The following is a 57671-nucleotide window of genomic DNA, read 5'->3' as shown; positions in this document are numbered from 1 at the left end:
CTCCTGCTACATCACGAAGTGCGGAAAGCCTGTTCGGCTTAAGATCCCGTGCCAACATACTTGAGGAAACATCAATGGCCATTACAATATCTATACCTTTTGTGGTCTTGGTACGTGTGGAAATATCTTCTATTTGCGGTCTGGCCAAAGCTGTTATTATGGATGCCAATGCCAAAAGGCGTAAAGCAAAAAGAACTGGTCTGAATTTGGCAGTCAGGCTATTTATGGTAAATCCTTTGATACTGGAAATTCGCAAAGAGGCCATTTCCTCCTTGTGTTTGAATAGATACCATAGCAAAGCCAATGGCAGCAATAATAGCAACCAAAAAAACTGTGGGTTTGCAAATTCGATATTATCAAACATTATACTTGTGTTTTTACGTCCAAAGATGCCAGCATTCTATTCACGATCTGTTCCGCATATGCATCTCCTTTTTCATGATAGATCACTACTTGTTGCACAAATCCTTTGCCACCAAAACAAAGAATCATGTAATCGATTCTTGCCGATTGCTTCGTGGTTGGATTTTCATAAGAACCAGACCCGTAGGTTTTAATTCCAGACACTCCTGATTTAGTATTGAACTCATCGGTCTTGGTCAACATATTTTTTACACCCATCCCTTCAAATTGCGCAAGATTGGCTTCAACCAATGCCTCAAAGTCAGGATCAACAGCTTCTTTGTAGGTAGTGGAATTGGTGGATACCGAAAACAATCCATCTACCTTCCCGTTCATAAAGGTTTGGTGACTTTTTACGACTTCAGTTGCCTGTTCAGGTAGCTCTATTTCTTGTCTTATTAGGACTTGTGGAGTTTCAATTTCAATAGGAGGATACCCATACGAACTTGCTACCCATTCGCCTTCCAAAAGGTCTTTTGTAGGGTGACCAAGGACAGTATCCTTGACTTCTTTATACCCGTAATACGCTATGGAAAATGCACTTCCGGTAACTAGCAGACCGACAAAAATCGCCGCCGCCCAGATTATTCTTTTACGCTGTTTTTTCTTGGCCAGTTCCAATTGATACTCCGCGGTCAGTATTAAATCTTCCTCTGTTGGTTCTGGCAGTGCGTCATGCGTTTTTACCACGATTTGCTCCACCATTTTACGGTCTTCCTCTGCAACAGATGTTGAAGGTTTGGATTTGGCAAACTTTACCAAGTCAGCGGTTCGAAGAATTTTTTGGAATTGATCTATCGTTTCATGCTCAAGGTTTAACTCACCGGCATCTTTAAGTAATTCCAATTTGGTGATTAACTGACCTGTGGTACTTTCCAAGGCGGAAACGTTTACATCTTCCTCCAAATATGAACGAACTATATCTGTTAGCTCCGAATAGTATTTTTTATATTCATCATGGATGAGGTATCTGGAATTTTCTAACTTTTTCAATTCCAACAAAGCACGATCATAAGGAGGTAAAAGTGCTTCTTTTTCTTCTTCCGTCAAAGGCTTCTTTCTTAGGAAAAACCAATACACCAAACATGCAATCAACAAGAGTGCTATTGTGATCCAAAGAATGGTCATCCACAACTTCGCATAACTTTTATCCACTTGAATAAGTGGTTTAATGTCGTACATTTTTTGTTTGGTGGTATCTACGGCCACATCTGCAACACGGATATTGAATGAGTCCGTAAAAAAGGGTTGTTCGTTAATGGCTATTCTTTGAGGAGGGATGGTATAGGCACCGCTGTCAAATTGTGTTAGCGCATAAACTTGTTGCAAAACAACCTTGTTGTTGTTCTTTACCGTGTCTTGCATTATTGCTTCAACCGTTTCCAAAGGCGAAAAGGTTTGACCTTCAGGAAAATGGACCACATTCAAGGAATCCGTTTCTACGGTAATCGTATATTTTATCTGTTCTCCAATTTTTATCCCTGTAGTATCTATCTCGGAGGTAACCTTGGATTCTTCCTGAGCTGATACAGATAATGTGAGTGAGAAAACAAACAGGAACAGCAACACACTTGATTTCAAGTGATTGAATTTCATGTTTGTTATGTACCAATGCTTTTTATGCATTATCCTCTTCTTTTAAAATAGCCCAACAATTTTTTCACATAACTCTCATCTACCCGACAATGGATAACCCCGCATCCCGATTTTGTGAACGTGTCCTGGAAATATTCTACTTTTTCTTTATGGAACATTCCATAGGCATTTCGCACACGTTTGGATTTCGTATTCACTAGTTGCAATCGTCCAGTTTCTGCATCTTGCATTTGTACCATTCCCAAATTTGGAATGGACTCTTCTTTTGCATCATAGACTCGGATTCCAGTTACATCATGTTTGTTCCCAACAATGCGAAGTGTGTTATCGTATGTATCAGCAATAAAATCTGAAAGGACAAAAACAATGGCTTTCTTTTTCATCACATTGGTGAGGAACTTAAGTGCTTCAGCAATATTTGTTTCGCTACTCTTGGGGGTGAACTCCAATAATTCACGGATAATTCGAAGTACGTGGCTTTTTCCTTTTTTTGGAGGAATAAACAGCTCTACTTCATCCGAGAACAGAATCAAACCAACTTTATCATTGTTTTGCAATGCAGAAAATGCCAGTGTTGCACTGATTTCTGTTACCACTTCTTTTTTAAACTGATTGGTGGTGCCGAACAATTCAGAGCCACTCACATCTACCATCAGCATCATGGTAAGTTCGCGTTCTTCCTCAAAAACCTTTACAAAAGGCTCATTGTACCTGGCAGTAACGTTCCAATCAATGTTTCTCACATCATCACCAAACTGATACTGACGAACTTCACTGAAAGTCATACCCCTACCCTTAAAGGTAGAATGGTACTCCCCACCAAAAATATGATCGGAGAGACGCCGGGTCTTTATTTCAATTTTGCGTACTTTTTTAAGTAATTCTTTCGTATCCATCGGTGAGCAAACCGTATTTTGTTTTCAGTTTTTGGTGATGGTAAGTTGGTAAAACGTGGTCATCAAATAACCAAAGCAATTTTGCAATGCTATGGCACTTCTACCTCGTTCACGATTTTATTGATAATCTCTTCTGAAGTGATATTCTCAGCTTCGGCCTCATAGGTAATACCAATACGATGTCTAAGCACGTCATGTACAACGGCTCTTACATCCTCAGGAATCACATATCCTCTTCGTTTTATGAATGCATAGCATTTGGAGGCATTCGCCAAATTGATACTTCCCCTTGGAGAAGCACCAAAACTGATCAGGGGTTTAAGATTTTCAAGATTGTATTTTTCAGGATAACGTGTAGCAAACACCAAATCCAGAATGTATTTTTCTATTTTTTCATCCATATACACTTCCCTTACGGCTTTTTGTGCACTAAGAATCTGTTTTAAGGTCACTACAGGTTTAACCGGTTCGTGTGACCCTTTAAGATTTTGTCGAATGATCAACTGTTCCTCGTTTAATTTGGGATAATCGATAACAGTTTTAAGCATAAATCGGTCCACCTGAGCTTCTGGAAGTGGATAAGTACCTTCCTGCTCAACTGGGTTTTGCGTTGCCATTACCAAGAAAGGTGCATCCAACTTAAAAGTTTCATCCCCAATGGTCACCTGCTTTTCCTGCATGGCCTCCAAAAGAGCAGATTGCACTTTAGCTGGAGCCCTGTTGATCTCATCCGCTAGGACGAAATTTGCAAAAATTGGCCCTTTCTTGATGGAAAAATCATTTTCCTTGATATTATATATTAAGGTACCCACAACATCTGCAGGCAACAAATCCGGGGTAAATTGAATACGACTGAAATCGCCTTTCACAGCTTTAGAAAGTGTGTTGATTGCCAGTGTTTTCGCTAATCCGGGAACACCTTCCAATAATATATGTCCTTGACCAAGTAGTCCGATCAATAGCCGCTCAACCATATGTTTTTGGCCAACTATGGCCTTGTTCATCTCTGTGGTAAGCAAGTCAATAAAAGCACTTTCCTGGGCAATTTTCTCATTCACAGCACTAATATCTATAGTAGTGTTTTCTTCCATATAAACCTTTATCGTTTAGATATTTCTGTTGATTTTTTTCTAGATGTGCAAAATGAAAATTTATTTAAAATCCATCTGTTAATTAATGGTTAAAAAAATCCGCGAAGCCCTAGTTTTATGAAGGTTTTAAGGGTTTAATTTTATACTTTCACTTGATATGCAGAATACGGATAATTATTCCAAAGTCATTGTTGGGACGATGACTTGGGGCTCTTGGGGAAAGCAACTTGGCACGAAAGGAATGATCGACTTGATGGAGCATTGTCTTGAAGTAGGCCTTCATACCTTCGATCATGCAGATATTTATGGGGATTATACAACAGAAGCGGATTTTGGCAAGGCCTTGGCAGAAAGTACTATAGATCGCAGTCAAATCCAGTTGATAACTAAGTGTGGAATCCAAATGACTTCACGCAAGGGCATCCAATTGAAACATTACGATTACAGCAAAGATCATATTATCTGGTCAGCGGAACAGTCCTTGAAAAACTTGAAGACAGATTATATAGATCTATTTCTTTTACATCGACCAAGCCCGTTACTGAATCCTTCAGTAGTTGCAGAAGCGATTGATAAACTGCTTGTAACAGGTAAAATCAAACAGTTTGGGGTTTCAAATTTTAGTCCTAGTCAGGTCGCTATGTTGGATAAGTTCATTCCAATAAGGGCCAATCAAGTGGAGTTTTCCATTACCCATTTAGATCCATTGTACGATGGTACTTTTGATGATTGTTTATCGAATGGACGTATGGCGATGTCCTGGAGTCCTTTGGGTCAGGTTTTCCGCGAGAAAAGCGACCGTACCGAACGCGTGAACAATACCTTACGAGAGCTGGCCGATAAATACAATGTTGAAGCAAGCCAGTTTCTTTTAGCCTGGATGCTGCATCATCCTGCAACACCTAGACCGGTTATAGGAACAACAACCAAAGAACGTTTGACCGGGTCCGCCAAAGCCCAACACATAGATATTGAATTACAAGACTGGTTCAAGTTGTTAGAATCAAGTCATGGACAAGAAGTACCTTAAATTAAGATATGGACACAAAGACTGTTTTGATTACTGGAGCCACTAGTGGAATAGGACGGGCCACAGCAGAATTATTGGCTAAAAACGGATTTAACTTGGTGCTCTGCGGTCGTCGCAGCGAACGATTGGACCAACTTAAAACAGATTTAGGAAAAGAAGCCAAAATCCATACCTTGAAATTTGACGTCCGTAATCGAGATGCTGTTTTGAATGCTATCACCGAATTACCAGAAGCATTTTCCAGAATAGATGTATTGATAAACAATGCGGGCAATGCGCATGGATTGGATACTATTGACCAAGGGAGTTTGGATGATTGGGACGCCATGTTGGATATCAATGTGAAAGGATTATTATACATGTCCAAAGCAATTTTGCCTCAAATGGTGGACAGAAAATCCGGTCATATCATCAATATTGGTTCCACTGCTGGCAAGGAAGTATACCCCAAAGGCAATGTATATTGCGCGAGTAAGCATGCAGTAGATGCTATAAACCAAGGTATGCGATTGGACTTAAATGCGCATGGGATTAGAGTTGGGGCTGTTAATCCAGGTCTTGTGGAAACCGAGTTCAGCGATGTGCGATTTAAAGGAGATTCAGAAAGGGCCAAATCTGTTTATAAGGGATTCCAACCCTTGACGGCCCCTGATATTGCGGACATCATCCATTTTGTAATTACAAGACCGTATCACGTGAACATTGCAGATTTAGTGGTAATGCCCACAGACCAAGCCAGCAGCACTATAGTTAGGAAAGTGTTATGATCAATAAACGCCTTCTGGTAAAGAACCTACTTGCCCATAACGACGAGAACAGTTTTTACGATAAAAAACGATTCATCGCCATTGGAGAAAAGGAGGGGAAGGCAAAATTCTTGAAGCATGTTTGTGCATTGGCCAATAGTAATCCCATGAACAACTCATTTATCGTTGTTGGCGTTGAAGACGAGGACAACAAAATTGTTGGGGTTGATTTTTTTGATGATAGCAAGATCCAAAACCTTGTTAATGCTTATTTAGACAATCCCCCCATAATTTCGTACGAAAACATTCCCTTTCCTCACTTACCAGAAGGAAAAGTGGTAGGATTGGTAACCATACGATCCAATGGTAAGGTATGTGCCCTCAGAAAAAATATTTGGAAATACTACGGCGGAGCAGTTTTTTTTAGGGAAGGGAGCATTAGCTTGCCCAAGGCCTTTGATATAGAACTTAAGGATATCAATTCAGAAGCGGTGGCCACTATAGAGCAACATGCAAGAAATAACATTGAGTTGACTTTGGATGCCGTAATCAATTTCATCAATCATAGGCATGCCGATTTAACAAGTGATTATCGCGTTTTTAAAGAACAATTTGTTGTTTGCTGGGCAGGGAACAAGAATAAAGTAAAGAACAAGACCTACTATTCCAGGGTAGATATTGAGTTGATCAACGAACAAGTAAAACTATTTTACTCGGCTTTGGATGAAATAACTATTGATTATAACGAAGACTCCTTTACAATGATGGAGTTTGTGCAACTGGGCTTGGCCTCCCAACAAAAATATTACCCTTTGGAAGAAGTGGTAATTACATTTTCCGAGAATGGGAAATACACCATAAATAGCGAATTGGTATTTGAGCCGCCTCAATATGATAAAAAAACACTTTACCACGTTTTAAACTCAAACAATACGTTACTCCAAAAACTGGAACAAAAAATCAAATTGAATACTGCTGAAAAGTTGGATTTAACGTATTTGCCTGCTACGTACTTGATTTGTTATTTGAACGGTTTTGAAGAAGCAAAAGAACGTTTGGAGCGTGCCAGACCATTGCTTAAAACCTATGACACGAAAATCTACAGCTCTTTAAAGGAATCCTTGCGTGTACTAAGGAAAGTCCGTTACAATTAATTCTTTTTAAGCCACATAATTTCATAGGGTTGCAATTCAAATAAAGCACTGTTGACGCTTACGGTTTTTCCAGACACCAAATTTTTTGGGTCTCCTTGCGTGAAATATCCTAACTTCAAAACCAAGTTCGAGTCAATGATCTGGGGAATTTCATCAAAATTGCAGATAACCAATATGTTTGCATCGTTCTTGCCAGTACGCTCATATACCAAGATATGATCGTTCCCACTTTCAATTAGATTGAGGTTGTCATTATCAGCCAAAGTGGGGTTGGACTTCCTTATCGCCACCAATTGTTTTAGTTTATGATAAATCTTGGATGATGCAAGATCTTTGTTTTTTAGTTTTTCAATTGCTTGCCAATCTTGTTTAGGACGGTTAACCCATCTACTATCATTTTGTTTGCTTTCGTCATCCAAATACGAATAATCATTTAGCGTTGCTATCTCATCGCCAGCATAAATCATAGGGATACCTCCATAGGATAGGATAACAGCATGGAGAAGCACAATTTTGGCCAGGGCATGATCAACCATTTTCGTATTCTTGGTAGCGATTCCCTTTTCTAATCCTAGTAAGGAAGCAGCACTCCCCGTTATTCGGCCATCTCCAGTTTTTGGGTTATACATGAACAGTAAACCTGTGGCAGGAGACCAATCCAATTTTTGACAGTAATAATTCAGTAAAAACTTTCGATGTTGGTTGGGGTCCCAGCCCATTTCCCGTATAAAGCGATTTTCGTATCCTAATCCAATATCATCATGGCATCTTACATAATTTATCCAGGTACAGGAGGCAGGTTTTTTGGGAACATTGAACATGCTTTTATACAACAAGCCTGTTTTTTTGGTGGCAATGGAATTCCATAACAGTGCCATTAGGGATGCATTATAAGCCAATTCACATTCATTCCCTTCTCTGGGGCCTTCACCAAAATATTTGATTATATCCGTAGGAGCAACAATGGCTTCAGCCAAAAATATGGTGCCGGGAGCCACGATTTGCAAGCACATCCGGAATAAGGAGACCAAGATGTGGGCTTCGGGTTGATTTTGTGAAATCGTACCAATTTTCTTCCATAAAAATGCCAGAGCGTCAAACCGCACCAAATCCACGCCTAAGTTTACCATTTTCACCAAATTGGCAAGCATGTCCATAAAAACATCCGGATTGGTGTAATTAAGATCCCATTGGTAACTATTGAACACGGTCATCACCCATTTTTCCATTTCAGGGATGTAAGTAAAATTACCAGGCGAGGTTTCGGGAAATACCTCAGGCAAGGTCTTTTCAAATTCATCGGGGATAGTCCGGTCATTAAAGGTATAGTAGTACTGTTGGTATTTTGGACTCCCTTTCTTTGCTTTCTTTGCCCAAGAATATTCATCTGAAGTGTGGTTTACAACAAAATCCAGCATCAACAGTATGCCCTTGTCGCGAAAGGTTTTGGTTATATCCAGTAGATCTTTTTGAGAGCCATATTTTTTGTCCACTTTGTGGTAGCTGTTCACCGCATAACCACCATCACTTTCCCCTTTTGGACGTTCCGTTATGGGCATAATATGAAGGAAATTGATGCCTAAGTCCAATAGATACGGTATTTTTTCCTTGAGACCTTTTAAATCCTTGTTGAAATTCTCAACATAGAGCTGCATGCCTACTATTTGCTCACTTTGATACCAAGTGCCAGAGGCCAATCGCGCCACGTCCTGAAGTCTTAAATCCTCAGGTCTTGTGTCAAATAATTTTGGAAGTAACTTAAGTAGTCGATCAAAATCCTTGCTGTGATTTTCCATAGGGTACAAGGAAAAAAAGAGCTGTTGGACAAGACTTAAGTTAGTGGTTAGTCTAAGATTGAATTGTTCGTTGAGCGTAGCATTCTTTGCTCTTTTTGACACAAGTTTATGGAGTGCAGCTTGATTCATTTAGGCCAGCAGATCATTTTTGGTCGGGAGCGAAGGAATTGCTCCAAAATTTGTGGTTGTTAGCGCACCAGCTTTGTTGGCAGTTGCCACCATTTTTAGCAGGTTCTCAAATTCATTTTCCAGTTCATGGAAATTATCCAAATCGGCAATTTGTTTGAGTAAGCATCCAATAAAAGCATCTCCTGCTCCGGTGGTATCTACAGGTTTCACTTTTATGCTAGGTACAATCGCTTTGTTTTCACGAACGCTGACCAGTGTACCTTCCTTACCTAGGGTAATAGTGATGATATTAGCCCCAACTTCATGAAGTATATCGCAGGCATCATAAATATTTTCCTTTCCTGATAGGAGCTGGGCCTCTTCCAAACTGAATTTGCACAGTTGTGACTTTTCAACAAACGGCATGCATTTTTTAATGAATTGTTCTTGTTTGTCTTTCCAAAGATCACTGCGGTAATTTGGATCAAAGCAGATAAACATATCCTTGGTCAAGCCGTCAAAAAGATACTTCCCGTAGGCTTGTTCCAGTGCACCACCAAGTAATGCCGTTGCGGCACCCAAATGAAGCAAGTTCCCATGAAAATTTTTCCGTAGTGTGGGATCGTACACCAATTCTCGGTCAGCACCTCGACTAAAGACAAAATCACGTTCGCCATCTTCAGCTATGGACACAAATGCCAATGTGGTAAAAGTATCCACCTCTTGGGCCAAGGAAATATCAACACCCTCTTTTTTGATGGTATCCAGTAAGAATTTACCAAATGGATCATGGCCTACTGCGCCAATAAAAACACTTTTGCCACCGAGCTTTGAGATTGCACAAGCAACATTGGCCGGCGCACCTCCGGCTTTTTTGGTGAAGATATTCGCTTTGGTAAGATCGTTCCCTTGGTTTTCTGCAACAAAATCAATGAGCAGCTCGCCGATACAGAAGACTTTTTTCATAGAATGCGATACAAAATCCTAAAGTACATAGAAAATGGGTGGGTTTCCAAAAAATACAATTGCTTTTGTAAACTAGGATTACGTCCAAACTTTACATAAAATTTCCAGATTTGGAACTTTTTCTATGTATCATTGCTCAAAATTCTATGTATGCGAACGCTAGTAATTGGCGATATACATTCTGGAGTTAGGGCTTTAGAACAAGTATTGGACAGGGTTGGCGTAAAGGCTGATGACCATCTGATTTTTTTAGGGGATTATGTAGACGGCTGGAGTACTGCAGTGGAGACTGTGGATTTTTTAATTCACTTAAAGGAGCGTCATCGATGCACCTTTATTCGAGGAAATCACGACGAGCTCTGCAGGGAGTGGATGCAATCCAAAAAGGAAAATCCACAATGGTTAGCCCATGGTGGTGCTGCCACTCGCGATTCGTATTTAGCGGCTGATGACCAGACATGGAATCGGCATTTGGAATTTTATGCTGAATTGAAAAATTACTACATTGATCAAGACAATCGACTTTATCTGCATGCTGGATACACCAATCTGAAGGGAGTTGAATTTGAATATTTTGATCAACTGTTCTATTGGGATCGTACCTTATGGGAATTGGCAAGAGCTTTGAATCCTGAATTTAATAAGGACCATCCTGAATTTCCGAAACGGCTTACGCATTACAAGGAGGTTTTTATTGGTCATACACCAATTTCAAAAGTGAATGAGGCCGTACCTAAAAATGGAGCTAACGTTTGGAATGTAGATACTGGCGCCGCATTCAAAGGAGCGTTGACAATAATGGATGTAGCAAGTAAAACATTTTGGCAAAGTGACCCAGTGCATACATTTTACCCTGGGGAGCGCGGTAGAAACTAAATCAGAATTTACCTGACAGGTGTTTGTCCTGCCATTTGGCCAATTCTTTCCATTGACCTTTATAAGCCATTTTTGCCTGCATGGGCCAAGAAGCGGGATCATGTATGCGATAGCGATCACCACCAGAGGATAGCACTTCTTGACATTTTACCGTGGAAACCTCAGAAAGTGCTTTCCATGTTTTTATGCCATGATTATGAAATAGTCCTTCAATCTTTGGGCCTATACCTTCCACGATCTTCAAATCGTTTTCCTTAACTCGTTTGCCAAAGGCCGATTTTGCTGCTTCCGGATTGAAAGTATCTTCATTGGGAATTGAGATTGCATCTGATGCCGTTTTGGCAGCATCCAAATTCGCCGTGGTTGCTGAGGAAGTTTTGGATTGGATATTGTCCAATTCCGCCGCCAATCGGATGTTTTCTTCCTTTAATTCCTGAAGAACAGCATTGTCTTCTGATTTGGTTTTTCGTTTGCGTCCCATGATATACCCTATCATTCCAGTAATCAACAGCAATAAAAATAATATGAGCAAGTCCCAAATTTCAAAATATTCTAGTTCCATTGGTAATGTATTTAGTGCAATAGGTTTTTACCTAAGTTGGCTGAGGTATTCTTAACAAGAGATGTTCTCTACAAATTATTAAAAATCCGGTAGAATGTTTGTACTTAAACCTTAGAATTTGAGCTGTTTAGAAAACAAATTATAAAAACAGTGACCTGACGGTACTATAAACAAGCACAAAAAAGTGCAAATCATACATAATTCTTTACCAGCTATACGAATTAAGAAAATTTTAAGGCTGAAATGTGGGAATTTTGCAACATATATTAGGTAAGGAACCCTATTTCTCCCGACGAAGTTCCGGCATTGAAATAGGGTTTAATTTAAGTTTGAGTTAGTTAAGTTGGTTTAAAAGTCGCGGTTCCAGATTGGGTCGCGATTTTTTGTTGCACCAATGAACTTAAGAGTATTCCTACGCGTTTTTCGGTGTCATCTAAAAAATTGCATAAGTGGTTGATAATCATTATATTATAAGGTTAACCAAAACCAAAATATTATGAGATCAACACTAATGACATTGATTGCTTTACTGATTTCGATTTCTTCTTTTGCCCAGGTAGCCTATTTTCAATATAGAGTAGTACCTGCGGATCGTGAAGCTGAATTTCTGGATAAGGAAACGAACCATTGGGCCAAAGTTGCAAAGGCAGCTATTGATCAAGGAAAAATGACTGGATGGTCACTTTGGAGAAAAGTTGGAGTAACCGAAGATGGCGCTCCCAATTATGTATTTGTAAACCTTTATGAAAGTTTTGAAAAAGCCGCCCCTTCTGAGGTATGGACTAGTGAAAATGTTAAGCTGATGGGTGTTTCGCCTAAGCTTGTAGAGACCAATTCGTTTACAACGGTACCTTTTGACTATTGGCTTCAATTGGAAGATATGGTGCAAGGTGACTACAAATATGCACTCGTAAATTATGCAATGCCCAAAAATAGGGGCGCTTTTATCGAAGAGAATAAAACACTTTGGAAACCCTTGCATCAAAAGAACATTACCAATGGTAATTTGGGAATGAAATCATGGGGTATTATGTCAGTAGTTTATCCAAGAGGAATTGCTGCAAGGTTCTCTGCTCTTACCTGGGATGGATTTGACACCATGAAAGATGTGATGAATTATTTACGATACAATCCAGATGGTATGGATGCAGACTTCCAAGAGGTTGTCTCGCAATCCAAGATGGGCGAAATTATGCCGGAAGGAGGATTTCAGTATAGCATTATTTATGAGCTAGTCAAACGAATAGCCCCTGAATAACAGTTGCAAAAGAAAATAAAAAAAGCCCGATTACTCGGGCTTTTCCATTCGTTCTATAAATCAAATTTTATTCCTTGGGCTAAAGGAAGCTCAGTAGTATAATTGATGGTATTGGTTTGTCTACGCATATAAACTTTCCATGCATCGGAACCACTTTCACGTCCTCCACCAGTTTCCTTCTCACCGCCAAAAGCGCCTCCAATTTCCGCACCGGAAGTACCGATGTTTACATTGGCAATTCCACAATCACTCCCCGCAGCAGAAAGGAAACGTTCCGCTTCGCGAAGATTGTTGGTCATAATGGCAGAAGATAGACCTTGAACAACACCATTTTGAAGTGCAATGGCATTTTCAACAGATCCTGAATACTTCATTAAATAAAGTATAGGGGCAAAAGTTTCTTCTTGTACTATTTGAAAGCTGTTTTCCGCTTCAACAATGGCTGGTTTAACATAACAGCCACTGGAATATCCCTCACCTTCCAGTACGCCGCCGGGCACCAATACTTTCCCACCTTCTTCTTGGGCTTTAACCAATGCAGCTTCATACATGCTTACCGCATCTGTATCAATCAATGGACCAACATGATTGTTTTCATCCAAGGGATTGCCAATACGTAATTGTGAATAGGCATCAGTGATGGCATCTTTCACTTGATCGTAGATGGAATCATGGATGATCAATCGTCTTGTGGAAGTACATCTTTGTCCAGCAGTTCCTACTGCGCCAAATACTGCACCGATCACAGTCATTTTTATATCCGCATCTGGAGTCACGATAATGGCATTGTTTCCTCCTAATTCCAAAAGGGATTTTCCTAATCTAGCGGCTACAGCTTGAGCAACTATTTTCCCCATTCGGATAGAACCAGTTGCGGAAACCAATGGAACACGATTATCATTGGTCATCATTTCACCAACTTTGTAATCTCCATTGATCAAACAAGAAATTCCTTCTGGCAGATTATTTTCTTTCAAGACCTCAGCAATGATGTTCTGGCAAGCTACGCCACACATTGGGGTTTTTTCAGATGGCTTCCAAACACAAACATCGCCACAAACCCAGGCCAAAGCAGTATTCCATGCCCAAACGGCAACGGGAAAATTGAACGCAGAAATGATTCCAACGATGCCAAGTGGGTGGTATTGCTCGTACATTCTATGTCCAGGACGTTCAGAATGCATGGTAAGTCCGTGAAGTTGTCTTGAAAGTCCAACGGCAAAATCGCAAATGTCGATCATCTCCTGTACTTCACCCAAACCTTCTTGATAGGATTTGCCCATTTCATAGGAAACCAATTTACCAAGAGGTTCTTTCAGCTCTCTTAGCTTTTCACCAAATTGGCGAACAATTTCTCCTCTTTGGGGAGCAGGCACCTTGCGCCACTCGGTAAAAGCCTCGGTGGCTGTGGTCATCACCTTCTCGTAATCCGCCTGAGTGGTGGTTTTTACTTTTCCAATTAATGCACCATCTACGGGTGAATAGGAAGCAATGGCTTCACCGGAACTAAAGTTGTTGGACCCAGTGGAAGTGCCTTCATTTATTTGGTTGAGACCTAATTTTTCTAGAGCCTCATCAATACCAAATGCAACTGCAGTTTCTGACATTTATAACTTTTTATGTGTGAATTGTTATATTTTTCAAAATTACGAATAATCCTGTGGAAGTTTACAGGAATTTGTGGAGCAATATTAGCAAAATACCTAGCAATGCCGGTAGTGCTTGAACGGTAAATATTTTCTTTGAAGCGGTCCACGCTCCATAGATTCCGGCAATAGCAACACAGCAAAGGAAAAAAAGTGCGACATAGCCTTGCCATAATGCATTTTGAATCAGGAGTGACCAAATTAATCCGGCAGCCAAAAAACCGTTATACAAACCTTGGTTGGCTGCAAGCGTTTTAGTAGGTTCAAACAATTCCTCTGGGAATTTCCTGAAAACTTTTTTGGCCCTTGTGGTCCATGCAAACATTTCCAACCATAAAAAATAAAGATGGAGCAGGGCAACAATAGCGATTATGATTTTGGCGAGAATTAGCATAATTAATCTTTTGCAATAAATCGTTCATCAACTGGCATAACGGTCCCACAATTATTACAAGTTCTTAAAGTCTTTGAACCATAAAAGTGCTTGAAATGTGCCAGAAAGTCTTTTTCAATATCATGTAGTGTAAAATAGGCTTCGTACAGTTTGTGATTGCAATTGTCACAAAACCATAAAAGGCCATCATCTACTTGCATATGATTGCGTTTACGCTCAACCACAAGTCCAATTGAACCCTCATGCCTTACAGGTGAATGGGGAATCTTGGCAGGATGCAAATACATATCCCCGGCACCCAATTTCATGGTTTTCTTTTTCCCATCTTCTTGGATGTGAACCTCAATATTTCCCTCTAATTGATAAAAAAGCTCTTCGGTTTCATTGTAATGATAATCCTTTCGGGCATTTGGTCCCGCAACTATCATAACAATATAATCACCGGCTTCTTTGTAAAGGTTTCTATTCCCTACAGGAGGCTTCAAGGTATCCCTATTTTCCTCAATCCATTTATTTAGGTTGAATGGTGCTTGTATTGCCATTTCCAAGATTTGTTGAAAGGTATAAAATTCCTTACTGGAAACATAGGGAATAACAAAAAGACCCGAGCATTGCCCGGGTCCAAATTTAATTATGTAAAACGTTTTATTGGGCTTCCACCTTCATGAAGATTTGCGTAAAATATGGTCTCCCTTGTTTGTCCAATTGAACACTCAAGGTTGTATGCGTAAAATCCCCTTCCAAGGTATTTTTATGGGAATCACTGTCCAACCAGCCCTCAAGTGTGCCTTCCGCTGAGGTATAAAATCGTGCTACATTTTCACTGACTTGGATGGCATCTATTTCCGTAGCGATTTTGTTTGCACGTGCTTCAAAATTATCGTGACTTAGCTTATTTTTTGAAATCATATAATCGTTATGATCCTTGGCATGTACATAAGAGGATGAGCTAACGACCAAAGTACTTGCTCCAACAGAGGCTCTGTGGTCGTTCACCAATTCAATTAACTCTGATTCAATTGAAGATGGGTCAACCGTTAGTTTTTCGTTCTCTAAAACAGGGTTATTAATGGCACTTTCGTCTCCAAAGGCTTCAGTCTTGCTGCACATTGTTAATGTAGCCAATACAACCAACGCCAAAAGGGTGGATTTTAGCTTTTTCATTTTCCGGGGGTGTAATTTAGGGCTGTTCTATGACCCTAAGTGTTCTTGCAGCTAAACTAGGATGCACCGGTTATGATACCATGAAATTTCCATGGTGTGGTGAATTTATCCGTTAAGTTGCTCAATTTCTAGGGAATGGGCGATTTAGGTCAAGAAATGGCTTACCGTTTATCCGATAAACTACACCTTTTATATAATCGTATTTTGGGAGTTTGGGTCGGATTCAATCGCAGGTTCATTCTCATGTGCTTTCTCCAACACCAATGAAAATACCAATGCTCCAATTTCCTTGACTGGATTGTAAAAGATGGATTCGTTTTTTGTGTCTTCGTTGATGAATTCAAACGGGGAGTTTAATCGCTCGAAGAAAATAAGTAATGCTCCAACTATTATGGCTACTTTGAGCATCCCGAACAAACCGCCTGCTATTTTGTTTAACAATCCCAACATGGCAAAATCAGCAATTTTGGTTAGGAACTTTCCTGCCAAATGTACCAAGATCACAATACCAAAAAAGGTAATCAGAAAAGCGGATATCTTAAGGTATTGGCCATCCCAACCCATGTTTTCGGACAGATGGTCAGCGGTTAGGTAGGAAAAGTGGATAGCGCCATAGATTCCAGCTATCAATGCAATTAAAGAAGCAATTTCAACAAATAGTCCATTCTTCAATCCTTTGAAAAGGCCCCAAATCAAGAGCACACCAATAACGATATCCAAAAAGTTCATCTGTTCAATTTTAACAAATATAGGATATTGATGACTACCTTTGAAAGAGCTAAACGAATATGGCAAGAGACGAAATTTTAAAAGAAAGATGGGATGATTTGGTTTTAAAATTATCCGACCAATTTTCGGATGGTGACCCTTTGGCGTTGGATGGAATCATTTACCTGGTTGGTGTTCAGGAATTGGGAAATTTGCATAGAAGTTTCAAGAAGGACGAAAAAGTCAATTTAATGCATATTGCCATTTGCAGATTATTAGAACCTTATGGCTACTATGAGTTTGATTTTTTTGATGACGATGGTTGGCCACACTATACTGTTAAGGAACAATTGCCACCCCTAAAACCAGGCGAACAATCCATACTTATGAAAGAGGCATTGGTCAATTATTTTTTAGAAAAAAACTATATTGAATAGGAAGCAAATATGCTATGGAAGAGCTACGGGAATTTACCAATGTTAACCGAACAAAAAACTTTGATGCAATTGCAAAACAATCCTTTGACCTTTTAATCATTGGAGGCGGTATCACCGGTGGTGGAATTGCCTTGGATGCGGCTTCACGAGGATTGAAGGTACTGTTGTTGGAGAAAGGTGATTTTGCGTCTGGAACAAGTAGTAAATCCACCAAATTGATTCATGGTGGGTTACGTTATTTAAAGCAATTTGATTTCTGGTTGGTCAAGGAAGTAGGTTCAGAAAGAGCTATCGTACATAAACTGGCCCCTCATTTAGTGCTTCCAGAAAAAATGTTGCTACCGCTTATTGAAGGCGGTTCTTATGGAAAGTGGCTCACTTCCATTGGATTAAAAGTATATGACATTCTGGCCCAAGTTTCTGGTGATGACAAACGGCAAATGCTGGAAAAAAAACCAGCAATGAAATTGGAACCGTTACTTCCCAAAAAAATATTGAATGGCGCAGGGTATTATGCGGAATACAGAACAGATGATGCAAGATTGACCATTGAAAATATCAAGACAAGTATAAAGCACGGCGCAGAGGCATTGAATTATGCCAGGGTAACTGATTTTCTGTATAAAAAAGGTAAGGTATCGGGTGTAGTGGTCAATGATGAGCTAAATAATACTACATACAAAATCAATGCTAAATATGTAGTAAGCGCAGCTGGACCTTGGGTAGATGAATTGCGAAGTATCAATAATTCCAAAAAAGGAAAGCGGCTACATTTGACCAAAGGAGTGCATTTGGTATTTCCAAAGGAAAAATTGCCCGTAAAGCAATCTGTCTATTTTGATGTACCCGATGGCCGCATGATTTTTGCCATACCACGTGGAAAGGTGACCTACGTGGGCACCACCGATACCAATTTCAATTTGGACAAAGACAATGTGCAGACAGATTTGGCGGATGCCATTTATTTGATCAGTGCGGTGAACAATATGTTCCCGGACATCCATTTAGAAATGGATGACATAGTCTCCTCTTGGGCAGGGTTACGCCCATTGATCCATGAAGAAGGGAAATCTGCTTCAGAACTTTCCCGAAAGGATGAGATTTTCACTTCTGACACGGGTTTGATTAGCATAGCGGGCGGTAAGCTAACGGGATATCGCAAGATGGCAGAACGAACCGTGAATAGGATTGCTCAAAGGATGGAAGATGAACATGGGGTGGAACTAGTACAATGTATTACTGATAAACTTCCGCTTTGTGGCAGTGCCTTCAAGAAGTTCAAACATGTTAAAAAATACATGGATGAGATAAGCAATCGTTTGCAAACTGAAGGATTTACAGCATATGACGCATGGTATTTGGTTACCACCTATGGCATCCAAACTGACTTGATTTTGGCTACATATGCCAATTTAAGAATCAAGGATCCTTATGTTAGGTTGATTCGTGCTGAGGTTCAATTTTCAATTGCCCATGAGATGTCAGTCACCCCAATGGACTTCTTTATTAGGAGGACAGGGCGGTTGTATTTCGATATTGACAGTGTACGTGAATATATGCAACCCGTTTTGGATGAATTCCAGAAGACGTTTGGTTATTCAAAACAAGAGATACAGCAATTCAAGGAGAAATTGTTGAACGAACTGGATACGCATTCCAATTTCTCCTTGGACAGAAGAGTTTAGGGAAGGGTATCAATTCATTTTATCCGTCAGTTTGCGAAAAACTTTTTTAGGATTCTTATTATCGTATAACACAGCATAAACTGCATTGATAATTGGGGTTTTTGTTTTTTTAATCCGATTTTGATTGATTAAATGTGCGCTTTTTGTGGCATAATAGCCCTCCGCTACCATATTCATTTCCATCATGGCACTTTTAACCGTATAACCTTTACCAATCATGTTCCCGAACATACGATTTCTACTGAAGGTTGAATACCCCGTTACCAACAAATCTCCGAGGTAAGCTGAATTGTTGATATTCCGTTTCATTTTGTAGACTTTGTCTATAAACCGCTTCATTTCGCGAATGGCGTTGCTCATCAACACACTTTGGAAATTATCGCCATAACCCAGACCATGTGCAATCCCGGCGGCAATTGCATAAATGTTCTTTAACATGGCGGCGTATTCTGTGCCAATAATATCGTCGGATATCTTGGTTCGGATATAATGACTTTGCAGCGCATCAGCCAACAATTCCGCTTTTTTGCCATCCGCACACGCAATGGTAAGGTATGACAAACGTTCCAAGGCTACTTCCTCTGCATGGCAAGGACCTGTAATCACTCCAATATTTTCAAAAGGGATATTGTAATTGTCATGGAAATGTTCACCAACAATAAGTCCGCTTTCCGGAACAATCCCTTTTATGGCGGAAAAGATGATTTTATCCTTTAACGAAGCGAATAATTTTTTCAATTCTGGTTCTAAAAAGGCAGACGGAATGGCAAAAACAAGAACATCGGATTGGTCTACAACAGTGTTCATGTTATTACTCAGCCTTAATTTAGAAACATCAAACTCAACAGAGCTTAAATAGTTTGGGTTGTGCTTTTCGGAACGGATATGATCTATAGCTGATTCATTTCGCATATACCAAGACACTTGGTCTAAATTTTCAACCAACATTTTTACAATAGCAGTACCCCAGCTACCTCCACCAATTACGCCAAAGCGAAGTTTAGTATCCATCCAAAAGATTTAATCGCAAAGCTAAAAAATATCTTTTATCACACATTAAAAACTGAAAATCAAATAGTTATGATTTTTGGCATGGTGCTTGGTCTTTTTCAATTGAATCAAAACCTGCGGATTATGAGATACGGAAAATTACTTTTTGCATTATTGGGAATTAGCATGTTGGCAACTTCTTGCCATACAGATGTGATAATAGAAGATGATTTTTTTGAACCTACACCTGTGAACACGGCTTTGACTCTAGAAGACTTCGATTTGTGGTACGTGGATATAAATGCCACCAAAGGAAATGGAGAAGTACCTTTTATTCAACGGGCTTTTACACTAACATTTGATCATGGGGTTTTGCTTGCTAATAATAATCTAGTTGGAATTGGGAAAACCGGCAATGGATTGGGAATCGATGTGGCGAGCTATGGGACCCATTTTGGAGCAGTGGAAATAGACCATGACTTGGATGGAGTTTGGTTATTGGAAGTAATTGCGTTGAACGGTAACACCATAGAATTATATAGTGCCGATACAAACACATCCTATATTATGAGGGGATATCAGCAAAACACCTTTGATTATGATCAAGTATTTTATGATAACCTACATTACTTTTTGCAGGAATATGAAGCTTGGGAAAAGGTATACACCAGTGAAGTTGGGGCAGTCAACGACTTTGACGACGAAAACTTTTTGGCCTTCCTTTCAGGGAATGACGGAAGTTTCTTTAGGTCTTCGGTGGACGGTGCTGGCACATCATTGGTGAACCTACAATGGAATTATGAAGGAGATTATCAAGTGTTTGATGTGCCCAATGACCCATCACTTAAAACTTTAACACTGGATTATGACTTCATGGGCAATGACTATTTTGAACTTTACGTTATTGATGATAGTACCATTGAATTGTACCATGTGGCAAGTGAAACCATTTATGAGTTTCAGGGAAGAGGATACATTCAATACTTAAAATCTGGTAAAAGTGCCGTGAAAAAGCGTTCAAAAGTTAAAAATTCCATAATGAACGTGAAAAGGCAAAGAAAAATGTAAGGAATCTAAATCCTTATAGACAATATAAACAAGTTTTTTGGTTGGTTATTTAGTTAAGAATCGCCTCAGGCTCTCCGCTTGGGGCGGTTCTTTTTTTATATAATTTATTATAGGTGACTAATCGATTTTATGTAAGGCAAATAGGCAACTGTATTTTTTCGTAACTTTTTGGTTATGAAGGAGAAACAGAAAATGGAAATGGCCAATAAGGCTCATAAGGAGATTCCAGGTAATCCCTCGACTGCTACCACCAGCAAATTAAAATTGAATGATCGATCCAATGGGAAACCGCTTCGAGTACTTTCCGAGGATGATTGGACATTTTGGAAGGAAAACGGATATATCGTAATTAAAAATGCGGTATCCAAAGCGCAAGTCAAAGCAACTGCTGAATTTATTTGGGAATTTGACGAAAAGGATCCCAATGATTCGTCAACATGGTACGCCCCGGTCCGAGCGGAAATGAAAATGAAGGAACTTACAGGAACGGGAATGGTGGAAGTCTATAATCACCAGCACTTATGGAATAATAGACAGGTGCAAAAAGTATATGATGCCTTTGTGGATGTTTGGGGTACGGAAAAACTGTGGGTGACCATTGACCGTGCCAATTTGAACATTCCGCTACGACCGGGCCAACAAAAAAAAGGGTTTATTCATTGGGATTATGATCCTGAAACAAAACCACAAAATGTGCAGGGTGTGTTGGCATTGGCGGACCAAACCGATGAAAACATGGGCGGTTTTCAATGTATTCCATGGCTTTATCGCAATTATGATACATGGAAACTGACACAGCCAGAAGATCGAGATCCATTTCAACCTAACCTAGATGGTTTGGAAGAGAAAATCGTAAAGGTCAAAATGGAGGCTGGCGATTTGTTGATATTCAATAGTACAGAGCCGCATGGTATTCGTCCCAATGTATCCAAAGACAAGGTTCGTGTGGCGCAATACATTTCGATGATGCCAGCCGAAGAAGATAACAAGGCATTGCGTGAATGGCGCATCAATTCCTGGAAAAATAGATTGGCTCCAGAGGGATTTGCATTTCCAGGAGACCCAAGAAATTGGGAAAGGGATAAATATAAAACTGCAAAATTAAGCCCATTGGGGGAAAAATTATTGGGCTTAAGGCGGTGGTAAAATTGCCAAATCCTTAAAAATGAACATACTTATGGTCTACTAATGGAATATTGGTATTTTTGCCGGCTTCAAACCACAGCATGAAAAAGTATCTCAATCTATTCGATTTTTCACAAAAAGTAAATTACCGAACCGAAGTCCTTTCAGGTTTAACCGTTGCTCTGGCCTTGGTTCCAGAAGCAATTGCGTTCGCCTTTATAGCAGGACTTTCGCCTTTGACGGGACTTTATGCGGCTTTTGTTATGGGTTTGGTAACCTCAATATTAGGCGGCAGACCGGGGATGATCTCAGGAGCAACTGGAGCAGTGGCGGTTGTAATTGTATCCTTGGCACAACAATATGGGGTGGAATATGTCTTTGCCACGGTGGTATTAGCGGGACTACTTCAAATGGCTGCAGGGTTTCTAAGATTAGGAAAGTTGATGCGATTGGTGCCACATCCTGTCATTTTCGGATTTGTCAATGGTTTGGCAATTATCATTTTCATGTCCCAATTAGATCAGTTCAAAACCATGGATGGTAATTGGTTGACTGGAACTACGCTCTATATCTTTTTAGGATTGGTGTTGTTAACAATGTTCGTGATATGGGGTCTGCCTAAGTTAAGTAAGGTTGTCCCAGCTTCGTTGGTTGCAATTCTCTTAGTCTTTGGTATTGTATTTTTCTTTGGAATAGATACTAGAACCATTGGGGATATTGCCTCCATTGAGGGAACTTTTCCACCGTTCCATATTCCAGAATTGCCTTACACAATTGAGACCTTGCAAATCATATTTCCATATGCGGCCATTGTTGCTGGTGTTGGTTTGATTGAAAGTTTGCTTACCCTGAATATTGTGGATGAGATTACGGAAACTAGAGGAAGAGGCAATAAGGAAGCTGTTGCACAGGGTACGGCCAATATACTCTCTGGCCTATTTTCCGGTATGGGAGGTTGTGCAATGATTGGGCAGAGCCTTATCAATACCTCCAATGGAGCACGAGCTCGGTTATCGGGAATAGTTGCTTCAATCATGCTTCTGGCATTCATCATGTTTGGATCAAGTTTGATTGAAAAAGTACCTATGGCTGCACTTACAGGTCTGATGATCATGGTGGCGCTTGGTACTTTTGAATGGGCAAGTTTGCGAACATTTAGACGTATGCCTAAATCCGATGTCCTGGTTATGATCTTGGTTACATTGGTAACCGTGTTCCTTCATAATCTGGCTCTGGCCGTTTTGGTAGGCGTCATCATTTCAGCTTTGGTATTTGCTTGGGATAATGCCATTCGAATTCGTGCAAGAAAGCACACTGATGAGGAAGGGGTGAAGCATTATGAAATTTATGGACCTTTGTTTTTTGGAAGTACTACCCTTTTTGCTGAAAAGTTCGATGTGGTGAATGACCCTGATGAGGTAGTCATTGACTTTGCGGAAAGCCGTGTGGTGGACATGTCTGCCATAGAAGCAGTAAGCAAGATTACAGAACGCTATAAAAAATTAGGCAAGAAAGTGCATTTAAAGCACCTCAGTAAGGATTGTAGACGTTTGTTACAAAATGCCGACGAAATTATAGAGGTAAATGTGATGGAAGATCCAACCTACAAAGTAGCGGTAGACAAAATATGGCCGTATAAATAGAGGTTTAATTTCTCAACCTACCCGAAAAGACACTAATATTAGGATTGATTGGATTGCCAGAGGCGCGTCTTAGCATTGTAATCTGCCCTGCATGATAGATACAATCCGATAACATGCCGTTGATCATATTCCAATACGGGTATTTTGATTGATTGTCACCACGTTGAAAAATTACCTCAAATCCTTCAAAATCTTTTGCTTGTTTACCGGCCATAAGCTCACTTGCAGCTTTTAGATTATGCAATGTTTTGCTGCGCAGTTCTTCGTATGACAAACCTTCAATATCCATAGGTCGTATGTTGGGAGTTGCACTTGGGGCATTCTTAATGGTTTCGGACATGCCATAAATGTGTTGCATGGTCTGAAAAATGGTACGGCCATCTTCAGATGCTTTGTATTCCAAATCCTTTTCGGTAAGCTCTTTAGTGGCCCAATGGAATCTAAAACCAAGACCATCTATCATTCTAGCCGCAACGTTTCCGGGGCTATAGTCAGCAGGGTAATCTGGGATTTGGTGATACGGTAAATTGTCTTTTTCCTGTGCATTCATAGTGCTCATAAATAAGAATAAGATTAACGCTATTGGCAGTAGTTTAGATGTCTTTTTCATTTTGATTGATTATTGATTAGAACCAGAGTTGTAATTCGCCATCTGGATTTATTTCTTCCCATTGGGAGTGTAATGTATTGAATTCTTTTCTAATTTTTGAGAGTGCTTGAGGTGTCAGGTCTTTTGGGTATTCAAGATGATGCTCTTCAAGAATAGCTCTCAAGGTATCAATGTATTCCTCATGTCTTGAAGTCTGTAATTGCTCGGTCAATAAGTTCGGTTTGCAATGACTCCAATGGAAGATTTTTAGGTAGAAGTGCATCGGGTCGTTTTTCACGAGGAATTTCGAAGTCGCCAATGTCATGTCCACTTTTAAGCAGTCCGAAAAAGGCAGATTCAAAACCCAATGTAGTTTCAATTGCAAAGTGTGCAATGTCATGTACTTCAAATCCTGGATGGATTTTAGTCCAAGTCACACTGCCGTCATCACGGGTACATGATAAGGTACTTGGTTTGTTTTTATGCTTTTTGAATTGGATTTTCAAAACAATGGTTTATTGCGTGCGTAGACTCCAAATCTCATAAAGCGGATCACCTTTACTGCTGAAACCAGAATGATGCCAATTCCCTTCCTTCAATTCAAAATCGAATTCCAGACCGGCCCCTACGCGTGAATTGTCCCTGGAGAAAAACTCAATATTCTCCGTGTATTTTCCATCAATAGTGGTGTAGTTCCCTCCTCCTGTAGCCATAAACTCTTTGGTCTCTGTGTTGTAGGCAATCCACTGAAATCGTGTTCCTGATAAGATTTTCATCGTTTTTCTGGGTCTGTTGGTATCCCGTTGTTGTAGTTCCCCATTGCGTTTTCTTCCAGACATTAACCATGCCCCTGAGAGGGCTCCCGGAGCGCCATCATCTATGCGTTTCCACACCATGTCATAGCCTTTGGCTGTTAGCATTTTGTCATCCAATTCTATTTCAAAGGTAACCGTGGAACCAACTCGCTCAGGTTTGTCAGAATCAAACTCAACTAATTCCGTAATGGTAGTACCTTCCAATTGCCATCCACCACCATTGGTTTTGATAAACGCTCCGGTAGTCGCATCAAACCAAGTAGCTACTTGGTGTCCATCGGAAAAAATGACCACATTTCGAACCTGACGTCCGTTCTCATCTACGGAAAAGTTCTCCCAAGCACCGACCAAATTTTGACCAATTGCGACATAGGATAATAGTAAAAATGCAATTGTGGATAACACTATTTTTTTCATGGGTAAGGAATTCTATTTCCTAAAGTTACCCATCAAAATGGAATCCTAGGATTTTCGGCCTGAAAAAATGTAAAAGATTGAATTAAAGTACTATGCCCCTAAAGTGTACGCAGGTATTCTGCCAAATCACGAGCTTCGTCTTCAGACAAATTCTGATTTAACATAATTGCGTTGTTGTATTCTTTAAGCAATGCCTTGGCAATAGGGTCTTCACGCAACATTCCATCTGGATTAAGAATCATGTTCATGACCCATTCTGGACTACGACGTTCGTAAACACCCGCCATTGCAGGACCAATCATTCTTTGGTCTACCATGTGGCAGGCCACACAAATGGCATTGAATTGCGCTTCTCCGCGTGCAGCCATTTCAGCATCAACTTCATCTCCAAAAGTCACCTCTTTTATTGGACCAACACCTTTATTGTTCAAATCCACGGGAACCCCTTCGTTGGCATTTTCCTTTTTGTCTTCGGCTTTCGTTCGGCTTACTTCAAAACCATCTTTCTTTTCTTCTTTTTTACCGCCACAGCTTGCAACAAATGCCGCTAACGCTAAGAACAATACTATTTTTTTCATTTCTGTAATTGGTGTTGTAGTTAGTAGATTTTGTAGCTACTAAGATAACTAAATAGCATTGAACTTTTAAACCCAATATTTTGATACACCTAACAAATACTACACTGTCGTACCCAACTCATCAAAAAACTCAAATGCTCTCTGTTCTGTGTATGTGATATTGTTTTTGCCCCAAAATCCAACATGTCCTCCATATTTTGGTGTTTCCAAATGAATGAAAGTACTATTCCTGGCCAGTTCCACGGGGTAACAATCTGAACCTAGAAAGGAATCATCTTGAGCATTGATGAGCAAAACAGGCAGTTTAATGTCCTCTAAAAACTGAAGACAACTACATTGCGTATAATAATCTAAAGCATCTTTGAAATTATGCGCACGGCTGGTATAAACATCATCAAAATCTTTAAGTGTTTTGATGGATTTATAGTCAGCATCGGAAACAAGGGCCGGGAACATCTGTTGTTTCTGCCTTAATTTGGCCAAGAGGTGTTTTTTGAAGCGTTTGGCGTAGAGTATATTGTTGAAGGAAAGGAGTTGATTACAGGAATCGTACAAGCTGCATGGCACGGAAATAGCTGCCGCAGCTTTTATTTCTTTTGGAATCTTATTGCCTTCGCCCAAATACTTCAATACTAAATTCCCACCAAGACTAAAACCTTTCAAATAGATTTCCTGGTAGGATTTGGATTTAATGATATGGGCCAACACTTCGGTTAAATCCTCGGTAGCCCCACTGTGATAAGAGCGGAACTTGGTATTGGGTTCGCCGCTGCATCCTCTGTAATTCACAGCACAAGCATCAAACCCTTTTTGGTTCAATAGCTTTGCACTTCCAGTAATATAAGGTCGCTGTCCATCACCTTCCAATCCATGTAGTAAAACAACCAGTTTTGAAGTCGAATTATCGGTGAAACTCCAGTCCAAATCCAAAAAATCCCCGTCGGTGAGCGTAAGGCGCTCCCGATCTTGCTTAAAATCCTTGACCTTTCGAAACAGGCCACAATAAATAGTGGCCAAATGTCCATTTTTAAAAAACCGTGGTGGCCGGTAGGTTGAAGTCAGTAAGGGCATTAATACAATATATTATGAACAGGTTTGACTTTGGGTGGAAGATTATCCTCATCCAACATATCCCTTAAATCAATCTCAATGGTTCTGCACAATGCGGTCATGGGAACATCATTAATCCGTCCTTCAAAAGGATCTTCACTATTGCTGCCTACGCTTTCCATGGTAGAAAAAATCCAAGATATAAGTATGGAAAAGAAAATCATTAAAACAATATACCACCAGTTATTTCCCACATTGAGTTCCTTTAATTGGGTTTCAAAAACATTGAGCAGACCAAAAGGGAGCAACAGTAGAAATATCCAAGTAAAAACCGTACTGAAATAGGCATATTGTCTAGGAAAAGGAGTGTTTTTTATACGTTCACATTTCCCCTGCAGCGTATACATTTCCTCTAGATTGCCATGTAATACCATTTTATCAAATTCCGTGATTTTTCCCTGTTCAATCAATCGTTTTAGATGTTTCCCTTGTTTTTTGACGAGGTGTGTGGCGACATTTTTCCGATTTTCCAGGGAATCTACTTCTTCTGGTCCCAATAAGTGATCCATTCCACTGCAAACTGGATTTCGTTCTCCATGCCGGTCAAAAAGTCGTTCCACAGAACGGTTCCCTTTTATTGAAAAGCTGTTAGGTTGTCTAAGTTGAATGCGTAGTGCATTAATCCAGGCAATATGGCGGTAAATCAGCAAAACTTGTGCTTCACGATCATCTTTTACAAAACTGAGGACATTGTTCGCCCATGTCCGTGAGTTGTTCACTATTCCACCCCAAATTTTACGAGCTTCCCAAAAACGGTCATAGCTTTCACTGTTCTTAAACCCGATATAAAAAGCCACTGCGATACCTACAACGGAAATGGGTTCGAAGGGAATATCGATATGGGTCCAACCCCATATGTGGTATAAGTAAAATATTACAGAGGCGTATAATGTAAAGAATATCAATCTGCGCCATGCGAATCTTAGGATTAGCGACCAGCTTAGGTTTCGTTTGATATACATGATGATGGTTCTAGATGGTTATTACCATCCAAATTACAAAGAATAGCAGGAATTTTACTAGTCCTTGGGGTACAACTCTAGAAGTTTAGTTTGACTTTCGATGGCCGCCTTGAATTCAGTTTTCAACTCTGAAACCAACTCTTTTACACTTAACGTACTATCGATAGAAGTCACGCCTTGCCCTGCAGACCAAATGGTTTTCCATGCTTTTGCCTCGGTATCCAATTCTTTTCCGAAGTCTATTTTATGGTCTTTTTTAAGGTCTTCTTCGGTCAAGCCGGCAGCTTTAAGACTAGCGGCTAGGAAATTGGCATGTACCCCAGAAATGGCTGCGGTATAAACAACATCATTGGCACCTGCATCGATGATCATTTGTTTGTATTCATCAGGAGCTTTACTCTCTTCAGCATTAATAAATCGGGTACCCATATAAGCAAGGTCTGCACCCATTTGAAGTGCTGTGGCAACATCCCTTCCAGTGCTGATACAACCGGATAGAATAATGGTCTTGTCGAATATTTTTTTGACTTCAGCGACCAAACTCATAGGATTCAGCGTTCCACCATGGCCACCTGCACCGGCAGAGACCAAGATAAGTCCATCAACTCCTGCCTCAGCAGCTTTCTCTGCATGTCTTTTTTTAATGATGTCATGAAATACCAATCCCCCGTAACTATGTATGGCATCTACCACCATACTTACCGCCCCAAGAGAAGTAATGACTAATGGGACTTTATGCTTCATACAGAGTTTCACATCTGCTTCCAACCTTGGATTGGTAGGATGAACAATAAGGTTGACTCCAAAGGGAGCCGCCTTTTTACCTGTTTCCTTTTCAAACTCGGCTAACTCAGATTTAATCTGGATCAGCCATTCCTCAAATCCTTCACTTGTACGCTGATTGAGTGCAGGGAAAGTGCCAATAATTCCATTTTTACAACATTCAATTACCAGCTTTGGACCAGAAATAAGAAACATGGGAGCCGCAATGGCAGGAAGACTTAGGTCTTGAATAAAATCAGCTTTAGTTGTCATGGTGAGATATTGATGTTCTAAATTAAGGTTAATTAAGCCAATGGGTTTAGGCTTTTCCCAAAAGTATGGTAATTTTACAATTATTATGCATGCATAACAAATATACTATTTATGTTTTTAAAAGAATTTGAAGTTCGTTGGAGCGACCTGGATGCCAATAGGCACTTGGCAAACTCAGCCTATATCAATTTTATGAGTCATACCCGTATGTCATTCTTAACGCAACTGGGTTTTGCACATAAGGAGTTTGAACAACTTGGTATTGGTCCGGTTGTTTTCTATGAGCACATCTACTATTTTAAAGAAGTATTTCCAGGAAAGCCAATACAAGTTTCTTTGGAATTTACGGGGATGAGTGCAGACGGTAAATTCTTTGAATTCAACCATAATTTTTATGATTACAAAGGAAAACACTTGGCGCATTGTGAGATGATGTTTTCGTGGATTGACATGAAATCAAGAAAGCTAATTACACTACCTTCCGAAATATTGGGCGTATTTGATAAGCAAGAAAAAGCACCTACATTTAGAGTGCTGACTAAGGAAGACACGCGCAGGTATGCCAAAGTCCCTGTAGACTTATCATAATGACTTTTGATTTGATCCCCTTCTTTTTTTAAGGGTGAAAATGTAAATAAAATAGCCTAAAATGCATAGACGCATGGTTAAAATGGCTATATCATATATTGATAATAGAGGTTGATCTAAATGTAAGATCACAGCCAGACTTCCTTCGGATAACATGATGTTATGAATTTCTTTAGCAATCCAACTTTCGGGTAGTAAGGTAACCAACTTCTCACTTGCAAAATGGAAGATAAGGTATATTGCTCCTATTCCCAGTAATGGATTTGTCTTATTCGCAGCATTGATTAGCCTAGATGACAAAATGAAAAGCGCAAAAAAGAGTGTGCCCAATAAAACACCGGATAAAAAAAGAATCATGGTTTACAGTAATTTAGATACTGGTAAACTAGCAGCATTTCTCTTGATTCGTGAAGTTCAATTGACAGATGCCATGTATGAATTGATAGATGTAGCCAAGTTGAAGGCAACTGTTAAGGTGTAGCCTTGGGTTTTCTGCTCGCTAGGTATACCCCTAACAATACGAATACAGTGGCGGCGATTTTTATGAATGTCAAATGATCTTTGCCAGAAAACATAGCGAATATGATACCTATCAAAGGCTGCACATATACAAATGCTCCAACTGTAGACGCTCTTAATTGGGTAAGTGCAAAAACATTGAACAGATAGGTCATAAAAGTTGTGCCAATAACCACAAAGGCGATAACACCATAAACCCAATTCGGTAAAGTTGTCCACTCAATCTGGGTAAACTCCGGATAGGTTACCGGGAAAGCCAGCACAAAACCTATGGAAAACAGCCATTTCATCAAAGTTAATGGATGGTACTTTTCCGTTAGTTTTTTCACCAAGATCAAGTAGGAACCATATACGGTAGCGTTTAAAACAAACAATATATTCCCTAAAGGTATGTTAGGTGCGTCTTGTCTTATTTCAGCACCAAATAGGATGAGACCTAATGCACCAATGAAACCCAAAAAAATACCCAAACCTTTATTTAAGGTTACTTTCTCTTTAATAAAAAGGGCGGATAATACCACAACAATAATAGGAGTAATGGTAACCAATACAGCGCTATTAATAGGTGTGGACAATTGTAACCCTTTGAAAAAAGCCAACATGTTGATGGCCATTCCCAACAATGAACAAGCCAAAATACGTCCCCAATCCTTGCGGGCTATTTTTTCTTTAGGACCTAAAAAGGAGACGATCCAAAATAGAATCGATGCCCCTCCGAGACGAAGCATAATAAAACCATATGGACCCACATAGTGGGGCATGGCCCCTTTTGCAATGGTATGGTTTAGGCCATATATTGTTGTGGCTGCTAGTGCGGCCAAAAGTGCAATATTTCTTTTACTCATGGATGAAGTGCGTCTTTGGCAGCTACCACAACTTTTTTGGAGTTGCCAATAAATATTTGGTTATCCACAATAACCACTGGTCTTTTCAGGAAAGTATAATGGTCTAGAATTAGCGCCTTATAGTCATCTTCATTCAATTGTTTTTCATGGAGTCCACGCTGTCTAAATAACATAGCTCTTCGACTGAAAAGGGATTCATAACTACCGGCCAAGGCCGCCATTTCATCTAGCTGTAGCTCGGACATGGGCTCGGTTTTAATTTCTTGTAGGATAACACCGTCTAAAGGCTCCAATTCTTTTAAAATTCTTTGACAAGTTGAACAACTACCGAGATGATATATTTTTTTCATTTGGCTTTACAATTTGTGCGGGCTAGATTAAGTAATGCAATCAAAGGTCGTTCATTTGGTTTTAAGAAAGGGCAAAATCCACAGCTTTCTGTGCATGTATTTTAGTGGTGTCAAAAGTGGGAATATCAACTTCGTTCGATGGAATTAGAATGGGTAATTCCGTGCAACCCAAAATCGCACCTTCTGCTCCTTTGTTTTTTAATTTTTGGATGATGGAAATACAGGTATGTTTGGCTTCATCTGTGAAAATTCCCTTCACCAATTCATTGTAAATTATCGATTGAAGAACATCCATATCATGTGTGTCCGGTGTTAAGATTTCCAGTCCATATTCCTGCTCTAGGATTTTTGAATAGAAATCTTTTTCCATGGTAAATTTAGTACCCAATAAGGCTACCTTTTTTAGTTTTTCGCCTTTTATGGCTTCACCAGTGGCCCTAGCAATATGAAGGAAGGGAATGTCCAAATTGTTGGTTATGGCATCACTTACCAAGTGGATGGTATTGGTGCATAGAACCACAAAATCTGCGCCAGCATTCTGCAATTTCTTTGCATGTACGGACATGGAATCCCCAATTTTATCCCAATCGTTGGAAAAGGAATAGCGCTCTATTTCTTCAAAATCTACCGAGGTAAGGATACTTTTAGCCGAATGCGATCCGCCCAACTGATCTCTCACCATTTCATTAATATGTTGATAGTAGATTTTTGAAGATTCCCAACTCATACCACCGATTAAACCTATTGTCTTCATTTTATTTGGTTTTGGATAAATACTCCGCTCCTTCAATAGAAAAGGAAGTTAGAAAATTTATCATTTGAGTTCGGATTTGTTTTTGTCTCCAACCAACGGTTGGTACTTCAACACAGGTACATTCGATATAATTTTCCATAATTTCACATTTAGATATTGGTAAATATCGATTTATAATAAAAATATGTACTACTTTGCTTTCGCAACATAGGACAAAGTTAAATAATATTTATATATCTATATTTATAGATATGTTAAATAAATGTGATAATGGATAAACAATTTGATACCATCCTTAAAAACCGAATAATATTCCAACGTATTCTAGAAAACACGCCAAGGGAACAACTCTTTGCGATACCTCAAGGATTTAGAAACAACATTTGGTGGAATATTGCCCATACCATGGTAACGCAGCAACTTTTGGTGTATAAACTAAGCGGTAAGGAATTTACCATAGAAACGGAGCTTGTTGATAAATATCGTAAAGGAACTGCGCCAACAGAAGAACCAAGTTTGCAAGAAATTGAAAAGGTTAATAACTACCTAATCGATACCGTTGAACAGATGAAAGTGGATTTTCAAAGTGGAAAGTTCCAAAACTTTGACTCCTACATGACAACGCCAAAAGTTGGGTTGGATAGCGTTGAAGATGCCATTACATTTATGGTTTTTCATGAAGGTATCCATCTGGGGGCCATTCTTGCCTTGCAAAAAGCAGTTGCGTCATAACCCCTTCTTATTCGTTGGACGTTTAAGGTATTTATTGGCTTCGGCAAATGGTATTATTATGATTTTAGGACCATCAGCGTACGAAGCAATTTCGTATTGGTTATAAACAAGTTGAACCCCGTGCTGTGTGTACCCTAGGTTTTCCGCAAGGTGAAAATGGTCTCCGTTGAACATAAATCCAGTGCCATTAATATTGGAATCCTGAGGAACATCTTCCTGAATTCTAAATTTGGTTTCGGTGTAATCCGTAAAGCCTTGCACATCTTCAAACAATTCCCAATTCTCTAATTCCTCCCCGGTAATCTTATCAAAATTCAAAAATGTTGTAGCACTGTAACCGTGGGCACCACCGGTGAAGGTATAGCTGCTCAATATTAGGCTCAGGATGTTTTTATCTTCATAGGCAACCTCACAATCAAGTTTAGCTTCCCATCCTATGGATTCATCCGGAAAACGTTCCTTTAAATCCATATAACTTTTACTGAAGGATGCAATCGCTTTTTTCACGTTGTCCACCTCTGACTCCTCATCAAAAGACAGCAGCACAATGACCTCTTCACGCATTGCATTGTTTACCGCGCCGCTTAATTTGGTATCATCCAGAGCTTTTAAAAGATTCAATTCAACATTAGGACAATCCGTGCAGGATTCCCCTTGAAATTTGTAGGGTTCTAAAGTAAGTTTATGGTCATCTTCGCAACCAAGGCTAAGCATTAAGAGGAACAGAAGACAAATATATTTGTTCATTGCAAGGGGTTTAGGGTCTTCAAAAATAAGACTTCATTGATTACTCCAAAACTTAACGATACATTTGTAGACATATCCAAATTATTATGAGTAAGAAATCGCTTCGATTCAACAGTAAGACTATACATGGTGGACAAATGCCAGATGCCGCTTACGGTGCGGTCATGCCTCCTATTTATCAAACTTCCACCTATGCTCAGAGCACTCCAGGTGGCCACAAAGGGTATGAGTACTCGCGTAGTGGAAACCCAACTCGTGCAGCATTGGAGGCTTCTTTGGCCAGCATAGAAAATGGGAAGTACGGTTTGGCCTTTGCTAGTGGTTTGGCCGCCATGGATGCGGTGATCAAGCTATTGAATCCAGGAGATGAGGTTGTCTCCACTAATGATTTATACGGGGGTAGTTACCGCCTTTTCAAACAAATATTTGAAAAGTACGGAATTAAGTTCCATTTCATTGGGATGCAGGATGCTGCAGCAATTGAAGCCAAAATCAATACGAATACCAAACTGATTTGGGTGGAAACACCAACCAACCCAATGATGAATGTTATTGATGTTAAGGCGGTATCCGCTGTGGCTAAAAAACACGGTTTGTTGCTTGCTGTGGATAACACTTTTGCAACTCCATATTTGCAAAGACCTTTGGATTTGGGCGCAGATATCGTGATGCACTCGGCCACCAAATATCTGGGAGGTCATAGTGACATAGTAGTTGGAGCATTGGTAGTTAAAGACGAAGCCTTGGCAGATAAATTGTTCTTTATCCAAAATGCAAGCGGTGCGGTTTGTGGTCCTATGGACAGTTTCCTTACCCTTAGAGGAATCAAGACCTTGCATGTTCGAATGGAACGCCATTGTGAAAATGGTAAGGCCATTGCAGAATATCTGCAAAAACACCCAAAAATTGAAAAAGTGTATTGGCCTGGTTTTGAAGACCATCCCAACCACGATGTTGCCAAAACTCAAATGAAGGGTTTTGGAGGAATGATTTCCTTTATTACCAAGGGAAGTAGTTATGAAGATGCGATTAGGATTGTGGAAAAATTGGAGGTTTTTACCTTGGCAGAATCCTTGGGCGGTGTTGAAAGTTTGGCAGGCCATCCGGCCAGTATGACCCATGCCAGTATTCCAAAAGAAGAACGGGAAAAAAGCGGGGTTGTAGATGCATTGATCAGACTAAGTGTTGGTATTGAAGATGTCAATGACTTGATTGCCGATTTGGAACAGGCGATATCATAGCTCATTTTGAAAAATTTTCAAAAAAAGCGCATTTGAATTATGCAAATAGTATAATTTTGCCGTCTAATTCCTAATTTGATAAAATTCCCTTGGTGTCGAACTCAGGGAAATTAAACTTGAAATCCGTCTTATGGAAGCAAAAATCAAAGCATTTATGGATGAGGTGGTTACCCGAAATGGGCACGAACCTGAATTTATCCAAGCGGTACAAGAGGTAGCGGAAACTGTTATCCCTTACATCGTAAAACATGATATATACCACGGCAAGAATATCCTATTGCGAATGGTAGAACCTGAGCGTTTAATCTCCTTTCGTGTAGCATGGGTAGATGACCAAGGTGAAATCCATGTGAATCGGGGTTATCGAATTCAAATGAATTCTGCAATCGGTCCATACAAAGGAGGTCTTCGTTTTCATCCAACCGTAAATGCAAGTGTCCTTAAGTTCTTGGCTTTTGAACAAGTGTTCAAGAACAGTTTGACTACACTGCCAATGGGTGGTGGTAAAGGAGGTTCAGATTTTAACCCTAAAGGTAAATCTGATGACGAGGTAATGCGTTTTTGCCATGCTTTTATGACAGAATTATGTCGTCATATTGGTCCAAATACGGATGTACCTGCTGGTGATATTGGAGTTGGATCTAGGGAAATCGGATTCCTATTTGGGATGTATAAGAAAATCAGAAACGAATTTACGGGTGTATTGACCGGTAAAGGTCGTTCCTGGGGTGGATCTTTGATTAGACCGGAAGCTACAGGATATGGTACTGTTTATTTCGCGGATAGCATGCTGAAAACCAATAATGATTCTTTTGAAGGAAAGAACGTTGTGATTTCCGGATCAGGTAATGTGGCGCAATTTGCTGCAGAAAAAGTACTTCAGCTTGGAGGTAAAGTGCTTACGCTTTCTGATTCTGGAGGATATATTTATGACAAGGACGGCCTTGATACTGAGAAATTGCAATTTGTCATGGATTTGAAAAACAACAAACGCGGACGTATTTCCGAATATGCGGATAAATATGCGTCGGCGGAATATCATAAAGGGAAAACACCTTGGGAAGTTGCCTGCGATGTGGCACTGCCATGTGCGACCCAGAACGAATTAAATGGAGATGATGCAGCAACATTGATTAAAAATGGCTGTATCGCCGTGGCTGAAGGGGCCAATATGCCTTCAACACCTGAAGCGATCCATGCATTCCACGAAGCAAAAATCCTTTTTGCTCCAGGTAAAGCATCAAATGCAGGGGGTGTTGCTACTTCCGGATTGGAGATGTCACAAAATTCCCTACGTATCAGTTGGACCCGTGAGGAAGTTGATGATCGTCTTAAAGCAATCATGAGCGATATTCACGATTCTTGTATCGAGTTTGGTAAGGAAGAAGATGGGTATTGCAACTATGTTAAGGGAGCCAATATTGCTGGTTTTGTAAAAGTAGCCGATGCTATGTTGGCCCAAGGGGTTATATAAACATCATTTCTGAATGTATATACAAGTGGGCGATTGCTGGTCAATCGCCCACTTTTTTTATCTTCAAACATTCTTAACCCTATGCAGGTAACCACAAAGGCCATAGTGCTTTCTTCTTTAAAATATGGCGATACAAGTCTAATCGTCAAAGCATTCACGGAATCTGATGGACTTAAATCGTATCTACTCAAGGGAGTGTTGAAATCCAAAAGAGGCAAACTAAAAGCAGCTTATTTTTTACCCTTGATGCAATTGGAGATTGTGGCACAGCATAAGAACAAGGGAACTTTGGAAACCATTAAGGAGGCGAAGGTAATAGCGCCATACCAGACCTTGCATACGGACATTGTCAAAAACAGCTTGGTGCTGTTTCTGGCTGAGATGTTAGGTAATAGCATTCAGGAGCAAGAAGAAGATTCTGGGCTGTACAACTACTTGGAATATGCTTTGCATTGGCTTGATTTTCACAATCCACCAGCCAATTTTCATTTGTTGTTCTTGTTGAATTTGAGCAAGTATTTGGGTTTTTATCCAGATACCTCTAGTGCGTCTTCCCCATATTTTGATTTGCTGGAAGGCAGTTTTTATTCGGTTCCATCCTTGAACCCGTTGTTACAAGGCGAAGAAATATTTCATTTCAAAAAGCTGTTGGGCATAAATTTTGATGCACTAAACACGGTGCAAATGAATAAGCCCCAAAGGCAGGGACTGCTAAAAAAACTGATTCTGTATTTTGAACTACATTTGCACGGATTTAGAAAACCCAAGTCCCTGGCTGTCTTAAATGCAGTTTTTGAGTAGTATGCACAAGATTGGTTTTGCTCTGATATGCTTTCTGGCCACTTTCAACCTTTTTGCCCAAGAAGTCACTGTTTATGACGCTGAAACAGGTTCTCCAGTGGCTAATATCGCTATTTACAATAGAGACAAGTCCAAAACTTCGGTTTCTGATTTAAACGGAAAGGCTAATTTGGATGTGTTTGATCGTAATGAAAAGATCACATTAAAACACATTAGTTATCAGGAATTGGAAACCACGAAATCGCGCATCAATAAAAAGGGGAATCGCGTGTACTTAGACCTGAGACCGGAAGAGTTGATGGAAGTAGTCATGTCGGTTTCCAAATGGGAACAACAAAAAAAGGATATCCCGCAAAAAATCGAATCCTTGGATGCCCAAAGTATTGCCTTTGCAAATCCGCAGACCTCCGCAGACTTACTTCAAAATAGCGGGAAGGTTTTTGTGCAAAAAAGCCAGTTGGGAGGTGGGAGTCCCATGATACGTGGATTTGCCACAAACAGATTGTTATTGTCCGTAGACGGTGTCCGAATGAACAACGCTATATTCCGTGGCGGTAATATCCAAAATGTTATTTCGATTGACCCATACAATATTAGAAATACTGAAATTGTTTTTGGGCCTGGCTCTGTAATTTATGGAAGTGATGCCATTGGCGGCGTAATGAATTTTTACACTAGAAAACCTAGATTTTCTTTTACGGATAGTCTAACAGTTTCTGGCAATGTGAATTATCGTTTCGCAACGGCCAATAATGAAAATACGGCTCATTTTGATTTGAATCTTGGGCAACGGAATTGGGCTTCTTACACAAGTATCACCTATAACGATTTTGATAATTTGACCATGGGCGGGCATGGTCCAGAGAGCTATCTGCGGAATTCGTATGTGGTACGTGAAAATGGTCAGGATGTGTTGCGCACAAATGATAACCCCAAGGAACAATTAACCACAGGCTACGATCAAATCAATTTTTTACAGAAGTTTAGTTATAAACCCAATGCTACTTGGAACTATGATTTAGGATTGCACTATTCTGAAACTTCGGATTTTTCCCGATATGATCGATTGATAAGACCAAATAGTACAGGAGATGGTCTGCGTTCAGCAGAATGGTTTTATGGTCCCCAAAAGTGGTTTATGGGGAACTTGCAGGTCACCAAGAAGGGGAAGAATAAATTTTATGATGGGGTAAAGATCACTACAGCATATCAATTTTTTGAGGAAAGCAGGAACGATAGGGCTTTTCAATCGGTTAATCGCTATTCAACACAGGAACGTGTGAATGCATTGTCTATGAATGTGGATTTTGAAAACAAGAAAATAGGCGATTTAAGATTGTACTACGGCGCTGAGTATATTTTCAATAAGGTCTTTTCAGAGGGGAGTGTAACCAATATTGAAACGAATGTGACGGCACCCGCAGCCTCTCGTTATCCCGATGGATCTACATGGCAAACTTTTGCTGGGTACATTAACGGCGAATACAAATTGATGCCAAACTTTACCCTACTTTCTGGGGCCCGTTATAGTCAGGTATGGGTAGATGCCCAATTTGATACCACGTTTTATCCATTCCCGTTTGATGAGGCCGATTTGATAACAGGCGCCTTTACTGGCAGTCTTGGTTTTAGTTGGTTCCCCCGCGCAGATTTACAGGTAACCCTAAATGGATCTACAGGATTTAGGGCACCCAACATTGATGATGTAGGCAAGGTATTTGACTCTGAACCAGGTGCTGTGGTCGTACCAAATCCAGAACTTGAACCAGAATATGCTTACAATTTGGAACTTGGAATCCGAAAAAACATCAATGACAAATTGGTTTTGAAAGGGGCGGGTTTTTACACCTATTTGGTAGACGCTTTGGTGCGAAGGGATTTTACATTTAACGGACAATCCGAAATTATCTATAATGGCGAGCTTAGTTCGGTACAAGCCATACAAAATGCGGCCAAAGCCTATGTCTATGGTTTTGAATTGGGCATGGAAGCCTTCTTCGATGAAAATTGGTCCTTGGTGTCTAATCTAACCATAACAGAAGGTACTGAGGAAGATGAGTCGGGAGAGGACACTCCGGCGCGTCATGCAGCGCCAACTTTTGGTGATGTGCATCTAATATGGAAAAACCAGAAGCTCAAAGCGGATTTCTTTCTGAATTACAATGGAGAAATTGGGTACCAAGATCTGGCCTTAACTGAGAGAAGCAAATCTTACATCTATGCTACTGATGACGAGGGAAACCCTTTTAGTCCATCATGGTACACGTTAAATTTTAGATCACAGTATCAAATTACAAGCGCTCTCAAAGCCTCCTTTAGTGTAGAAAACCTAACCAATCAGCGTTATCGAACATATTCCTCGGGAATCGCAGCGCCAGGCACCAATTTAATTATGGCCTTAGGCTATACATTTTAAAATAAAAAAGCCCCGCAAAAACAGGGCTTGAAATTTAAGGGAACTTAAGTTTAATGGTCTGTGTTCTCCTCTACGGTTTTCTTCAAGTCATCCGTGGCTTCCTTGATGTCATTGCCCATTTCTTTTACATTCTCCATGGTTTCCTCACCCGCCTGCTTTAAGCTGTCCAGTGCTTGTTCTCCAGCTTCTTGAATTTCCTCACCAGCTTCTTTTACAGCATCCATGGCATCATTGGTAGCCTCTTGAATATCATCTCCTGCCTCTTCAAGAGCTTGTTCTGTTTCTTCGGCAGCCTCCTTTGCTTTATCGGCGGCCTCCTTACATGAATCCAATACGATCAATGCCATTAGCAATGCCATTGACGCAATTACAATTCGTTTCATAAATAAATGGTTTAGTGTTAGTCTGAGTAAGATATAAAATTTGCGAGAAAACTAATTATTGTTGATATCATATTTAGGTTAAGCATATTACCTTCCTTAATTAGGTTTTGATACGCCAATTATTCCGTCTAAATTTTTAATTTTGCAAACTCGGAATTTTAGACGAAGTAGCAGTACATATGAAGTTTGCGGAATATAAAGGATTGAATTTGCCCAAGGTATCGGAGGAAGTTTTGGAATTTTGGAAGAAGAACCAAATTTTCGAAAAAAGTGTTTCTACCCGAGAGGGCAAGGAGAGCTACGTGTTTTATGAGGGGCCGCCCTCTGCCAATGGTATGCCGGGGATTCATCACGTAATGGCAAGGACCATTAAGGATATCTTTCCTCGCTATAAGACCATGAAAGGTTTTCAAGTAAAGCGTAAAGCGGGCTGGGACACTCATGGATTGCCTATTGAAATTGGCGTTGAAAAAGAGTTGGGAATCACCAAAGAGGATATTGGCAAAAAGATTTCCGTTGAAGAATACAATGCTGCCTGTAAAAAAGCGGTAATGCGCTATACAGATGTATGGAATGAAATGACCGAGAAGGTTGGGTATTGGGTGGATATGGATGACCCCTACATCACCTATAAATCCAAATATATGGAGTCTGTATGGTGGTTGTTGAAGCAAATCTATGACAAGGGATTGCTTTATAAAGGCTATACCATACAACCTTATTCTCCTAAAGCTGGAACAGGATTGAGTTCTCACGAATTGAATCAACCAGGAACCTATCAGGATGTTACAGATACCACGGTAACGGCACAGTTTAAAGCCAAAAAGGAGACCTTGCCTGATTTCCTTAAATCCGTCGATGGAGACATACATTTTATCGCTTGGACTACCACTCCTTGGACCTTGCCATCAAACACGGCCTTGACAGTAGGACCTAAGATTGACTATGTTTTGGTAAAGAGTTATAACCAATACACCTTTGAACCAATTCAGGTGATTTTGGCTAAAGCTTTGGTAGGCAAACAATTTGCCGGGAAGTTCTACTTGGCAGAAAGTCAAGAGGATTTTGACGCATATAACCCAGGAGATAAAAAGATACCCTATTCAATTGAACAAGGCTTTCAAGGTAAAGATTTGGTTGGTATTGGGTATGAACAATTGTTGGATTATACCTTGCCCTATGAAAATCCAGAAAATGCTTTTAGGGTTATCAGTGGCGATTTTGTAACTACGGAAGATGGTACGGGGATTGTGCATACGGCACCCACATTTGGTGCGGATGATGCCATGGTTGCAAAGCAAGCAAATCCTCCAGTACCACCAATGTTGGTTTTGGATGAAAACAACAATCCAGTTCCATTGGTAGATTTACAAGGCAGGTTTAGGCCGGAGATGCAGGAACTTGCGGGTAAATACGTTAAAAATGAATATTATGATGATGGCACAGCTCCAGATAAATCCGTGGATGTTGAGATTGCCATTAGACTAAAAGAGGAGAACAAAGCCTTCAAGGTCGAAAAATACCTTCACAGCTATCCAAATTGTTGGAGAACGGACAAACCCGTCCTGTATTACCCATTGGATTCTTGGTTTGTAAAAGTAACGGACATCAAAGATCGCATGTTTGAGCTTAACCAAAATATCAATTGGAAACCTAAAGCCACAGGAGAAGGTAGATTTGGAAATTGGTTGGCGAATGCCAACGATTGGAACTTGTCCCGTTCCAGATATTGGGGCATACCATTGCCTATTTGGCGTACTGATGATGGTAAGGAGGAAATGATCATTGGTTCTGTTGAAGAATTAAAAGCGGCAATGTCCAAAGCAGTAGCAGCGGGTGTTCTTGAAAAAGATTTGTTTGATGATTTTGTGGTTGGAGATATGAGCGAATCCAACTATGATAAAATCGATTTACATAAAAATATTGTCGATCAAATTACCTTGGTGTCACCATCAGGAAAGCCAATGAAGCGAGAATCTGATTTGATTGACGTTTGGTTTGATAGTGGTTCCATGCCTTATGCACAATGGCACTACCCGTTTGAAAACAAGGAGTTGATTGATGATGGAGTTGCCTTTCCTGCAAATTTCATTGCAGAAGGCGTAGATCAGACCAGAGGTTGGTTTTATACATTGCATGCAATTGCCACCATGGTTTTTGATACCATATCGTATAAAAATGTGGTATCCAATGGGTTGGTTTTGGATAAGGAAGGGAAAAAGATGTCCAAACGCCTTGGCAATGCAGTAGATCCTTTTGAAGTATTGCCAGAGCATGGCGCGGATGCAACCCGTTGGTACATGATATCCAATGCCAATCCTTGGGATAATCTTAAGTTTGATATTGAGGGAATCGTGGAAGTAAAACGTAAGTTTTTCGGAACACTTTACAACACGTATTCTTTTATGGCCTTGTATGCCAATATTGATGAATTCAATTATTCGGAAGCTGATATTGCATTAAATAAAAGGCCGGAAATAGATCAATGGATATTGTCAGAACTACATTCATTGATTCAAAAGGTGGATGAAGCCTATGCAGATTACGAAGCAACAAAGGCTGCCCGTATGATTTCCGATTTCGTGCAGGAAAACCTCAGTAATTGGTATGTACGTTTAAGCAGAAGACGTTTTTGGAAAGGGGATTATCAGCAGGATAAAATTTCAGCCTATCAAACGTTGTACACTTGTCTCTCTGCAGTGGCCAAGTTATCAGCCCCTATCGCACCTTTCTTTATGGAACGATTATACAAGGATTTGGATGCTGTTAGTGGTAAAGAAGGAAGCGAAAGTGTTCATTTGGCGGACTTCCCGGTTTTTGATTCCACCATGGTAAACAAGAAATTGGAGCGAAAAATGCAATTGGCGCAAAAGATTTCCTCGTTGGTGCTTTCTATTCGTCAGAAAGAAAAAATCAAGGTGAGACAGCCCTTGCAAAAGGTTATGATACCAATACTTGATACCGATCAAAAGGAAGAAATCGAAGCGGTTTCCGCTTTGATAAAATCCGAAGTAAATGTCAAGGAAATTGAGTTGTTGGATGATGCTTCAGGTATTCTGGTTAAGCAAATAAAGCCTAACTTTAAGGTTTTGGGTCCTCGGTTTGGCAAGGATATGAAAGCGATTGCCGCTGCTGTAGGTAAACTGAGACAAGAGGATATCCAAAAAATAGAACGTGAAGGCGAATTAATGCTTGATTTGGAAAATAAAAGTATTAATTTACAGTTAACCGATGTAGAGGTTAGTTCTCAAGATATTGAAGGTTGGTTGGTTGCAAGTTCTGGTCCATTGACCGTTGCCTTGGATGTTACCATTGATGAGAATCTAAAGAAAGAAGGTATTGCCAGGGAGCTTGTCAACAGAATCCAAAACCTTAGAAAGGAGTCTGGATTAGAAGTAACTGACAAGATCGATATCAAAATATTAAAAGATGGTTTGGTGGAAAATGCGGTCTCGAGCAACGAGGACTATATCAAGACCGAAACACTGACCGCCCAGCTTAATTTTGAAGAAAGTCTGGAAGAAGGCGTAGCTATTGCCTTTGACGATGTAAAAACTAAATTGTTGATCAAAAAACATTAAAGATGGCGCAAGATTTAAAAGTAAGATATTCCGATAAGGACCTTGAGGAATTCAGAGCGTTGATTGAAGAAAAAATAGAGAAAGCCCAAAAACATTTGGAACTGTTGAAGAGTTCATACATGAATGATGGGAATAATGGTACTGATGATACTTCTCCAACTTTCAAAGCATTTGAAGAAGGTTCAGAAACCATGAGCAAAGAAGCGAATACCCAATTAGCGATCCGCCAGGAAAAGTTCATCAGGGATTTGAAAAACGCCGTGTTGCGTATTGAGAATAAAACGTATGGGATTTGCCGAGTTACTGGCAAATTGATCAATAAGGAACGATTGAAACTTGTTCCTCACGCCACATTGAGCATTGAGGCCAAGAACATGCAGAAATAACAAAACGCCTTCGGGCGTTTTTTCTTTATGAGACCTTTTGTTTTTATAGTTTGCTGGTTGTGTTTTGGATTGCTCCAAGGTCAAAAATTAATTAAAAAAGGCGTGCTTAACCCAGCTACGGAGTTCATTCAAATTGATGCGGGAAATTGTTTTCAAGTGACTTTAAGAACATCTAACAAATCAAATGAAATACAGGTTGAAGCCAATATAGAAGGCGAGTATGCTCCTGATTTATTGGTTAAAATAGAAGAAATAGGAGCTACCATGGTGATCAGCGCTGGATTTCAGCCCAACTTCACTAACCCTAATGATAAGCTAAGTGCTCACAAAGTGATCTCAATAGAGTTGGACATCACAGTCCCGGAGTACAAAAATGTAGCGGTATTTGGCACTCATAGTCGGGTTGATGCAACAGGAGATTACAGCACATTATCGGTTAAACTTGATAGTGGCACTTGTACTTTAAATGATGTAACTGAAACTATAGTAGTCAAAACACAGAAGGGAGATATAAACGTCTTTGCATCAGAAGGAAGGTTTTCTGCCAATAGCTCATATGGTAAAGTCAACAAGGAGTTCATACCAAATGGGGATACAACTTACAACCTCAATACCGTGGAAGGTACCATCTTACTGAAGAAAACAAAATAATATCCTACTTTTGCCCAATCGCTTTTCCGAGATATGAATTTAAAGAAGTCCCTAGTTATTATCATATTGATCCTTTTAGTGGATCAAATCAGTAAAATTTATATCAAAACCAATTTTGTATATGAGCAATCCCACGAGATATTTTCATGGTTTAAAATATATTTCATTGAAAATTCTGGTGCGGCATGGGGCACAAAACTTAGTGACTTTTTACCGATTTCCGAATCAACAGGAAAACTGATATTGACCATTTTTAGATTGTTTGCGATAACAGGAATTGGCTATTGGTTGTGGGATATTATCAAAAAGCAATCACCAAAAACCTTGATATTGGCAGTTTCTCTAATTTTTGCTGGAGCGGTTGGCAATATCATTGACTCTGTCTTTTATGGCGCAATTTTCAATGATAGCTATGGTCAAGTAGCTTCTTTGTTTTCTGACCAGCCTTATGGGAAGATTTTTCATGGAAGGGTGGTGGATATGCTTTACTTTCCAATGATAGATACTACGTGGCCAGATTGGGTGCCTTCATTTGGAGGAAAACGCTTTCGTTTTTTTGAGCCTGTATTTAATATTGCTGACACTGCTATTAGTACAGGTGTGGGAATCTTGATAGTTTTCAACAAAAAAGCCTTCCCAAAGCAAAAAGAGGAAACGGCTCAGAATTCGTAGATTTTTTCAGGAGTTACACAAAAATCCAATCGAACATCATTTTTATGTGTGTCGGAAATTAACGTTTCGGCATCGAAAAAAGACAATCCAATCTTCATAGTTGTTGACGGACATTTACGAAGAAATGTGTCATAAAACCCCTTTCCGTAACCCACACGATTTCCTTTGAGGTCGAAGGCCAATAAAGGTAGAAAGACAACATCGATTTTAGTTTCTGGCACCATAATTCCTTCAACCGGTTCTGGGATGTTCCAGGTGTTCTTTTTAAATGTAGTGTTGTCAGTTAGCAGATAATTTTCCATTTCATCATCGCCTTTGACTTTTGGGATTACAACATTCTTATCCCTGCCTTGCAATAAGGTGATAATAGGAAGCGTATCAACTTCTCTATTTTCTGAAATGCTCAAAAAGGTGTGGAAATAAAAAAAATCCCAAATTGGGATTTGAAGTACATGATTTGCTAATTGTATACTATTCACTGAGATTTCTTGTGGTGTAATACCTAATCTCAGGTTTTTGTATTTCTTTCTTAGTTCATGTTTCAACATTGAATGTTGAAGATTTTTGGGGTAGGTGTTTTGGGGAACAGAAATTTATTCTTTGGTAGAAACCGCAAAAAAGATTTTGAAGAAAAGCATCAAAATCAAATACATTCCCAAAACGATAACATAGTTCTCCATCGAATTGTTTTTATACGGTTAAAAATAGGTAAAAGAATTTGAAAATTCACTATGAAATGCACTTTTTATCGACGAAATACAACTTTTTTAGCAACAGTTTAACAACTTCCTCTATTGTTGTAGGAAAAATCAAAGGTAAGAACACTTCTGTAACTATCTGATATACTGGAAGAAAACCAATCTGACAGATAGGGATTAAAGGGATAATAAACCAAGTTTTCAAAATAATCAAGACTTACCGATGAGGTAAAATCCTTATCGATCAATTAAGAATCTATTTTCGTCAAGTCAAGGCATTAACACTGAATATTTAAAGCTAATTTTGTTAGTGAAGCGATTCGTGAGATTAATATGCCCGACCTACCTTCCATTAGTGTTCAGATAAGTGCTTTGCCAGATAGCCCTGGAGTTTACCAGTTCTACGATGTTGAGGGCAAGATTCTTTATGTCGGTAAGGCTAAAAATCTCAAAAAAAGAGTTTCTTCCTATTTCAACAAAAAACAGGAGTACGGCAAGACCAGAGTGTTGGTCAAAAAAATAAAATCCGTAAAACATATTGTTGTAGCCACCGAGTCAGACGCTCTGTTGTTGGAGAACAACTTGATAAAAAAATTGTTGCCCCGCTACAATGTTTTGCTCAAAGATGATAAGTCCTATCCCTGGATTTGCATCAAAAAAGAGCGTTTTCCTCGAGTTTTCTCAACGCGCAAATTGATTAAGGATGGGTCAGAATATTACGGCCCGTATACCAGCATGAAAACGGTTCGAACGTTATTGGAGTTGGTTCGGAGCCTATATCCACTAAGAACCTGTAATTACGATTTATCTGAGGAAAAAATTGCCGCTGGAAAATACAAGGTTTGTTTGGAATATCATTTGGGTAATTGTTTAGGTCCTTGTGAAGGATTTCAATCGGAAGAAGAGTACCATGGTCAGATTGAAAGCATTAGACAGATCATAAAAGGAAATTTTAAAAGTTCATTGCAACATTTTAAGAGCCAAATGAAGCAAATGGCCGCAGAAATGGAATTTGAAAAGGCGCAACGGATTAAGGATAAAATAGATATCCTTGAAAACTACCAAGCAAGGTCCACCGTGGTAAATCCCAAGATCAACAATGTTGATGTGTTTACCATCATTTCCGATGAAACCCATGGTTACGTTAATTTCCTACAGTTGTCTCATGGTTCCATAGTCCGTTCCCATACCATGGAAATCAAAAAGAAGTTGGAAGAATCCAATGAAGAACTGCTACAATTGGCCATTACGGAAATACGGCAACGATTTAATTCGCAATCCAAGGAGATTTATTTACCATTTCCTGTATTAGTTGAAGAGAACATAAAGGTTACTTTACCCAAACTGGGCGAAAAACGTCGAATTTTGGAATTATCAGAACGCAACGCTCGCTTTTTTAGACAAGATCGCTTCAAACAAATCAAAATAACAGACCCAGATCGTCACACCAAACGGATAATGGCACAAATGAAGGCAGATTTGAGGCTTTCTGAGGAACCCACGCATATTGAATGCTTCGACAATTCCAATATCCAAGGAAGTAATCCAGTGGCAGCATGTGTGGTTTTTAAAAATGGAAAACCTGCAAAAAAAGAATATCGGCATTTCAATATCAAGACGGTAGAAGGGCCAGATGATTTTGCCAGTATGGAAGAAGTGGTGTTCAGGCGTTACAAACGCTTGTTGAGTGAAGATGAACCCTTACCGCAGCTAATTGTCATCGATGGAGGAAAAGGACAATTATCCTCCGCGTTGAAAAGCTTGGATATCTTGGGTTTGCGAGGTAAAATTGCCATTATCGGAATCGCAAAGCGATTGGAGGAAATTTATTTTCCAGAAGATCCCATCCCACTATATCTTGACAAAAAATCGGAGAGTTTAAAGATAATCCAGCAACTAAGAAATGAAGCACACCGATTTGGGATTACACATCATAGAAATAGAAGGAGCAAGGGAGCTATAGATTCAGAATTGGAAAACATCGATGGTATTGGAAAGAAAACAGCAGAACAATTGCTGAAGGAGTTTAAGTCCGTAAAACGTGTAAAGGAAGCAACCATTGAGCGACTTGCGGAATCTGTAGGTATGGCGAAGGCAAAAAAAATATATAAGAATTTCCATTAAGAGACCATGAGAATCAAAGTACTGGTACTTATTTTAATAATGGCGATAAGCTTTAAAGGCCAATCTCAATCCAATACGGAAAGGCAACCAAAAATTGGATTGGTCTTGAGTGGTGGTGGGGCTAAAGGACTAGCTCATATTGGGGCGTTAAAAGTGTTGGATGAAGCTGGTATACAAGTGGATTATATTGGCGGGACAAGTATGGGAGCCATTGTGGGGGCATTATACGCCTCCGGGTATTCCGCGCAAGAACTGGATTCGATTTTCCGGGTTACCAATTTTACAGAACTGATTCAAGACAACGTTCCGCGAAGCGCAAAGAATTTCTACGAAAAAGACGACTCGGAGCGTTACGCACTGAGCCTGCCATTTACCAATTTCAATGTTTCGTTTCCGCAGGCAATTTCTGGCGGACAGAACATATACAATGAGTTGGTGCGCTTGTTGTTCCATGTTAAGGATGTGCAGGATTTTAGTCGATTACCCACCCCGTTTCTTTGCATTGCAACCAATGTTGAAACTGGCGAAGAAGTATTGCTGAATCGCGGTTATTTGCCCGAAGCAATAATGGCCAGTGGTACCTTTCCATCACTCTTTGAGCCTTCAGAGATAGAAGGCGAAGTTTTGATAGACGGTGGGGTGGTCAACAATTATCCTATAGATGAAATCAAAGCGATGGGAGTGGATATCATTATTGGTGTTGATGTACAGCACGGCCTTTCTACGCGTGAATCTTTGGAATCAGCCACCGAAATTCTCCTTCAAATCAACAATTACAGAACAGTGAAGGATATGAAGAAGAAGGCGCAGCAAACCGATATTTACATTAGACCGGAAATAGATGATTTCTCAGTCATAGATTTTGATCGCAGTGTGGAAATCATAGAAAGCGGAGAAGAGGCAGCGTATAAAAAACTTGGCGAACTGCAGGAAGTCGCCAATAGCCTAAAACAGCCACAAACCTTGGATCAGCGCATTGCCGTGCAGGATAGTTTAACCATAAATCGATTGATTCTTAAAGGGAATGACCGCTACACCCGTGGCTATATAAAAGGAAAATTACGGTTGAACCTCGCAGAAAAAACCTCTTTTGAAAAGTTGAAACAAGGTATCAATAATCTTTCTGCCACTGGTAACTTCAAAGCAATTCGATACGAACTAGTTTCCAATGGACTAGGAACGGATTTGATATTGAAGCTCAAAGAAAATCCAACAAAAATGTTCATCAAAATGGGTGCACATTACGATGATCTTTATAAGAGTTCTGCTTTGATCAACCTCACTAAAAAGAACTTCTTAATGAAGGACGATGTGGCTTCATTCGATTTTATTGTTGGCGATAATATAAGATACAACCTTCAATATTATCTGGACAAAGGCTACTATTGGAGTTTCGGAATCAATTCCACGTTCACGAATTTCAATGAGGAAATTGATTACGCATTGATCCGTTCAAACTTTGATGCTCCAAATGATCCAAACATTAGAGCCATAAATTTAGATGTCACGGATTTGACCAATCAAGTATACCTACAAACCGTTTTAAGGGAGGAATTTGCCATGACCTTGGGGCTTGAGCATAAATTACTCCGCTATAGCACACGAACTTTGAACCAGTTTGATGATGAGGTAACTGAAACAATACTTCAAGATGGTAGTGAGCGGACGTTTTTTGATGACTCCAGTTACTTTAGTGCTTATGGAAAAATCACTTTGGATACCTATGATGATAAGTACTTTCCAACAAAAGGAGTCCTTTTTGACAGTGATTTCCATTTGTATCTGCTGTCTTCTGATTTCAATGACAATTTCAAGGAGTTTTCAGTCGGCAAGGCTCGATTTGGAACAGCACTATCCCTATTCCCAAATTTGAGTTTGAATTTAGAAACGGAAGGCGGAATTAAATTTGGCACCTCAGGAGTTACTTCCTTCGATTTTATTCTAGGGGGATACGGAAATGATTTTGTCAATAACTTCATTCCATTTATGGGATATGACTTTTTAAGTCTTCAAGGGAATAGTTTTGTAAAGGCCTATGGTCGTCTGGACTATTTATTGGCACCCAAAAACCACCTACTGTTTACTGCCAATGTAGCCAATGTTGCCGATGATTTATTCAGAACAGGGGATTGGTTTGCAGAACCTAGTTTTTCCGGATATGGAGTGGGATATGGTTTTGAGTCTTTTTTAGGGCCAATCCAAATCTATTATTCGTGGAGTCCGCAAATATCTGAAAGTAACTTCTTTTTTAGTGTGGGGTACTGGTTTTGATGCTGTCAGCCCCCATTATTCTTAAAAAATTGCCAAAATTCATTCTATTTTCACCAGAGTTGAGGTGATATAGTTAAAGTCCGTTAAAACCTTATTTTCCTACAAAATCGTGATGTATATTTGTCAGCATAAGGGGTGGTTCCCTTATAACTTTAAGTATTGGTTTTTCATAATTTAAAGTTTGGTTGGTTATTTAGGAAAAGCCCAGTTTTTGCACTGGGCTTTTTTTATTTATAATATTTTGGAACAAGTTTTGTTTATGTAATTGTAAAGTAACCTCGTTGAAATGTGATTTTAGTAAATTTATACCTACAAAAATGCCATGAGAAAGTTATTTGCCCTTGTTTTACTTCTCCTTGTGATGCCCGTCATGGGTCAAAACAATTATCCTGCTTATAAAACTGGAGAATGGTTGAAATTCCGAATCCATTACGGATTTCTGAATGCCAGTTATGCTACACTTCATTTAAAATCAGATACATTGGAAAATCTTCCTGTCTATCATGTGACTGGGATAGGAAAAACTACTGGTTTTGCAAGTTTGTTTTTTAAAGTAAATGATAGGTTTGAAAGTTACTTTGACAAATCCGATGGTAAACCATATCGGTTTATTCGAAAAACAGACGAAGGTGGTTACACCAAGGACATAGAGATTGATTTCAATTATGGAGAGGACAAGGCAATATTGCGTGATAATAAAGCGGGGAAAGAAATAAATATTCCGGTCAGTACAAGTATACAGGATTTGCTTTCTGCTAGTTATCACCTAAGAAGCCAATATCAGTTAAAAGATTTCAAAGAAGGGGAATCCATTGATTTGGATATGCTCTTTGATGATGACGGAATTTTCAAATTTCAATTGAAATACTTGGGCAAAGAAGTGATTCGTACTAAGTTTGGTAAGGTAGAATGTCTTAAATTTAGACCCTTGGTTCAGTCAGGGAGGGTTTTCAAGGAAAAAGAGAGTCTTACCCTTTGGGTTTCCAATGATTTAAACAAGATTCCGGTGCGGATCAAGGCAGATTTGGCCGTAGGATCTATAAAAGCGGATTTGGATGGCTATAATGGACTAAGAAACCAGTTTAAAATTATAATGAGATAGCTTTAATGAGGAATGATGAGCGAATTGAGTCCCAAATCAATAAGCTTGAGGAGAAATACAAGAATTCTGGACAAGATTTAAGTTCCTACCTGGATGGTCTGCTTTATCAAAAATATCTCACCTATTGGGATTACATCCATTTAGATACCTTATTGAGTATACAGGTCCCTCGAACGCATTTTCCAGACGAGGAGATTTTTATCATGTACCACCAGATAACTGAATTGTACTTCAAGTTGATTTTGCATGAACAAAAACAAATTGTCGAAGATAGGTCTCAGGATGTACAGTACTTCATCGAGAAGATAAATCGAATAAACAGCTATTTCAAGGCCTTGATTTCATCCTTTAGTATCATGATAAAAGGAATGGAGCGGGAGCAATTTCTTAGGTATCGAATGGCTTTGTTACCAGCCAGTGGTTTTCAATCTGCACAATACCGTATGATTGAAATTTATGCTACGAATCTGGAACATTTGGTTCACCACACCGAACGTGATTCCTATTCTTCAAAAGACACTATCGAAGAACTATTTGAACAAATTTATTGGAAAAAAGGGGCAACTGATAAAGCAACAGGCGAAAAGACGTTGACCTTAAAGCAATTTGAGTACAGGTATACCCCTCGTTTGCTGAGAATCTCCAATCAAGTGAAGGAAAGCAACGTTTATCAAAAATACCTGCGGTTGCCTGAAGAAAGCAGGAAAAATGAGGACTTGATCAAATCCCTTAAGGAAATGGACATCAATGCAAATGTGAATTGGCCACTGATGCATATGGGTTCGGCCTACCGTTATTTGGCAAAAGAAAACAAAGAAGTGGATGCCACAGGAGGCACCAATTGGAAGGACTTTTTACCCCCGAGTTTCCAGAAAATAATATTTTTCCCAACTTTGTACTCGGAAAACGAGCTTGAAACCTGGGGAAAGCAATGGGTTGACCACATATTTAATCCAGCAAATAGGAAATAGTGATGCAGAAATATATTGGGGCAGTTCTGGCATTATTGGCCATGGCATCTTGCAAAAAAGAAAAGGTATTGGTGGAAGAACTTGGTCCACAAACCTTGGTTGAAAAACCCGTTGTAAAACAATTTGGATTTGACTTAAATGACTTTACCATTGTGCACGACACCGTGAAAAGTGGAGATAGCTTTGGAGAGTTGATGTTGAAAAATAAAGTAGACTATCCAAAAATTGTGGAAGTCTCAGAAAAGTTCAGAGATACTTTTGATGTTAGAAGAATTAGAGCAGGCAAACCGTATCATATTCTCAAGTCCAAGGACACCTCAGAAGTAGCGGAAGTATTTATCTATGAAAATGATCGCATAAACTACACCGTGGTCGATTTACGCGACAGTGTAGTGGCATACAAACGTAAGAAAGAGGTGAAATATGTAACCCGAGAAGCTTCTGGAATTATAGAGACATCCCTTTCAGAAGCCATATTGGATCAAGGAATTGACTATGATGTAACACTTAACTTATCGGAAATTTACGCTTGGTCAATAGATTTTTTCCGACTGGAAAAAGGAGATAAGTTCAAAGTGCTTTATAAGGAACGTTACATCAATGACACCATCTATGCAGGTGCAGAACCAATAGAAGCTGCATATTTTGAGCACAAAGGAAAACCTATCTATGCATTTTCGTACGTTGCGGATTCCCTAAAGCAGATCACAGACTATTTTGATCATGAAGCGAATAACCTAAGAAGCACTTTCCTAAGGGCGCCCATTAAATTTGGGTATCGATTGTCTTCACGATATAATCTAAAAAGAAGAATAGCATATTACGGATATAAAGTACGTCCGCATAAGGGTACGGATTATGCAGCACCAGTAGGCACCCCAATAATTGCCACCGCAGATGGAACAGTAACTGAGTCCACTAGAAGAGGAGGTAATGGCAAATATGTTAAAATAAGACATAACGGAACCTATAGTACACAGTACCTTCACATGAAGAAACAAAAGGTGAAACGCGGTGAATTCGTACGTCAAGGTGATGTAATTGGATGGGTAGGAATGACGGGTAATACCGGAGGTCCCCATGTGTGCTACCGTTTTTGGAAAAATGGTAGACAGGTGGATCCATTAAGAGAAAAATTACCCGCTGCCGAGCCTATTGCCGATTCATTGAAAACCGACTATTTAAATTACATAAACCCATTAAAAACGCAGTTGGATTGTATCGAATACGTTCTTCCGAAAAAACAAGTGGAGGATTTAACAGATCAGGAGCAGGACCAACTCACTTTGAACCCTTAAAATGGCATTACCCAAAATCAACCCTACTACCACCGAAGCTTGGAAAAACCTTAAGAATCACTTAGACAAAACACAAGAAACCCATTTAAGGGAACTTTTCAAGGAAAACCCTAACCGCGGCCCCGAATTTACAATTGCATGGAACGATTTTCTTGTAGATTACTCCAAGAATAGGATTACTGCGGAAACCTTGGAACTTTTATTGGATTTGGCCCAAGAAGTTGGTTTGGATGAAGGTATCAAAAACTATTTTGGAGGAGATGAGATTAATCAGACCGAAGGTAGAGCAGTACTACATACAGCTTTGCGCGCCAATAAGGATGCCGAGATTCTGGTTGATGGCATAAATGTGGTCCCAGAGGTGTATGAGGTTCGAAAGAAAATTAAAAGGTTTTCTGAAGATATAATAACTGGTAAAAGCAAAGGATTTACTGGCAAAGCGTTTACCGATGTGGTCAATATTGGTATCGGAGGGTCTGATTTGGGCCCGGCTATGGTTACTGAAGCATTGAAATTTTATGGGAGTCATCTAAAAACGCATTTTGTAAGTAACGTAGATGGTGATCATGTGCATGAAATTCTAAAACATCTAGATCCAGAGACCACCTTGTTTGTTGTGGTTTCCAAAACATTCACTACACAAGAAACCTTAAGCAATGCGATTACCATCAAAAAATGGTTTTTAAGGTTTGCATCTGAAGCCGATATTGCCAAACATTTTGCGGCGGTATCCACAAATGCACAAAAAATCGACGAGTTTGGAATTGCTGATGAGAATGTATTCCCAATGTGGGATTGGGTAGGAGGACGTTTCTCTCTTTGGAGCGCTGTAGGTTTGAGTATAGCCTTGGCAATTGGGTACGAGGGGTTTGAATCATTATTGGACGGAGCCCAGGAAATGGACGATCATTTTAAGCAAACGCCATTTAGAGAAAACATACCGGTTGTATTAGGGTTGTTAAGTGTTTGGTACAATAATTTTTATGGCGCCGAAACGGAAGCGATCATACCCTATACCCAATACTTGAATCGATTTTCCGCTTATTTGCAACAGGGAATCATGGAAAGTAATGGAAAAAGTGTAGATAGGGCTGGAAATCGGGCCAATTATGAGACTGGGACCATTATTTGGGGAGAACCAGGTACCAATTCGCAGCACGCATTTTTTCAGTTAATTCATCAGGGCACCAAATTGATTCCAACGGATTTCATTGGATTTAAGGAATCTTTGCATGGGGATGTTGACCATCATCAAAAGTTAATGGCCAACTTCTTTGCCCAAACAGAGGCATTGATGAACGGAAAAACCACCGCCGAGGTGAATCAAGAACTTCAGGAACAAGGTGTATCGCAAGATCAATTGGCCAAATTGTCGCCATTTAAGGTATTTGAAGGCAATAAACCCACCAATACTATACTTATCAACAAATTGACACCTAAGAGTTTAGGGGCATTGATTGCCCTTTATGAACACAAGATTTTTGTTCAAGGTTTGGTTTGGAACATTTTCAGTTATGACCAATGGGGCGTGGAATTAGGTAAGCAATTGGCCAAAAATATTCTTCAAGATATCAAGGATTCAGAGATTGGCAATCATGACAGCTCAACACTTCATCTTCTACAATATTTTAAGAAGTAAATTGATAGGTTAACATTCTTCGGGCAAAAACCCTAACATCTTCTTTGTCAACTCATTTTAAATGTTAATTTTATATTAACAAAAGTGGTGTTTTTTAATCTTTCCTTAACAGGCAAAATGTAGAAATACATCACTTTTGCAAGGCTAATTAAACTATTTAAACACTAGGAAATGAAAAAAATTTACTTGGCATTTGTGGCTCTATTTGTGACTGCATTTGCATTTTCACAAGGGGTTACAACCTCCTCCTTAGGGGGTAAAGTTACCGACGCTACGGGCGAGCCTTTATTGGGTGCGAGCGTAGTAGCAGTGCATGTTCCTTCAGGAACCACTTACGGTGCTGCAGCAGATTTCGATGGTTACTATCGTATTTCTGGTATGAGAAGTGGAGGTCCTTACAGGATTACATTCTCTTATGTAGGATTCAACGATGACATTAAGGAAGGGGTTTACCTGAACTTGGGGTCAACAGAAAGAATCAGTTCTCAATTGCAAGAGTCGGCTACAGCTCTTGAAGAAGTTGTTATCACTGCAGTATCCAGTGGTGTTTTTGGTGCTAACAAAACAGGTGCTGAAACTAACATTTCCCAAAGACAAGTGGCTACAATTCCTGCTGCTTCTAGATCTTTGGCGGATTTTGTGCGTCTAACACCACAAGCACAGCTTTCGGAAGGAGATGATGGATTCTCTGTATCACTAGCTGGTCAGAACAACCGTTACAACGCTATCTATATTGATGGTGCTGTAAATAATGATGTTTTTGGTTTGGCTGATTCCGGAACCAATGGGGGTCAAACAGGGGTGAATCCACTTTCTGTTGATGCGATTGAAACATTTCAAATCAACATTGCGCCTTTTGATGTTAGACAATCTGGTTTCTCAGGTGGTTCTATCAATGCGGTAACTCGTTCAGGTTCTAATGAATTTGAGGGGTCTGCGTACTACTTCACAAGAGGTGAATCTTTAGCGGGTAAAACTCCTGTAGATTTGGTAGGAGATGGAGAGTCTCGTGAGAAATTAGCGGAATTCTCTGCGAACACTTATGGTGTGCGTTTAGGGGGTCCACTTATTAAGGACAAACTGTTCTTCTTCGTAAACTATGAAAGAGCGGAAAATGAAATTCCACAACCATTTAACTTTAGTAATTACACTGGACGTTCTTCTGAGGCAGACTTGGCTAGTTTGAGTTCATTCCTTCAAAGTACGTATGGTTACAATCCTGGGATTTTTGACAACAATACAAGAACTTTGGAAAGTAACACATTGGTTGCGAAGATGGATTGGAACATTAACGAGAACCACAATCTATCGCTTCGTCATAGTTATGTTGGCGCTGAAAACTTGGAAGCTCGTAACTCTGGAAACAGAAACATTGGATTTATCAATGGTTCTGAATTTTTTGAGGCCAAAACAAACTCAACTGCATTGGAGTTGAACTCCCGTTTCGGTAACAAATTCAGCAACAACTTGGTAATTGGTTATACTGCGGTAAGAGACGATAGAGATCCTTTTGGAGATCCGTTCCCAACTGTTGACATCCAAGATGGTGATGGTACTATTTCTTTTGGTTCAGAACCATTCTCAACAGCCAACTTGTTGAATACCGATTACTTGACTATCAACAACAATTTCAACATTTACACTGGTCGTCACACTATCACATTGGGTGCTAACATGGAATTTGCAAATGTAAAGAACTTGTTCTTCGCATTTAACTATGGGGATTACACCTTTGAAGATCAATTTGATGACAACGGCGTACTTCTTTCAACAGGTCTTAATCAGTTCTTGACGGGTCAAGACGCCGATGTATACCAGCATGGATATTCTTTGGTAGGAAATGGCGCAGTTGGTGATGAATCTGCTGGTTCTGCTGACTTTAAGACTGAGCAATATGGTTTCTATGCACAGGATGAAATTGATGTTACCGATAACTTTAGAGTAAGTCTTGGTGCTCGTATCGATATTCCTGTATGGAAAGGCGGTCCTGTAAACGAAGATTTCAATACACGTACAATTGGTCTATTGGAAGCTGCTGGAAAAGACCTTCAAGGGGCAACTGTAGGTCAACAAGTTAGTAATGCTGTTTTCTCTCCTAGACTAGGTTTCAACTGGGACGTTAATGGAGATAGAACTACTCAGGTTAGAGGTGGTTTAGGGGTATTTACTTCTCGTCTTCCTTTGGTATGGCCAGGTGGTACATATAACAACAATGGTGTAACTGGTGGTTTCAACTTTGAGTTTGGACAACCATTCGTAGCGGATATCAACAATCAGTTTGAAGATCCCGCTCCAGGTTCTGGAGGATTAGGTGGAAATATTGATTTGGTTGCTTCCAATTTCAAGCTTCCTCAAGTTATGAAGTACAACATTGCGGTTGATCAAAAACTACCATGGTGGGGATTGGTTGCTAGTGCCGAATTCCTTTATACGGATGTAATCACTGATATCTATTACGAGAATTTGAACCTTGGAGGCCCAACAGGTTTCTACCAAGGAGCAGATAACCGTCCATTCTATGACAGAAGAGCTGAAATTGATGACACTTACGGTCGTGTAATCCTTGCTTCCAATACTGGTG

55 protein-coding genes (2 of these 55 cut by a window edge) are annotated in these 57671 nt (G+C 39.7%); 28 read left to right on the top strand and 27 right to left on the bottom strand.

Features of this window, described 5'->3' with window-relative positions:
* From M3P19_RS08795 to M3P19_RS08780, 4 genes are all read right to left on the bottom strand, one after another.
* Positions 1–364 carry the start of a vWA domain-containing protein gene (locus M3P19_RS08795; RefSeq protein WP_249657295.1) on the bottom strand. Its footprint begins 635 nt before the window's first position, so only the first 364 of its 999 coding nucleotides appear in the window; the start codon lies at positions 362–364; its stop codon lies off the left edge, out of view.
* Positions 364–1998, bottom strand: a complete 1635-nt coding sequence (locus tag M3P19_RS08790; RefSeq protein WP_249657294.1) for a BatD family protein — start codon at positions 1996–1998, stop codon at positions 364–366. Before M3P19_RS08790 ends, M3P19_RS08795 begins: the two co-directional genes overlap by 1 nt.
* 29 nt (positions 1999–2027) lie before the next feature.
* Complete coding sequence (locus M3P19_RS08785) at positions 2028–2894, bottom strand: DUF58 domain-containing protein (RefSeq protein WP_249657293.1); 867 nt, start codon at positions 2892–2894, stop codon at positions 2028–2030.
* 89 nt (positions 2895–2983) lie between these two features.
* On the bottom strand, positions 2984–3985 hold the full coding sequence (locus M3P19_RS08780; RefSeq protein WP_249657292.1) for an AAA family ATPase: 1002 nt from the start codon (positions 3983–3985) through the stop codon (positions 2984–2986).
* A gap of 157 nt (positions 3986–4142) precedes the next feature.
* Here M3P19_RS08780 and M3P19_RS08775 point away from each other — a divergent pair, with 157 nt between their 5' ends.
* Genes M3P19_RS08775 through M3P19_RS08765 form a run of 3 tightly spaced genes read left to right on the top strand, consistent with a single transcriptional unit; the run spans position 4143 to position 6915 of the window.
* Positions 4143–5015 carry an aldo/keto reductase gene (locus tag M3P19_RS08775; protein WP_249657291.1) on the top strand — a complete coding sequence of 291 codons (873 nt, stop codon included), beginning with the start codon at positions 4143–4145 and terminating at the stop codon, positions 5013–5015.
* 8 nt (positions 5016–5023) lie between these two features.
* Positions 5024–5782, top strand: coding sequence for an SDR family NAD(P)-dependent oxidoreductase (locus tag M3P19_RS08770; protein WP_249657290.1), 759 nt, complete (start codon positions 5024–5026; stop codon positions 5780–5782).
* Positions 5779–6915 carry an ATP-binding protein gene (locus M3P19_RS08765; RefSeq protein ID WP_249657289.1) on the top strand — a complete coding sequence of 379 codons (1137 nt, stop codon included), beginning with the start codon at positions 5779–5781 and terminating at the stop codon, positions 6913–6915. The genes M3P19_RS08770 and M3P19_RS08765 overlap by 4 nt, the downstream gene beginning before the upstream one ends.
* Here M3P19_RS08765 and M3P19_RS08760 read toward each other — a convergent pair.
* Together M3P19_RS08760 and M3P19_RS08755 are read right to left on the bottom strand one after the other, a co-directional pair.
* Positions 6912–8813, bottom strand: coding sequence for an alpha-amylase family glycosyl hydrolase (locus M3P19_RS08760; RefSeq protein ID WP_249657288.1), 1902 nt, complete (start codon positions 8811–8813; stop codon positions 6912–6914). The two genes, M3P19_RS08765 and M3P19_RS08760, sit on opposite strands and share 4 nt — an antisense overlap.
* A gap of 27 nt (positions 8814–8840) precedes the next feature.
* Positions 8841–9785 carry a carbohydrate kinase family protein gene (locus M3P19_RS08755; protein ID WP_249657287.1) on the bottom strand — a complete coding sequence of 315 codons (945 nt, stop codon included), beginning with the start codon at positions 9783–9785 and terminating at the stop codon, positions 8841–8843.
* A 150-nt stretch (positions 9786–9935) separates the two neighbouring features.
* Between M3P19_RS08755 and M3P19_RS08750 the strand changes: the two genes are divergently transcribed.
* Complete coding sequence (locus M3P19_RS08750) at positions 9936–10661, top strand: metallophosphoesterase family protein (RefSeq protein WP_249657286.1); 726 nt, start codon at positions 9936–9938, stop codon at positions 10659–10661.
* A gap of 1 nt (position 10662) precedes the next feature.
* Here the strand turns inward: M3P19_RS08750 and M3P19_RS08745 are convergent, their stop codons facing one another.
* Positions 10663–11223: a hypothetical protein gene (locus M3P19_RS08745; protein WP_249657285.1), complete on the bottom strand. Its 561-nt coding sequence runs from the start codon at positions 11221–11223 to the stop codon at positions 10663–10665.
* Positions 11224–11719: 496 nt separating this feature from the next.
* Here M3P19_RS08745 and M3P19_RS08740 point away from each other — a divergent pair, with 496 nt between their 5' ends.
* Positions 11720–12481 (top strand): hypothetical protein, encoded by a 762-nt coding sequence (locus M3P19_RS08740; RefSeq protein WP_249657284.1) that lies wholly within the window; start codon positions 11720–11722, stop codon positions 12479–12481.
* A 53-nt stretch (positions 12482–12534) separates the two neighbouring features.
* On the opposite strand, the gene amaB is transcribed toward M3P19_RS08740, so the two are convergent.
* The 5 genes from amaB to M3P19_RS08715 form a co-directional block, all read right to left on the bottom strand.
* On the bottom strand, positions 12535–14088 hold the full coding sequence (gene amaB / locus M3P19_RS08735; protein ID WP_249657283.1) for an L-piperidine-6-carboxylate dehydrogenase: 1554 nt from the start codon (positions 14086–14088) through the stop codon (positions 12535–12537).
* Between the two features lie 61 nt (positions 14089–14149).
* Positions 14150–14521 (bottom strand): DUF1304 domain-containing protein, encoded by a 372-nt coding sequence (locus tag M3P19_RS08730; RefSeq protein ID WP_249657282.1) that lies wholly within the window; start codon positions 14519–14521, stop codon positions 14150–14152.
* Positions 14522–14523: 2 nt separating this feature from the next.
* The gene (locus tag M3P19_RS08725; RefSeq protein WP_249657281.1) at positions 14524–15063 is read right to left on the bottom strand and encodes a 3-hydroxyanthranilate 3,4-dioxygenase; all 540 of its coding nucleotides are present in this window, start codon (positions 15061–15063) and stop codon (positions 14524–14526) included.
* A gap of 103 nt (positions 15064–15166) precedes the next feature.
* Entirely contained in the window at positions 15167–15685 is a 519-nt protein-coding gene (locus tag M3P19_RS08720; protein WP_249657280.1) for a CAP domain-containing protein, read from the bottom strand.
* A gap of 189 nt (positions 15686–15874) precedes the next feature.
* The gene (locus M3P19_RS08715) at positions 15875–16414 is read right to left on the bottom strand and encodes a CvpA family protein (protein ID WP_249657279.1); all 540 of its coding nucleotides are present in this window, start codon (positions 16412–16414) and stop codon (positions 15875–15877) included.
* A gap of 59 nt (positions 16415–16473) precedes the next feature.
* Here M3P19_RS08715 and M3P19_RS08710 point away from each other — a divergent pair, with 59 nt between their 5' ends.
* Together M3P19_RS08710 and M3P19_RS08705 are read left to right on the top strand one after the other, a co-directional pair.
* On the top strand, positions 16474–16830 hold the full coding sequence (locus tag M3P19_RS08710; protein ID WP_249657278.1) for a hypothetical protein: 357 nt from the start codon (positions 16474–16476) through the stop codon (positions 16828–16830).
* Between the two features lie 14 nt (positions 16831–16844).
* Positions 16845–18515: a glycerol-3-phosphate dehydrogenase/oxidase gene (locus M3P19_RS08705; protein ID WP_249657277.1), complete on the top strand. Its 1671-nt coding sequence runs from the start codon at positions 16845–16847 to the stop codon at positions 18513–18515.
* Positions 18516–18524: 9 nt separating this feature from the next.
* Here the strand turns inward: M3P19_RS08705 and M3P19_RS08700 are convergent, their stop codons facing one another.
* Entirely contained in the window at positions 18525–19526 is a 1002-nt protein-coding gene (locus M3P19_RS08700) for an NAD(P)H-dependent glycerol-3-phosphate dehydrogenase (RefSeq protein ID WP_249657276.1), read from the bottom strand.
* Between the two features lie 123 nt (positions 19527–19649).
* On the opposite strand from M3P19_RS08700, the gene M3P19_RS08695 reads away from it, so the two are divergent.
* From M3P19_RS08695 to M3P19_RS08685, 3 genes are all read left to right on the top strand, one after another.
* Positions 19650–20573: a nicotinic acid mononucleotide adenyltransferase gene (locus M3P19_RS08695; RefSeq protein ID WP_249657275.1), complete on the top strand. Its 924-nt coding sequence runs from the start codon at positions 19650–19652 to the stop codon at positions 20571–20573.
* Between the two features lie 174 nt (positions 20574–20747).
* Complete coding sequence (locus M3P19_RS08690) at positions 20748–21719, top strand: phytanoyl-CoA dioxygenase family protein (RefSeq protein WP_249657274.1); 972 nt, start codon at positions 20748–20750, stop codon at positions 21717–21719.
* Between the two features lie 80 nt (positions 21720–21799).
* On the top strand, positions 21800–23341 hold the full coding sequence (locus M3P19_RS08685) for a SulP family inorganic anion transporter (RefSeq protein ID WP_249657273.1): 1542 nt from the start codon (positions 21800–21802) through the stop codon (positions 23339–23341).
* A gap of 4 nt (positions 23342–23345) precedes the next feature.
* Here the strand turns inward: M3P19_RS08685 and M3P19_RS08680 are convergent, their stop codons facing one another.
* From M3P19_RS08680 to M3P19_RS08645, 8 genes are all read right to left on the bottom strand, one after another.
* Positions 23346–23951 carry a DinB family protein gene (locus tag M3P19_RS08680; RefSeq protein WP_249657272.1) on the bottom strand — a complete coding sequence of 202 codons (606 nt, stop codon included), beginning with the start codon at positions 23949–23951 and terminating at the stop codon, positions 23346–23348.
* A gap of 16 nt (positions 23952–23967) precedes the next feature.
* Positions 23968–24162 (bottom strand): hypothetical protein, encoded by a 195-nt coding sequence (locus tag M3P19_RS08675; RefSeq protein ID WP_249657271.1) that lies wholly within the window; start codon positions 24160–24162, stop codon positions 23968–23970.
* Positions 24131–24436: a hypothetical protein gene (locus tag M3P19_RS08670; protein WP_249657270.1), complete on the bottom strand. Its 306-nt coding sequence runs from the start codon at positions 24434–24436 to the stop codon at positions 24131–24133. Before M3P19_RS08670 ends, M3P19_RS08675 begins: the two co-directional genes overlap by 32 nt.
* Positions 24437–24445: 9 nt before the next feature.
* A complete protein-coding gene (locus M3P19_RS08665; protein WP_249657269.1) occupies positions 24446–25162 on the bottom strand; it encodes a membrane or secreted protein in 717 nt (238 codons plus the stop codon).
* A 98-nt stretch (positions 25163–25260) separates the two neighbouring features.
* On the bottom strand, positions 25261–25740 hold the full coding sequence (locus M3P19_RS08660) for a c-type cytochrome (RefSeq protein ID WP_249657268.1): 480 nt from the start codon (positions 25738–25740) through the stop codon (positions 25261–25263).
* Between the two features lie 99 nt (positions 25741–25839).
* Positions 25840–26811 (bottom strand): YheT family hydrolase, encoded by a 972-nt coding sequence (locus tag M3P19_RS08655; protein WP_249657267.1) that lies wholly within the window; start codon positions 26809–26811, stop codon positions 25840–25842.
* Positions 26811–27812, bottom strand: coding sequence for a bestrophin family protein (locus M3P19_RS08650; RefSeq protein ID WP_249657266.1), 1002 nt, complete (start codon positions 27810–27812; stop codon positions 26811–26813). Before M3P19_RS08650 ends, M3P19_RS08655 begins: the two co-directional genes overlap by 1 nt.
* A 57-nt stretch (positions 27813–27869) precedes the next feature.
* Positions 27870–28847, bottom strand: a complete 978-nt coding sequence (locus tag M3P19_RS08645) for an NAD(P)H-dependent flavin oxidoreductase (protein WP_249657265.1) — start codon at positions 28845–28847, stop codon at positions 27870–27872.
* Positions 28848–28958: 111 nt separating this feature from the next.
* Between M3P19_RS08645 and M3P19_RS08640 the strand changes: the two genes are divergently transcribed.
* Both M3P19_RS08640 and M3P19_RS08635 read left to right on the top strand, forming a co-directional pair.
* Entirely contained in the window at positions 28959–29435 is a 477-nt protein-coding gene (locus M3P19_RS08640) for an acyl-CoA thioesterase (protein WP_249657264.1), read from the top strand.
* A 301-nt stretch (positions 29436–29736) separates the two neighbouring features.
* Entirely contained in the window at positions 29737–29916 is a 180-nt protein-coding gene (locus tag M3P19_RS08635; protein ID WP_249657263.1) for a hypothetical protein, read from the top strand.
* Here the strand turns inward: M3P19_RS08635 and M3P19_RS08630 are convergent.
* From M3P19_RS08630 to M3P19_RS08620, 3 genes are all read right to left on the bottom strand, one after another.
* Positions 29906–30799 carry a DMT family transporter gene (locus M3P19_RS08630; RefSeq protein ID WP_249657262.1) on the bottom strand — a complete coding sequence of 298 codons (894 nt, stop codon included), beginning with the start codon at positions 30797–30799 and terminating at the stop codon, positions 29906–29908. The genes M3P19_RS08635 and M3P19_RS08630 overlap by 11 nt on opposite strands.
* Entirely contained in the window at positions 30796–31149 is a 354-nt protein-coding gene (locus M3P19_RS08625) for an arsenate reductase family protein (RefSeq protein ID WP_249657261.1), read from the bottom strand. Before M3P19_RS08625 ends, M3P19_RS08630 begins: the two co-directional genes overlap by 4 nt.
* Before the next feature lie 61 nt (positions 31150–31210).
* On the bottom strand, positions 31211–31903 hold the full coding sequence (locus M3P19_RS08620; protein ID WP_249657260.1) for an aspartate/glutamate racemase family protein: 693 nt from the start codon (positions 31901–31903) through the stop codon (positions 31211–31213).
* 270 nt (positions 31904–32173) lie between these two features.
* Between M3P19_RS08620 and M3P19_RS08615 the strand changes: the two genes are divergently transcribed.
* Positions 32174–32635: a DinB family protein gene (locus M3P19_RS08615; protein ID WP_249657259.1), complete on the top strand. Its 462-nt coding sequence runs from the start codon at positions 32174–32176 to the stop codon at positions 32633–32635.
* Here M3P19_RS08615 and M3P19_RS08610 read toward each other — a convergent pair.
* Complete coding sequence (locus M3P19_RS08610; protein WP_249657258.1) at positions 32630–33382, bottom strand: DUF3298 and DUF4163 domain-containing protein; 753 nt, start codon at positions 33380–33382, stop codon at positions 32630–32632. The two genes, M3P19_RS08615 and M3P19_RS08610, sit on opposite strands and share 6 nt — an antisense overlap.
* A gap of 86 nt (positions 33383–33468) precedes the next feature.
* On the opposite strand from M3P19_RS08610, the gene M3P19_RS08605 reads away from it, so the two are divergent.
* The 4 genes from M3P19_RS08605 (at position 33469) to M3P19_RS08590 (ending at position 39314) form a co-directional block, all read left to right on the top strand.
* A complete protein-coding gene (locus M3P19_RS08605; protein ID WP_249657257.1) occupies positions 33469–34623 on the top strand; it encodes a cystathionine gamma-synthase in 1155 nt (384 codons plus the stop codon).
* A gap of 130 nt (positions 34624–34753) precedes the next feature.
* Complete coding sequence (gdhA, locus tag M3P19_RS08600; protein WP_249657256.1) at positions 34754–36097, top strand: NADP-specific glutamate dehydrogenase; 1344 nt, start codon at positions 34754–34756, stop codon at positions 36095–36097.
* Positions 36098–36178: 81 nt separating this feature from the next.
* Positions 36179–36898, top strand: a complete 720-nt coding sequence (gene recO / locus M3P19_RS08595) for a DNA repair protein RecO (protein WP_249657255.1) — start codon at positions 36179–36181, stop codon at positions 36896–36898.
* A gap of 1 nt (position 36899) precedes the next feature.
* Positions 36900–39314, top strand: a complete 2415-nt coding sequence (locus tag M3P19_RS08590; RefSeq protein ID WP_249657254.1) for a TonB-dependent receptor — start codon at positions 36900–36902, stop codon at positions 39312–39314.
* A gap of 50 nt (positions 39315–39364) precedes the next feature.
* On the opposite strand, the gene M3P19_RS08585 is transcribed toward M3P19_RS08590, so the two are convergent.
* Positions 39365–39697: a hypothetical protein gene (locus tag M3P19_RS08585; protein ID WP_249657253.1), complete on the bottom strand. Its 333-nt coding sequence runs from the start codon at positions 39695–39697 to the stop codon at positions 39365–39367.
* Between the two features lie 179 nt (positions 39698–39876).
* On the opposite strand from M3P19_RS08585, the gene ileS reads away from it, so the two are divergent.
* The 4 genes from ileS to M3P19_RS08565 all read left to right on the top strand — a co-directional run bounded on the left by ileS (position 39877) and on the right by M3P19_RS08565 (position 44987).
* The gene (ileS, locus tag M3P19_RS08580; protein ID WP_249657252.1) at positions 39877–43278 is read left to right on the top strand and encodes an isoleucine--tRNA ligase; all 3402 of its coding nucleotides are present in this window, start codon (positions 39877–39879) and stop codon (positions 43276–43278) included.
* Between the two features lie 2 nt (positions 43279–43280).
* On the top strand, positions 43281–43664 hold the full coding sequence (locus M3P19_RS08575) for a TraR/DksA family transcriptional regulator (RefSeq protein WP_249657251.1): 384 nt from the start codon (positions 43281–43283) through the stop codon (positions 43662–43664).
* A 102-nt stretch (positions 43665–43766) separates the two neighbouring features.
* A complete protein-coding gene (locus M3P19_RS08570; protein ID WP_249657250.1) occupies positions 43767–44315 on the top strand; it encodes a hypothetical protein in 549 nt (182 codons plus the stop codon).
* A 33-nt stretch (positions 44316–44348) separates the two neighbouring features.
* Positions 44349–44987 (top strand): lipoprotein signal peptidase, encoded by a 639-nt coding sequence (locus M3P19_RS08565; protein ID WP_249657249.1) that lies wholly within the window; start codon positions 44349–44351, stop codon positions 44985–44987.
* Here M3P19_RS08565 and M3P19_RS08560 read toward each other — a convergent pair.
* Positions 44975–45535, bottom strand: a complete 561-nt coding sequence (locus tag M3P19_RS08560) for a 5-formyltetrahydrofolate cyclo-ligase (protein WP_249657248.1) — start codon at positions 45533–45535, stop codon at positions 44975–44977. The genes M3P19_RS08565 and M3P19_RS08560 overlap by 13 nt on opposite strands.
* Positions 45536–46018: 483 nt before the next feature.
* Here M3P19_RS08560 and uvrC point away from each other — a divergent pair, with 483 nt between their 5' ends.
* From uvrC to M3P19_RS08525, 7 genes are all read left to right on the top strand, one after another.
* Positions 46019–47809: an excinuclease ABC subunit UvrC gene (uvrC, locus tag M3P19_RS08555; RefSeq protein ID WP_249657247.1), complete on the top strand. Its 1791-nt coding sequence runs from the start codon at positions 46019–46021 to the stop codon at positions 47807–47809.
* A gap of 6 nt (positions 47810–47815) precedes the next feature.
* Positions 47816–50080 carry a patatin-like phospholipase family protein gene (locus M3P19_RS08550; protein WP_249657246.1) on the top strand — a complete coding sequence of 755 codons (2265 nt, stop codon included), beginning with the start codon at positions 47816–47818 and terminating at the stop codon, positions 50078–50080.
* Positions 50081–50402: 322 nt separating this feature from the next.
* The gene (locus M3P19_RS08545; RefSeq protein ID WP_249657245.1) at positions 50403–51182 is read left to right on the top strand and encodes a DUF3108 domain-containing protein; all 780 of its coding nucleotides are present in this window, start codon (positions 50403–50405) and stop codon (positions 51180–51182) included.
* A 5-nt stretch (positions 51183–51187) separates the two neighbouring features.
* A complete protein-coding gene (locus M3P19_RS08540; protein WP_249657244.1) occupies positions 51188–52153 on the top strand; it encodes a tryptophan 2,3-dioxygenase family protein in 966 nt (321 codons plus the stop codon).
* A 2-nt stretch (positions 52154–52155) separates the two neighbouring features.
* Positions 52156–53451 carry a peptidoglycan DD-metalloendopeptidase family protein gene (locus M3P19_RS08535; protein WP_249657243.1) on the top strand — a complete coding sequence of 432 codons (1296 nt, stop codon included), beginning with the start codon at positions 52156–52158 and terminating at the stop codon, positions 53449–53451.
* A gap of 1 nt (position 53452) precedes the next feature.
* Positions 53453–55090 carry a glucose-6-phosphate isomerase gene (gene pgi, locus M3P19_RS08530; RefSeq protein WP_249657242.1) on the top strand — a complete coding sequence of 546 codons (1638 nt, stop codon included), beginning with the start codon at positions 53453–53455 and terminating at the stop codon, positions 55088–55090.
* A gap of 171 nt (positions 55091–55261) precedes the next feature.
* Positions 55262–57671: the 5' portion of a TonB-dependent receptor gene (locus tag M3P19_RS08525; protein WP_249657241.1), read on the top strand. The gene runs 836 nt beyond the window's last position; the window shows 2410 of its 3246 coding nt (coding positions 1–2410); its start codon is at positions 55262–55264; its stop codon lies beyond the right edge, outside the window.

The sequence above is a fragment of the Flagellimonas spongiicola genome, assembly GCF_023502425.1.
Lineage (GTDB): Bacteria > Bacteroidota > Bacteroidia > Flavobacteriales > Flavobacteriaceae > Flagellimonas > Flagellimonas spongiicola.
The sequence above is the reverse complement of the archived record's forward strand: the minus strand, read 5'-3'. Positions and strand labels throughout refer to the sequence as shown.

Excerpts from the sequence above, each read along its gene's own strand:
- M3P19_RS08660 (WP_249657268.1), bottom strand. The coding sequence starts at position 25,740 with ATGAAAAAAATAGTATTGTTCTTAGCGTTAGCGGCATTTGTTGCAAGC.
- M3P19_RS08655 (WP_249657267.1), bottom strand. The coding sequence starts at position 26,811 with ATGCCCTTACTGACTTCAACCTACCGGCCACCACGGTTTTTTAAAAAT.
- recO (WP_249657255.1), top strand. The coding sequence starts at position 36,179 with ATGCAGGTAACCACAAAGGCCATAGTGCTTTCTTCTTTAAAATATGGC.
- M3P19_RS08740 (WP_249657284.1), top strand. The coding sequence starts at position 11,720 with ATGAGATCAACACTAATGACATTGATTGCTTTACTGATTTCGATTTCT.
- M3P19_RS08780 (WP_249657292.1), bottom strand. The coding sequence starts at position 3,985 with ATGGAAGAAAACACTACTATAGATATTAGTGCTGTGAATGAGAAAATT.
- M3P19_RS08610 (WP_249657258.1), bottom strand. The coding sequence starts at position 33,382 with ATGAACAAATATATTTGTCTTCTGTTCCTCTTAATGCTTAGCCTTGGT.
- M3P19_RS08540 (WP_249657244.1), top strand. The coding sequence starts at position 51,188 with ATGAGGAATGATGAGCGAATTGAGTCCCAAATCAATAAGCTTGAGGAG.
- M3P19_RS08790 (WP_249657294.1), bottom strand. The coding sequence starts at position 1,998 with ATGAAATTCAATCACTTGAAATCAAGTGTGTTGCTGTTCCTGTTTGTT.
- M3P19_RS08730 (WP_249657282.1), bottom strand. The coding sequence starts at position 14,521 with ATGCTAATTCTCGCCAAAATCATAATCGCTATTGTTGCCCTGCTCCAT.
- M3P19_RS08535 (WP_249657243.1), top strand. The coding sequence starts at position 52,156 with ATGCAGAAATATATTGGGGCAGTTCTGGCATTATTGGCCATGGCATCT.
- M3P19_RS08785 (WP_249657293.1), bottom strand. The coding sequence starts at position 2,894 with ATGGATACGAAAGAATTACTTAAAAAAGTACGCAAAATTGAAATAAAG.
- M3P19_RS08625 (WP_249657261.1), bottom strand. The coding sequence starts at position 31,149 with ATGAAAAAAATATATCATCTCGGTAGTTGTTCAACTTGTCAAAGAATT.
- M3P19_RS08770 (WP_249657290.1), top strand. The coding sequence starts at position 5,024 with ATGGACACAAAGACTGTTTTGATTACTGGAGCCACTAGTGGAATAGGA.
- M3P19_RS08750 (WP_249657286.1), top strand. The coding sequence starts at position 9,936 with ATGCGAACGCTAGTAATTGGCGATATACATTCTGGAGTTAGGGCTTTA.
- pgi (WP_249657242.1), top strand. The coding sequence starts at position 53,453 with ATGGCATTACCCAAAATCAACCCTACTACCACCGAAGCTTGGAAAAAC.
- uvrC (WP_249657247.1), top strand. The coding sequence starts at position 46,019 with ATGCCCGACCTACCTTCCATTAGTGTTCAGATAAGTGCTTTGCCAGAT.
- M3P19_RS08745 (WP_249657285.1), bottom strand. The coding sequence starts at position 11,223 with ATGGAACTAGAATATTTTGAAATTTGGGACTTGCTCATATTATTTTTA.
- M3P19_RS08590 (WP_249657254.1), top strand. The coding sequence starts at position 36,900 with ATGCACAAGATTGGTTTTGCTCTGATATGCTTTCTGGCCACTTTCAAC.
- M3P19_RS08680 (WP_249657272.1), bottom strand. The coding sequence starts at position 23,951 with ATGAAAAAGACATCTAAACTACTGCCAATAGCGTTAATCTTATTCTTA.
- M3P19_RS08640 (WP_249657264.1), top strand. The coding sequence starts at position 28,959 with ATGTTTTTAAAAGAATTTGAAGTTCGTTGGAGCGACCTGGATGCCAAT.
- M3P19_RS08615 (WP_249657259.1), top strand. The coding sequence starts at position 32,174 with ATGGATAAACAATTTGATACCATCCTTAAAAACCGAATAATATTCCAA.
- M3P19_RS08545 (WP_249657245.1), top strand. The coding sequence starts at position 50,403 with ATGAGAAAGTTATTTGCCCTTGTTTTACTTCTCCTTGTGATGCCCGTC.
- M3P19_RS08550 (WP_249657246.1), top strand. The coding sequence starts at position 47,816 with ATGAGAATCAAAGTACTGGTACTTATTTTAATAATGGCGATAAGCTTT.
- M3P19_RS08725 (WP_249657281.1), bottom strand. The coding sequence starts at position 15,063 with ATGGCAATACAAGCACCATTCAACCTAAATAAATGGATTGAGGAAAAT.
- M3P19_RS08560 (WP_249657248.1), bottom strand. The coding sequence starts at position 45,535 with ATGTTGAAACATGAACTAAGAAAGAAATACAAAAACCTGAGATTAGGT.
- ileS (WP_249657252.1), top strand. The coding sequence starts at position 39,877 with ATGAAGTTTGCGGAATATAAAGGATTGAATTTGCCCAAGGTATCGGAG.
- M3P19_RS08715 (WP_249657279.1), bottom strand. The coding sequence starts at position 16,414 with ATGAACTTTTTGGATATCGTTATTGGTGTGCTCTTGATTTGGGGCCTT.
- M3P19_RS08775 (WP_249657291.1), top strand. The coding sequence starts at position 4,143 with ATGCAGAATACGGATAATTATTCCAAAGTCATTGTTGGGACGATGACT.
- M3P19_RS08665 (WP_249657269.1), bottom strand. The coding sequence starts at position 25,162 with ATGAAAAAAATAGTGTTATCCACAATTGCATTTTTACTATTATCCTAT.
- M3P19_RS08720 (WP_249657280.1), bottom strand. The coding sequence starts at position 15,685 with ATGAAAAAGCTAAAATCCACCCTTTTGGCGTTGGTTGTATTGGCTACA.
- M3P19_RS08635 (WP_249657263.1), top strand. The coding sequence starts at position 29,737 with ATGAAAAGCGCAAAAAAGAGTGTGCCCAATAAAACACCGGATAAAAAA.
- M3P19_RS08585 (WP_249657253.1), bottom strand. The coding sequence starts at position 39,697 with ATGAAACGAATTGTAATTGCGTCAATGGCATTGCTAATGGCATTGATC.
- M3P19_RS08710 (WP_249657278.1), top strand. The coding sequence starts at position 16,474 with ATGGCAAGAGACGAAATTTTAAAAGAAAGATGGGATGATTTGGTTTTA.
- M3P19_RS08650 (WP_249657266.1), bottom strand. The coding sequence starts at position 27,812 with ATGTATATCAAACGAAACCTAAGCTGGTCGCTAATCCTAAGATTCGCA.
- M3P19_RS08700 (WP_249657276.1), bottom strand. The coding sequence starts at position 19,526 with ATGGATACTAAACTTCGCTTTGGCGTAATTGGTGGAGGTAGCTGGGGT.
- M3P19_RS08765 (WP_249657289.1), top strand. The coding sequence starts at position 5,779 with ATGATCAATAAACGCCTTCTGGTAAAGAACCTACTTGCCCATAACGAC.
- M3P19_RS08605 (WP_249657257.1), top strand. The coding sequence starts at position 33,469 with ATGAGTAAGAAATCGCTTCGATTCAACAGTAAGACTATACATGGTGGA.
- M3P19_RS08645 (WP_249657265.1), bottom strand. The coding sequence starts at position 28,847 with ATGACAACTAAAGCTGATTTTATTCAAGACCTAAGTCTTCCTGCCATT.
- M3P19_RS08695 (WP_249657275.1), top strand. The coding sequence starts at position 19,650 with ATGAGATACGGAAAATTACTTTTTGCATTATTGGGAATTAGCATGTTG.
- M3P19_RS08705 (WP_249657277.1), top strand. The coding sequence starts at position 16,845 with ATGGAAGAGCTACGGGAATTTACCAATGTTAACCGAACAAAAAACTTT.
- M3P19_RS08755 (WP_249657287.1), bottom strand. The coding sequence starts at position 9,785 with ATGAAAAAAGTCTTCTGTATCGGCGAGCTGCTCATTGATTTTGTTGCA.
- M3P19_RS08565 (WP_249657249.1), top strand. The coding sequence starts at position 44,349 with ATGAATTTAAAGAAGTCCCTAGTTATTATCATATTGATCCTTTTAGTG.
- M3P19_RS08575 (WP_249657251.1), top strand. The coding sequence starts at position 43,281 with ATGGCGCAAGATTTAAAAGTAAGATATTCCGATAAGGACCTTGAGGAA.
- M3P19_RS08620 (WP_249657260.1), bottom strand. The coding sequence starts at position 31,903 with ATGAAGACAATAGGTTTAATCGGTGGTATGAGTTGGGAATCTTCAAAA.
- M3P19_RS08685 (WP_249657273.1), top strand. The coding sequence starts at position 21,800 with ATGAAAAAGTATCTCAATCTATTCGATTTTTCACAAAAAGTAAATTAC.
- amaB (WP_249657283.1), bottom strand. The coding sequence starts at position 14,088 with ATGTCAGAAACTGCAGTTGCATTTGGTATTGATGAGGCTCTAGAAAAA.
- M3P19_RS08630 (WP_249657262.1), bottom strand. The coding sequence starts at position 30,799 with ATGAGTAAAAGAAATATTGCACTTTTGGCCGCACTAGCAGCCACAACA.
- M3P19_RS08690 (WP_249657274.1), top strand. The coding sequence starts at position 20,748 with ATGAAGGAGAAACAGAAAATGGAAATGGCCAATAAGGCTCATAAGGAG.
- gdhA (WP_249657256.1), top strand. The coding sequence starts at position 34,754 with ATGGAAGCAAAAATCAAAGCATTTATGGATGAGGTGGTTACCCGAAAT.